Origin of the sequence: Streptomyces cupreus (genome assembly GCF_014257025.1) — a bacterium.
In the GTDB taxonomy this organism is placed as follows: Bacteria; Actinomycetota; Actinomycetes; order Streptomycetales; family Streptomycetaceae; genus Streptomyces; species Streptomyces cupreus.
This window is the reverse complement of sequence record NZ_JACMSF010000021.1, coordinates 57672-112905: the sequence shown is the minus strand read 5'-3', so window position 1 is coordinate 112905 and position 55234 is coordinate 57672. Positions and strand designations below refer to the sequence as shown.

General features: G+C 70.8%; 56 protein-coding genes, 1 tRNA gene and 1 pseudogene. 35 read left to right on the top strand and 23 right to left on the bottom strand.

The features are described from left to right. Positions 1-73: 73 nt before the first annotated feature. The 11 genes from H4N64_RS20710 to H4N64_RS20660 form a co-directional block, all read right to left on the bottom strand. A complete protein-coding gene (locus H4N64_RS20710; protein ID WP_186283876.1) occupies positions 74-472 on the bottom strand; it encodes a hypothetical protein in 399 nt (132 codons plus the stop codon). Beyond that, entirely contained in the window at positions 469-714 is a 246-nt protein-coding gene (locus H4N64_RS45190) for a hypothetical protein (protein WP_186283904.1), read from the bottom strand. Before H4N64_RS45190 ends, H4N64_RS20710 begins: the two co-directional genes overlap by 4 nt. Positions 715-778: 64 nt before the next feature. Next, positions 779-1627 (bottom strand): hypothetical protein, encoded by an 849-nt coding sequence (locus H4N64_RS20700; protein WP_186283875.1) that lies wholly within the window; start codon positions 1625-1627, stop codon positions 779-781. A 187-nt stretch (positions 1628-1814) separates the two neighbouring features. Then, on the bottom strand, positions 1815-2939 hold the full coding sequence (locus H4N64_RS20695) for an AAA family ATPase (protein WP_186283874.1): 1125 nt from the start codon (positions 2937-2939) through the stop codon (positions 1815-1817). Then, positions 2936-3793, bottom strand: a complete 858-nt coding sequence (locus tag H4N64_RS20690; RefSeq protein ID WP_186283873.1) for a toprim domain-containing protein — start codon at positions 3791-3793, stop codon at positions 2936-2938. Before H4N64_RS20690 ends, H4N64_RS20695 begins: the two co-directional genes overlap by 4 nt. Positions 3794-3881: 88 nt before the next feature. Continuing rightward, on the bottom strand, positions 3882-4151 hold the full coding sequence (locus tag H4N64_RS20685; RefSeq protein ID WP_186283872.1) for a hypothetical protein: 270 nt from the start codon (positions 4149-4151) through the stop codon (positions 3882-3884). Next, positions 4148-4462: a hypothetical protein gene (locus H4N64_RS20680; RefSeq protein ID WP_186283871.1), complete on the bottom strand. Its 315-nt coding sequence runs from the start codon at positions 4460-4462 to the stop codon at positions 4148-4150. Before H4N64_RS20680 ends, H4N64_RS20685 begins: the two co-directional genes overlap by 4 nt. Beyond that, positions 4459-4635 (bottom strand): hypothetical protein, encoded by a 177-nt coding sequence (locus H4N64_RS20675; protein WP_186283870.1) that lies wholly within the window; start codon positions 4633-4635, stop codon positions 4459-4461. The genes H4N64_RS20680 and H4N64_RS20675 overlap by 4 nt, the downstream gene beginning before the upstream one ends. A 131-nt stretch (positions 4636-4766) precedes the next feature. After that, the gene (locus H4N64_RS20670; protein ID WP_186283869.1) at positions 4767-5153 is read right to left on the bottom strand and encodes a hypothetical protein; all 387 of its coding nucleotides are present in this window, start codon (positions 5151-5153) and stop codon (positions 4767-4769) included. Then, on the bottom strand, positions 5150-5422 hold the full coding sequence (locus tag H4N64_RS20665) for a hypothetical protein (protein ID WP_186283868.1): 273 nt from the start codon (positions 5420-5422) through the stop codon (positions 5150-5152). Before H4N64_RS20665 ends, H4N64_RS20670 begins: the two co-directional genes overlap by 4 nt. 133 nt (positions 5423-5555) lie before the next feature. After that, a complete protein-coding gene (locus tag H4N64_RS20660) occupies positions 5556-5792 on the bottom strand; it encodes a helix-turn-helix domain-containing protein (RefSeq protein ID WP_186283867.1) in 237 nt (78 codons plus the stop codon). An 89-nt stretch (positions 5793-5881) separates the two neighbouring features. Between H4N64_RS20660 and H4N64_RS20655 the strand changes: the two genes are divergently transcribed. Continuing rightward, positions 5882-6697 carry a helix-turn-helix domain-containing protein gene (locus H4N64_RS20655; RefSeq protein ID WP_186283866.1) on the top strand — a complete coding sequence of 272 codons (816 nt, stop codon included), beginning with the start codon at positions 5882-5884 and terminating at the stop codon, positions 6695-6697. 7 nt (positions 6698-6704) lie between these two features. Here H4N64_RS20655 and H4N64_RS20650 read toward each other — a convergent pair whose 3' ends face one another. Continuing rightward, positions 6705-8204 carry a recombinase family protein gene (locus H4N64_RS20650; protein ID WP_186283865.1) on the bottom strand — a complete coding sequence of 500 codons (1500 nt, stop codon included), beginning with the start codon at positions 8202-8204 and terminating at the stop codon, positions 6705-6707. 36 nt (positions 8205-8240) lie between these two features. On the opposite strand from H4N64_RS20650, the pseudogene H4N64_RS20645 reads away from it, so the two are divergent. From H4N64_RS20645 to H4N64_RS20620, 6 genes and pseudogenes are all read left to right on the top strand, one after another. Continuing rightward, positions 8241-8849: pseudogene (locus tag H4N64_RS20645) on the top strand (CpaF family protein); the annotation flags it as partial. Beyond that, positions 8842-9717 carry a type II secretion system F family protein gene (locus tag H4N64_RS20640; protein ID WP_186283864.1) on the top strand — a complete coding sequence of 292 codons (876 nt, stop codon included), beginning with the start codon at positions 8842-8844 and terminating at the stop codon, positions 9715-9717. The pseudogene H4N64_RS20645 and the gene H4N64_RS20640, both read left to right, overlap by 8 nt. Positions 9718-9762: 45 nt before the next feature. Continuing rightward, positions 9763-10548 (top strand): type II secretion system F family protein, encoded by a 786-nt coding sequence (locus H4N64_RS20635; protein WP_186283863.1) that lies wholly within the window; start codon positions 9763-9765, stop codon positions 10546-10548. A 103-nt stretch (positions 10549-10651) separates the two neighbouring features. Next, positions 10652-10855, top strand: a complete 204-nt coding sequence (locus H4N64_RS20630; protein WP_186283862.1) for a DUF4244 domain-containing protein — start codon at positions 10652-10654, stop codon at positions 10853-10855. Beyond that, positions 10842-11252 (top strand): TadE family type IV pilus minor pilin, encoded by a 411-nt coding sequence (locus H4N64_RS20625; protein WP_186283861.1) that lies wholly within the window; start codon positions 10842-10844, stop codon positions 11250-11252. Before H4N64_RS20630 ends, H4N64_RS20625 begins: the two co-directional genes overlap by 14 nt. Beyond that, on the top strand, positions 11249-11632 hold the full coding sequence (locus H4N64_RS20620) for an Rv3654c family TadE-like protein (RefSeq protein ID WP_186283860.1): 384 nt from the start codon (positions 11249-11251) through the stop codon (positions 11630-11632). Before H4N64_RS20625 ends, H4N64_RS20620 begins: the two co-directional genes overlap by 4 nt. On the opposite strand, the gene H4N64_RS20615 is transcribed toward H4N64_RS20620, so the two are convergent. After that, the gene (locus H4N64_RS20615) at positions 11562-14051 is read right to left on the bottom strand and encodes a DEAD/DEAH box helicase (RefSeq protein WP_186283859.1); all 2490 of its coding nucleotides are present in this window, start codon (positions 14049-14051) and stop codon (positions 11562-11564) included. The genes H4N64_RS20620 and H4N64_RS20615 overlap by 71 nt on opposite strands. 82 nt (positions 14052-14133) lie before the next feature. Between H4N64_RS20615 and bldG the strand changes: the two genes are divergently transcribed. The 14 genes from bldG to H4N64_RS20550 all read left to right on the top strand — a co-directional run bounded on the left by bldG (position 14134) and on the right by H4N64_RS20550 (position 34436). After that, positions 14134-14475: an anti-sigma factor antagonist BldG gene (bldG, locus tag H4N64_RS20610; RefSeq protein ID WP_003975386.1), complete on the top strand. Its 342-nt coding sequence runs from the start codon at positions 14134-14136 to the stop codon at positions 14473-14475. A gap of 113 nt (positions 14476-14588) precedes the next feature. Then, positions 14589-15020 (top strand): ATP-binding protein, encoded by a 432-nt coding sequence (locus H4N64_RS20605; RefSeq protein WP_186283858.1) that lies wholly within the window; start codon positions 14589-14591, stop codon positions 15018-15020. 340 nt (positions 15021-15360) lie between these two features. Further along, complete coding sequence (locus tag H4N64_RS20600) at positions 15361-17778, top strand: sodium-translocating pyrophosphatase (RefSeq protein WP_186283857.1); 2418 nt, start codon at positions 15361-15363, stop codon at positions 17776-17778. A 181-nt stretch (positions 17779-17959) separates the two neighbouring features. Then, positions 17960-18559, top strand: coding sequence for a small secreted protein (locus tag H4N64_RS20595; RefSeq protein WP_186283856.1), 600 nt, complete (start codon positions 17960-17962; stop codon positions 18557-18559). A 46-nt stretch (positions 18560-18605) separates the two neighbouring features. Further along, positions 18606-20123: a DUF7059 domain-containing protein gene (locus tag H4N64_RS20590; protein ID WP_186283855.1), complete on the top strand. Its 1518-nt coding sequence runs from the start codon at positions 18606-18608 to the stop codon at positions 20121-20123. Positions 20124-20174: 51 nt separating this feature from the next. Further along, a complete protein-coding gene (locus tag H4N64_RS20585) occupies positions 20175-20369 on the top strand; it encodes a hypothetical protein (protein ID WP_186283854.1) in 195 nt (64 codons plus the stop codon). Between the two features lie 113 nt (positions 20370-20482). Continuing rightward, a complete protein-coding gene (locus tag H4N64_RS20580; protein ID WP_186283853.1) occupies positions 20483-20680 on the top strand; it encodes a hypothetical protein in 198 nt (65 codons plus the stop codon). Positions 20681-20929: 249 nt separating this feature from the next. Then, positions 20930-23749 (top strand): type I DNA topoisomerase, encoded by a 2820-nt coding sequence (topA, locus tag H4N64_RS20575; RefSeq protein ID WP_186283852.1) that lies wholly within the window; start codon positions 20930-20932, stop codon positions 23747-23749. Between the two features lie 108 nt (positions 23750-23857). Next, positions 23858-27091, top strand: a complete 3234-nt coding sequence (tmk, locus tag H4N64_RS20570) for a dTMP kinase (RefSeq protein ID WP_186283851.1) — start codon at positions 23858-23860, stop codon at positions 27089-27091. A 108-nt stretch (positions 27092-27199) separates the two neighbouring features. Further along, positions 27200-28405 (top strand): DNA polymerase III subunit delta', encoded by a 1206-nt coding sequence (locus H4N64_RS20565; protein WP_186283850.1) that lies wholly within the window; start codon positions 27200-27202, stop codon positions 28403-28405. A gap of 112 nt (positions 28406-28517) precedes the next feature. Further along, entirely contained in the window at positions 28518-30131 is a 1614-nt protein-coding gene (locus H4N64_RS20560; RefSeq protein ID WP_186283849.1) for an alpha/beta hydrolase, read from the top strand. Between the two features lie 108 nt (positions 30132-30239). After that, positions 30240-30316 (top strand) — tRNA-Thr (locus H4N64_RS20555). A 418-nt stretch (positions 30317-30734) separates the two neighbouring features. Next, the gene (locus H4N64_RS45185) at positions 30735-30869 is read left to right on the top strand and encodes a hypothetical protein (RefSeq protein ID WP_260859835.1); all 135 of its coding nucleotides are present in this window, start codon (positions 30735-30737) and stop codon (positions 30867-30869) included. A 597-nt stretch (positions 30870-31466) separates the two neighbouring features. Beyond that, a complete protein-coding gene (locus H4N64_RS20550) occupies positions 31467-34436 on the top strand; it encodes a BTAD domain-containing putative transcriptional regulator (RefSeq protein ID WP_186283848.1) in 2970 nt (989 codons plus the stop codon). On the opposite strand, the gene H4N64_RS20545 is transcribed toward H4N64_RS20550, so the two are convergent. Then, positions 34437-36131 (bottom strand): bifunctional 3'-5' exonuclease/DNA polymerase, encoded by a 1695-nt coding sequence (locus H4N64_RS20545; protein ID WP_186283847.1) that lies wholly within the window; start codon positions 36129-36131, stop codon positions 34437-34439. Positions 36132-36171: 40 nt separating this feature from the next. Beyond that, entirely contained in the window at positions 36172-36804 is a 633-nt protein-coding gene (locus H4N64_RS20540) for a LysE family translocator (RefSeq protein ID WP_186283846.1), read from the bottom strand. 159 nt (positions 36805-36963) lie between these two features. Here H4N64_RS20540 and H4N64_RS20535 point away from each other — a divergent pair, with 159 nt between their 5' ends. Continuing rightward, complete coding sequence (locus tag H4N64_RS20535; protein WP_186283845.1) at positions 36964-38067, top strand: DUF2786 domain-containing protein; 1104 nt, start codon at positions 36964-36966, stop codon at positions 38065-38067. A 73-nt stretch (positions 38068-38140) separates the two neighbouring features. Here H4N64_RS20535 and H4N64_RS20530 read toward each other — a convergent pair whose 3' ends face one another. From H4N64_RS20530 to rpmB, 3 genes are all read right to left on the bottom strand, one after another. Further along, a complete protein-coding gene (locus tag H4N64_RS20530) occupies positions 38141-38605 on the bottom strand; it encodes a hypothetical protein (RefSeq protein WP_186283899.1) in 465 nt (154 codons plus the stop codon). A gap of 132 nt (positions 38606-38737) precedes the next feature. Continuing rightward, a complete protein-coding gene (gene rpsN, locus H4N64_RS20525; protein WP_186283844.1) occupies positions 38738-39043 on the bottom strand; it encodes a 30S ribosomal protein S14 in 306 nt (101 codons plus the stop codon). Further along, complete coding sequence (rpmB, locus tag H4N64_RS20520) at positions 39043-39279, bottom strand: 50S ribosomal protein L28 (protein WP_186283843.1); 237 nt, start codon at positions 39277-39279, stop codon at positions 39043-39045. The genes rpsN and rpmB overlap by 1 nt, the downstream gene beginning before the upstream one ends. A 62-nt stretch (positions 39280-39341) precedes the next feature. Between rpmB and rpmG the strand changes: the two genes are divergently transcribed. The 5 genes from rpmG (at position 39342) to H4N64_RS20495 (ending at position 42042) form a co-directional block, all read left to right on the top strand. Beyond that, a complete protein-coding gene (rpmG, locus tag H4N64_RS20515; protein WP_186283842.1) occupies positions 39342-39506 on the top strand; it encodes a 50S ribosomal protein L33 in 165 nt (54 codons plus the stop codon). Between the two features lie 3 nt (positions 39507-39509). Next, positions 39510-39758, top strand: coding sequence for a type B 50S ribosomal protein L31 (locus H4N64_RS20510; RefSeq protein ID WP_186283841.1), 249 nt, complete (start codon positions 39510-39512; stop codon positions 39756-39758). Further along, positions 39758-40882, top strand: coding sequence for a CobW family GTP-binding protein (locus tag H4N64_RS20505; RefSeq protein ID WP_186283840.1), 1125 nt, complete (start codon positions 39758-39760; stop codon positions 40880-40882). Before H4N64_RS20510 ends, H4N64_RS20505 begins: the two co-directional genes overlap by 1 nt. Before the next feature lie 6 nt (positions 40883-40888). Then, positions 40889-41122, top strand: coding sequence for a 30S ribosomal protein S18 (gene rpsR, locus H4N64_RS20500; protein WP_186283839.1), 234 nt, complete (start codon positions 40889-40891; stop codon positions 41120-41122). Positions 41123-41772: 650 nt separating this feature from the next. Next, the gene (locus H4N64_RS20495; protein WP_186283838.1) at positions 41773-42042 is read left to right on the top strand and encodes a DUF397 domain-containing protein; all 270 of its coding nucleotides are present in this window, start codon (positions 41773-41775) and stop codon (positions 42040-42042) included. A 97-nt stretch (positions 42043-42139) separates the two neighbouring features. On the opposite strand, the gene H4N64_RS20490 is transcribed toward H4N64_RS20495, so the two are convergent. Next, positions 42140-42634 carry an ATP-binding protein gene (locus H4N64_RS20490; RefSeq protein ID WP_260859834.1) on the bottom strand — a complete coding sequence of 165 codons (495 nt, stop codon included), beginning with the start codon at positions 42632-42634 and terminating at the stop codon, positions 42140-42142. 353 nt (positions 42635-42987) lie between these two features. Between H4N64_RS20490 and H4N64_RS20485 the strand changes: the two genes are divergently transcribed. From H4N64_RS20485 to H4N64_RS20460, 6 genes are all read left to right on the top strand, one after another. Next, on the top strand, positions 42988-43812 hold the full coding sequence (locus H4N64_RS20485; RefSeq protein WP_186283898.1) for a helix-turn-helix domain-containing protein: 825 nt from the start codon (positions 42988-42990) through the stop codon (positions 43810-43812). A 95-nt stretch (positions 43813-43907) separates the two neighbouring features. After that, on the top strand, positions 43908-45368 hold the full coding sequence (locus tag H4N64_RS20480; RefSeq protein ID WP_186283836.1) for an aldehyde dehydrogenase family protein: 1461 nt from the start codon (positions 43908-43910) through the stop codon (positions 45366-45368). Positions 45369-45469: 101 nt separating this feature from the next. Beyond that, positions 45470-46006, top strand: coding sequence for a DinB family protein (locus H4N64_RS20475; RefSeq protein ID WP_186283835.1), 537 nt, complete (start codon positions 45470-45472; stop codon positions 46004-46006). An 18-nt stretch (positions 46007-46024) separates the two neighbouring features. Further along, on the top strand, positions 46025-46666 hold the full coding sequence (locus tag H4N64_RS20470; protein WP_186283834.1) for a PadR family transcriptional regulator: 642 nt from the start codon (positions 46025-46027) through the stop codon (positions 46664-46666). Positions 46667-46739: 73 nt separating this feature from the next. Continuing rightward, positions 46740-47696, top strand: coding sequence for an ATP-binding cassette domain-containing protein (locus H4N64_RS20465; RefSeq protein WP_186283833.1), 957 nt, complete (start codon positions 46740-46742; stop codon positions 47694-47696). 2 nt (positions 47697-47698) lie between these two features. After that, positions 47699-48454, top strand: a complete 756-nt coding sequence (locus H4N64_RS20460) for an ABC transporter permease (protein WP_186283897.1) — start codon at positions 47699-47701, stop codon at positions 48452-48454. Between the two features lie 120 nt (positions 48455-48574). On the opposite strand, the gene H4N64_RS20455 is transcribed toward H4N64_RS20460, so the two are convergent. Together H4N64_RS20455 and H4N64_RS20450 are read right to left on the bottom strand one after the other, a co-directional pair. Continuing rightward, positions 48575-49969, bottom strand: a complete 1395-nt coding sequence (locus H4N64_RS20455; RefSeq protein ID WP_186283832.1) for a glutamate decarboxylase — start codon at positions 49967-49969, stop codon at positions 48575-48577. A gap of 26 nt (positions 49970-49995) precedes the next feature. Continuing rightward, positions 49996-51279 carry an ion channel protein gene (locus H4N64_RS20450; RefSeq protein ID WP_186283831.1) on the bottom strand — a complete coding sequence of 428 codons (1284 nt, stop codon included), beginning with the start codon at positions 51277-51279 and terminating at the stop codon, positions 49996-49998. A gap of 112 nt (positions 51280-51391) precedes the next feature. Between H4N64_RS20450 and H4N64_RS20445 the strand changes: the two genes are divergently transcribed. After that, positions 51392-52153, top strand: a complete 762-nt coding sequence (locus H4N64_RS20445; protein WP_186283830.1) for a TipAS antibiotic-recognition domain-containing protein — start codon at positions 51392-51394, stop codon at positions 52151-52153. 20 nt (positions 52154-52173) lie between these two features. Here H4N64_RS20445 and H4N64_RS20440 read toward each other — a convergent pair whose 3' ends face one another. After that, positions 52174-52539: a YbjQ family protein gene (locus H4N64_RS20440; protein WP_186283829.1), complete on the bottom strand. Its 366-nt coding sequence runs from the start codon at positions 52537-52539 to the stop codon at positions 52174-52176. Positions 52540-52687: 148 nt separating this feature from the next. Here H4N64_RS20440 and H4N64_RS20435 point away from each other — a divergent pair, with 148 nt between their 5' ends. After that, positions 52688-53533 carry a VTT domain-containing protein gene (locus tag H4N64_RS20435; protein WP_186283828.1) on the top strand — a complete coding sequence of 282 codons (846 nt, stop codon included), beginning with the start codon at positions 52688-52690 and terminating at the stop codon, positions 53531-53533. A 16-nt stretch (positions 53534-53549) separates the two neighbouring features. On the opposite strand, the gene H4N64_RS20430 is transcribed toward H4N64_RS20435, so the two are convergent. Continuing rightward, positions 53550-55217 (bottom strand): threonine/serine exporter family protein, encoded by a 1668-nt coding sequence (locus H4N64_RS20430; protein WP_186283827.1) that lies wholly within the window; start codon positions 55215-55217, stop codon positions 53550-53552. Between the last annotated feature and the right edge of the window lie 17 nt (positions 55218-55234).

Sequence of the window (55234 nt, the reverse complement as noted above, 5' to 3'; positions counted from 1 at the left end):
GAAGGAGTTCAGTCGCGGGATGCTGGGCGGGTGGCCGGGCCCGATATCCGCGGGCCCGGCCGTGGTATGCGGTTCAGGCGGTCGAGAGCGGCCCGTATGCCAGGGCGAGATGGAGGTAGTCGGCTCCCTCCAGTGGTGCCACCTGGTCGCCGTGATGGCCGGTGACGAGCACCGGTCCGTGGACGATCAGTTCGCTGCTGTCGGGGTGGTTCTGGGTGAACCAGGTGATGAACGCGTTGCGCGGTCGCTCGCCGAGGCCCTCTTCGTCCATCCAGAGGTGCAGGCCGGGCGCGATCTTCACGTGCTCGACGAGGTCGCAGCGCAGGACGGCGGCGGCGTACTCGGCGAAGTGCTCGGGGTTGGCGGGCAGGTTGACGTCGACCATGCGGCTGTCCTCGGTGATCAGGACGGCATCCGGCTGCGTGCCGTCCATCTCTTCGGCGAGCTGAGCGAGGGTCTTGGTCGTGGTCACGGGTTCTCCTCGGTGGTGTTTGCGGTGGAGGCGGACTCCACCGCAGCGGTTGCGGCCGAGTCGGACTCGGTCGCAGTTCCGTCCGTCGTGCGGGCGGAAGCCTGGTTGCGGAGGCGGGCGGCGTGCCGGAGGGCGAGGCCGCGCTGCCGGTTGGCGGCGAACGCTGCGCGCCGGCGCTTGGCCGCCTCGGCCCTGGCCCGGGCGGCGGCGATCTTCTCGGCGACGACGTCGTTGACGTTCACGGCAAGCCCCTTCGTGTGGTGTGCTGGCCTGGTGGCCGGGCCTGATAGCGACAGGCCCGGCCGGTCAGACCGCGATGAACAGTTGGGGAAGTTCCGCGAGGGTGGCGCGCGCATCTCGGTGCCGCTGCCGACGGCCTTCTTCCGCATCGATCTCCGCGGCGTAGGTGTCGCTAATTGCGTCGAAGCCGCCGCGCCTTTCGATCAGGACGCGCAGGGCAGCCATGGCCTCGTCGTACTTCTGGCGGTAGTGCTGGGCGGTCTCTTGGCGCTGCGCAATGGCCTTCGCCCGCCAGTCGGGCGAGGTAGTGCTCTCGTACTCACTGAGCCCCCGGTCGACTACTGCCTGGGCGGCGCGGTAGCTGGCCGACAGGTCGGCGGCATCGGTAGCGGCCTTCGCCACGGTGGCCAGTACCGGGAAGGTCTCGGCCCTGGACAGCTCCGCCGGCAGTTCGAGCTCCGCCAGATAGGTGTCCGTCTCGTCCGGGTGGCCGTAGGAGCGGCGAGGGCGCGGGGCGAGGAGCGGGTCATCGCCTGCCTTGAGTCCCATGTAGACAAGGGCGGTCAGGTACTGATTGGCGGCCGTGCTGGTGTACCAGCGAGAGCGTGGCTGGTAGTGGCCGGCGGGCGCGATGTAATCGAACTTCGGGGCGACGTTCACGTAGGCCCTGCGGAGTTCGGTGCCCTTCTGCCAGACGATGTGCCAGTGGGCGGTCTCCGCCTCGCACTTGTCGGGGTGGTAGTTGACCGTGCCCCAGGGGCTGCCGTTGAGGGTGCCGTCGTCGGCGACGAGGGGCTCCTTGATGAGCTGCCGGAACACGGCGAGGGTGACTTGCTTGCCGCTGACGGTGAGGGTCTTCATCTCGACGGCGGCTGTGGTGATGGTGGCGTTCTGGGTGGTGAGCTGCTTCGGCACGGGTGCTCCTGAGGGGCTGTTGTGGGTGGTGGGGTTGTTCGGCTGTCCGACCTGTCCGCTCCCTAAAGGAGGGGAGCGGAGCGGACAGGTCGTCCGAACTGCCCTGTCCGCACCTGTCCGTTATCTGTCCGGGACAGGTCTGACCTGGGTTTTCTCTCTGACCTGTCCGCAAAGTGCGGACAGGCGTTTAGTCCCATTCCTCCTGTCCTGTCTCCGGAGGGGCTGCGGACAGGTTTGCGGACAGGTGATTCGTCTGGTTCGTCTGGTTCCGGCGATGCTTTGCGACGTCGGACAGGAGGCTGTTCTCCGCCTTGATTCCGAGCCGGCTGCACTCGGTACGGAGGCGGTCGCGGCCGTAGCCGGACGGCACGTTGGCGGCGTCCAGCGCGGCCGACACTTCCTCCACCCGGCCCTGGTATCCGGTGCGCGCCTGGGGTTGCCCTGCCGGGTCCAGAGGCACGAGCACGACGGAGGTGACGGGGCTTCCGTCCTCCTTCGCTTCGCCGTCCAGCAGCACTTGGTGGAGGCCGAAGACGATGTCGCCGAGTTCCTCGTCGTCCTTCTGTTTGCCGGTCTTCAGGGTGACCTGGCTGTCGCACAGGCCCTTGCCCTTGCGCTCTACTCCGATCTCGGTCTGCAGTGCGCCCTTGACGGCGGTGGCTCCTCGGCCGCGGTCGCCGTCGTGGCCGGTGTGGTGGACGAGGAGGATGCAGGCACCGCATGCGCCTCGAAGCTGTTCCATGCGGTCGACGACGCGACCCATCTCGGTGTTGGAGTTCTCCTCGATGCCGACCGTGACGCGGGCCTGGGTGTCGATGACGACGAGCGCCGGCTGTAGCCGACGGCACAACTCGACGAGGACGAGCCACTCAAGGTCCATCGCCTGTACGGGGCGGGGCAGGAACTTGACGCCGGTCATCTTGCGGCCGTGATGCTGCTCCCAGGCGCGCACGCGCTTACGGATGCCCTTCACGCCCTCCGCTACCAGGTAGACGACGATCCCCTGCTGTACGGGCTGGCCGTGCCAGGGGGTGCCAGTGCCGACACATCCGGCCATGTCCAGGGTCATGAAGGACTTGAAGGTGCCGGACGCTCCGTAGATCCGCGCGATGGTGTCCCGGAAGAGAACGTCGTCGATGATCGGTTCGAGGGCGGGGATGTTGTCGAGGTCCTCGGTGCCGAGCAGTTCGGCTTCCATCGCCTTGAGGCGGGCTTCGAAGTGTTCCTCGGAGGATTGCCCAGCGGTGCCCTGCTCTGGCTCATGTGTGGTGTCCGTGCCGATGTCCGGTGCCCAGGTGGGCGCGGTCGTCATGCGGTTACCGCCGGGTCCTGCGGGTGCGGGAGGGGCGCCCACACCTGAACGAACTCGGAGTCGGTGTGGCCGACGGCGAAGTGGTCGGCGGCGTCCTTGCCGGTCTTGGCCTGGACGACGTACACCGTGTGCGCCAGGCGGCGGAGCGACTCGACGACGGCGAGCGCGTGCTCGCGCCCCTTGGCGTCGCGGTCGGCGACGATGGTGACGTCGGCGCCGTCCAGGTAGTGGGCGTGCTCGGCGGTCCACTTGCCGCTGCCGCCCGCGTTGCAGGTAGCAGCGAGCCCGTGGTCGACGAGCGCGTGCACGTCCTTCTCGCCTTCGGCGATCCAGATGACGCGGTCGGCCTGCTTGGCGGCGAGCAGCTCAGGCAGCCGGTACGGCACGAGGGGCACGAGTCGGTTGCCCTGCTGGTCGTTGAGGCTCCAACGGCGCCCGGACTTGGCGGTCGCGTCGGGCCGCCACTGCCAGAAGTCCTTGGCGTCGCAACGAGTGACACCGTGGACGACGGCCCCCTTCTCGTCGCGGTAAACGTACTGCGCGACCCGCTTGTGGCCGCGGTCCCGGCACGGCATCCACGCGTCGTCGGCCGGCCGGTCACGCGACCGCTCGAGGGGTTCGTCGTGCAGGTCGGCCAGAGTCCACCCGATCTCGGCCAGGAAGTCGGTGTTGCCCTGACACTTGTGGCAGTACACGGCGACGCCGTTGGAGATGCGGGTGATGGCGACGGTGTCCTTGGCGTCGCCTCCGTGGCAGATGCCGCGCGTGCGGAGCTTGCCGCCGGTGTAGCGCGTGGGCTCGCCACGGTCGCGGAGAAGATCCGCGAGCCGGTTGAAGGCGATTTCGTGGGTCACGAACGTGCTCTCTTCTGCGAGCTGGATCAGGTGGTTCGTGTGGTGCTGGCCGGGCGCGGCGGGGGGACGACGGCGCCCGGCCAGCGGCTTAGGCGGCCTTGCGCTTCTCGCGGGCGATTTCCTCGGCGGCCGCGGTGATTCGCGTGCACCAGTTGCGGGCGGCGGTGAGGACCGTGAGCGGGCTGGGCTGCTGCTCCAGGTCGTGCCGGATGGAGTCGAGCACCATCTCGTGGAGGGCCTTCTCGGCGGCACGCTGCACGTACAGCTCGTCAGCGTCAGGGGTGTCCACGCTATGGACCCCCTCGTCGAGGGCGACGGGCTGGTCGACGGGCCACCGCCCAGGTGCACGGTCGGTCATCGGGTGCCTCCCACGATCTGTGCGATGGACGCGAGGATGTCGGTGTGGTGCCGGTCGCAGGCCGGGAAGTCGTACCGGAGGTTGGGTCCGGTGAAGGTGCTGACGACGTACTTGGCGGTGGCCGGGCAGCCGCCGCAGACGTAGCCGGGCTTGTTGTGCGGGGAGTTGGGCCCATCGGGGCAGTCGCACCAGGTGCACTGCTCGCCGTTGGCGGCGGTGACCGCGACGGGAACGGTGCTCGGGTCGGCGGCTGCGGTCCGCGCGGTGGCCAGGGCCTGGTCGGACAGGAACGTGTCGAGCGGGGTGTTCATGCTGCTGCCCTCCGCGCCTCGGGCTGATGGAACGCGGCGCGGATGCAGGCGCGTTGGTCGTCGGTGAGGGGCGGCGCCTTGTCGACGATGCGGTCGATGCGCGCCCAGTAAGCGGCGTTCCGCGCGGCATCCTCGAAGCGCACGGGTCGGGCCGAACGGTGCGGAGAGGCCACGGAATCCTCCTTCGATCCTTTAGGCGCCGCGCCTGTGGTCAAGGGCAACACGGAATCGGCGGAGTGTTCCCTGCGCTCGGTGCGGGCCGGGCGGCCGGAGGTGTCTCCGGCCGCGGCGGTGGTCGCGGCACTCACGCGGCAGCCTTGGCAAGCGCGCGGATCTTTCCGGGTGCGTCGAGCGCGGTCGTCCTGACCATGTGAGGGTCGGCGCCGCCCTTGAGGCTGTCGGCCAGGAGGTCGAAGAGGTAGCCGTAGCCCTCTCCCGCCTCGATGCGGCTGTGCTCGATGGCGGTGAAGGCCCACAGCCGGTCGGCGACGGCGGCCTGCAATGCCTCGGCGTACTCGGCGCCGCCCTTGGCCTTTACGACGTTGAGGAGGCTCGGCATGATCACGGCCAGGGCGTCGCACATGTCGTCGAGCGTGGCGGCCGGGTGGGGCCTGGTGAGGGCCTCGTTGTAGGCGGCGGTCGCGATGTACAGCGCGGCGCCGTTGAGGGGCGCGTCCAGGGTCGTCGTCATGCCGTCACCTCCAGGTGGGCGAGGACGGCGCGGACGGCGGCGAGCCGGTGCGCGGGGTCCTGGCCGAGGGGAACGGCGATGGTCTTCCGGTCGCGGCTCTCGATGTAGAGGGCGAGGAACTTGTCGCGGAGGTCTTCGGCGAGGTCGGTGGTGTCCCACTCCTCGACGGTCAGGTTGTGTTCGACGGCGAGGGCTTCGAAGGTCTCGGTGTCGCTGCGCTGGCCACTCGGGTTGGGCGTCGCCGTTGACGCCTGTGCGATGCTGTGCATAGAGCTGTCTTCCGATCTCATTGCGTGGGTTCGTGGATTTGCTCGACAGAGGCGGCCGGCTGGTACCCGGCCGCTTCGTCGTTTCCGGCGGACGCTCCGGCCTGGTACGTCGGAGCGGCGCTGGTTTTGGCGGTCATGCGACAGCCTTTGGCAGGAGTGGCTTGAGGTGACTGGCGAGTTCGTCGAGGTCGACGACCAGAGCCAGCCGGTAGAGGGCTTCGATGGAGAGCTGCTTTTCGCCGCGCTCCACCTTCGAGAGGTGGCCCGGGTCAATCCCGGACAACTGTGCTGCGGCCCGCAGCGACAAACCCTTGGCTTCACGTGCAACGCGCAGCGAGGGAGTCAACTGAGGCGGTTGATCCGTCTGCATGTCGTTGACTGTAGGTCACTGAAGTAGCAGAGTCAACGCGCATCCGACAAGATGTTGCTCCTCGTTGACCGCCGGTCTACAGTTGGCCCATGGACAACGACGACTCGACCCCCGGCGAGCCGATTGACCTGCGCGAACTATCCCCGCAGGAGGCGCCAACCGTTAATCAATTGGTCGCCTACAACATGACCAGGGCGCGCCGCGCCAGAGGTTGGACTCAACAACAGGTCGCCGACCGGCTGGAGAAATATACGGGCCGGTCTTGGTCGAAGGCGTCGATCAGCGCTGCGGAGCGGTCTTGGCAGGGTGGTCGCCCTCGGAAGTTTGACGCCGACGAGCTTCTGGCATTGTCTGTCATTTTCGACACGCCAATCGCCTACTTCCTTCTCCCTATGGAGGAAGGGAACAGGGCCATTGCCATGGCTCAGCCCGAAGATCGGGGCGGTGGTGGCGCCTATATCGCGGGCGTCCCGCTACTCCTGAGTCGCGTCCTAATGGACCGTATGGCGACCGAGGGCGGATCTGAGTTCTTCGTGCGGGCGCATGCTGCCGCCCTGAAGTATCTGAAGGTGGACTGGCATGCGCCGGTGTTCCTGGAACCCGACATGCTCCCCCCGGGGACGGTCTTCCCGCCCGGTTACCGTTTCGGCGATCCGCTCGACGAACCGGACGACGCGGCAGTCGAAGATATGCAGAGGGAAGAGGAAACGAAGAAAGCTAAGGAAGCTGCCAGTCGGCTGACCCGTGAGCAGCTACACGCGATTGTCCGGCTCACTGCCGAAAGCACGGTACAAGTACTGATTGAGCAACTTGGGGATGCGGGAGAGGGGCAGGAGGGCGACGCCTCTGAGTGGGGGAAGCAGCCACCTGGAAAATCGGCGTGGGATGAAGAGCCTCCTTTCTGAGGCTGGCCTATCGCTTCCACCCGAATTGCACCGCGTCGTAGTCGAAGTACCCGCCGTCCGGCATCCGCCCCGGCCGCGGCGTCTTAAGTGTCACCTCGACCAGCGACCGCAGCACCGTCCGCTGCCGCTCCAGCTCCAGCGCCTTCCACGCCTTCCGTACATCTGGCGCCCCCACCAGGCCCACCAGCGGGTCCCGGGTCGCCGCGCGCGCCAGCTGTCGCGTGACCCCCTCCAACTGCGCGCGGGCCGTGTCCGAGCCCACGCCGAACTGCATGTCGTCGATCTCGCCGGCGCCGTACTTGCCCGCGAGATTCCGCAGACGCGTCCGGATCTCCTCGGCTTCAGCCTGGAGCGCGGCCACGTCCACGCCGTCCGGCGCTGGCTCCAGCAGCTCGTGCGCGTCATCCCGTGACAGCCGCTCGACGATCGTGTCCTCGACGTACTGGTCGACGATCTCCGCACGCCGTCCGCCGCCGTGCCCCGTCTGGCACCGGTACGACGGATAAGAGCGACCGCCGGACTGGGTGACGTACACGAAGTGCGGGCACTCCCCGCGCCCGCACCGGAACAGGATCGATCCCAGCCACCGCGGGGTGGTGCCCCGGGCGGTCTTACGGGCCGGGTCCTTGAGGATGGCTACGACGGCCCTGTACTTCGCCTCGTCGACGATGGGGTCCCACTGTCCACGCCCTACCTCCTTGCCCCGATAGACGGCGATTCCGGCGTTCCTGGGGCGCAGCAGCATGTCCCGCATGTCGGTGTGTGTCATCGGATTGCCCCGGGTGGTGGTCACGCCCTTGTCGTGGCACCACTTCACCAGTGACCGGATCGACCCGCCGGACAGGATCTCGTCCGTCCAGAACCGCAGTGCCTCGGCCTCCTCGGGGACGGCCTTGAGCATGTCGAGCTCGTCGACCTCGACCTCTTCGCCGGTCTTCCGGTCGACCTTGGTGCGTTTCTCCCCAGTGGGCAGGCCCCACCCGAACGGCCGGATGCCGCCCATCCACTCGCCCTTCAGGGCCTTCTGGCGGCGGGCACGGGCGACGCGCTCGCCCTTGTGCTCGGACTCGTACCGGGCGATGAGTCCGAGCTGCCTGGCGAGCATCCTGCCTGTGACAGAGGCGAGGTCGAGTTCTCCGGCCTGCACGGTATGGGTGCTGACGCCGCGCTTCTCGCACAGGTTGATGTAGTGCTCCAGCTCCAGCGGGGAGCGGTGAAGTCGGTCGGTGTGCCAGACGATGACGATGGTCGCCTTGCCGTCTTCGAGGTCGGCAAGCATCCGCCGGTAGCCCTTGCGGAGCTTCCCGGAGAAGGCGGACACGTCGTTGTCGGTGTACACCTCGACGACGTCCCAGCCCATCCGTTCGGCGAGGGCCTCGCAGTCCTCGCGCTGCCGGTCCACGCCGAGGCCGGCGCCGGTGCGGTCCTGGGAGATTCTCACGTAGATGACGGCGCGGGTCTTCCCGCCTGCGGCAACGTCCGTGGCGGAGCGGAGAGTCGGGCTCATGACCCGAGTCTGCCGCAACAGTGGTGTCTTTGTCCGGGGTTCGGGAAGACCACGCTCTTGAGCGCGCTGCTCGGGCTCGTCGGACCGGGTGAACGGATCGTCCTCGCCGAGGACGCGGCGGAGCTGCGGCCCGACCATCCGCACGTCGTACGGCTGGAGAGCAGACCCGCCAACCAGGAGGGCGCCGGGCTCGTCACGCTCCAGGACCTGGTGCGCCAGGCGCTGCGGATGCGGCCGGACCGGCTGGTCGTGGGCGAGGTGCGCGGACCGGAGGTGGTCCATCTGCTGGCCGCGCTCAACACGGGCCACGAGGGAGGCTGCGGCACCGTGCACGCCAACGCGGCGGCCGATGTGCCGGCCCGGCTGGAGGCCCTCGGCACGGCGGCAGGGCTCGACCGGGCGGCGCTGCACAGCCAGTTGGCCGCCGCGCTGTCGGTGGTGCTGCATCTCGTGCGGGGACGTGACGGTCGGCGGCGGATCGCCGAGGTGCAGGTGCTGGAGCGGGATCCGTCGGGGCTGGTGCGGACGGTTCCGGCGCTGCGGTGGGGAGCGGGCGCGTTCGTGGCCGAGCGGGGGTGGGGGCGGTTGCGGGGGCTGCTCCCGGATGAGGACTTCGAGTTGGGGAGTGGGGATCGCGATGGGTGAGACGGCGTTGGGAGTGCCGTCGACGGGGGCGGCCGTGGTGTGTGCCGGGGCTGCTCTGTGGCTGCTGGGCGGGCGGAATGTCGGGGCTCGGCGGGCTCGGCTGTTGCTCGCGGGCGGTGGGGTGGTGGGAGCCGGGCCGCCCGCCTGGCAGCGGGCGGTCGGTGAACTGCGGCGGATCCGGGGGCAGTTGCGGGCCGAGTGGTGGGCGGTGGTCGCCGGGATCGTGCTGGCGGTGCTCGGGGCCTCGGTGCTGCCGCTCCTCGCCGGGGCGGCGGGGGTGCCGTTGCTGAGGAGGATGCGGCTGGCCGGTCGGGCGCGGCGGGCTCGGGAGAGCCGAGGGGACGCGGTGATCGCGCTGTGCGCGGCGCTCGCCGGGGAGGTGCGGGCGGGACGGCAGTCGGGCGAGGCGCTGTTGCGGGCGGCGCGGGACTCGGGCGGGCTCGGGGAGGCGCAGGCGGCGGTGCTGGCGGCCGCGCGGTTCGGCGGTGATGTTCCCAGCGCCCTCGCGGCGGCGGCGCGGAGACCGGGCGCCGAGGGGCTGCTGGGTCTCGCGGCGTGCTGGCGGGTGGCCGTGGACCAGGGCGCGGGGCTCGCGGCCGGCCTTGACCGGCTCGAAGCGGCCCTGCGTGCCGAGCGGGACCAACGGGCGGATCTGCGGGCGCAGTTGGCGGGCGCCAAGTCGACGGCGCTGATGCTCGCCGGGCTGCCGGTTCTGGGGCTGCTCCTGGGCGCGGTCATGGGCGCCGATCCGCTGCGGGTGCTGCTGCACACCGGCGCGGGGCTGGGGTGTCTGTTCGCCGGTGGGCTGCTGGAGGGGCTGGGGGTGTGGTGGGCGCTGCGGATCGTGCGAGGGGCGGAGGCGGTGTGAGGACAGACGGCAGTTCGGCTGAACGGCTTGGCGAAGGGAGGCGCTGTGAGTGCGGAAGTTGTCCACAGGCTGGGGGTTGTCGTGGGGATCGTGCTGGGCCTGGCGTGGCTGGTGCGGTGGGCGGGGGTGGTGCGGTGTGAGCGGAGGGTCCGGCGGCGGCTCGTCGAGCTGGTGGCCGCCGTGGAAGCGGCGCCGGACGCGCCGAGGTTCGACGTGCGGGGCCTGGTGCGGCGCTGGCTGCCTGTCGTGGCGGTGGGGTGTGCCGGGTGGGTGCTGGTCGGCGGTGTCGCCGGGGTCGGGGTGGGGCTGGTCGGTGCGGTGGCCTTGGACCGGTGGCGGGGGCGGCGAGTCGCTTCCGAGGGCGCGGAGTGCGACGCCGCCGAGGCGGCACGGCAACTTCCGCTCGCAGCCGATCTGTTGGCGGCCTGCATCGCCGCCGGTGCCGGTCCTGTGATCGCGGCGCAGGCCGTGGGCGAGGCGCTGGGCGGGCCGGTGGGGGAGGGGCTGGCGCGGGGCGCGGCCGAGGTGCGGCTGGGCGGCGAACCGGGTGAGGCCTGGCGGAAGCTGGCCGCGCTGCCCGGCGCCGAGGCGCTCGCCCGGCTGCTGGAGCGGGCCGATGTGTCCGGGCTCCCGGCGGCCGGACCCGTCGCCCGCCTCGCCGCGGACGCCCGCGCCACGTGGGCGCGCGCCGCGACGGCACGGGCACGCCGGGCGGCGGTCCTGGTCACCGCGCCGGTGGGGCTCTGCTTCCTGCCCGCGTTCATCGCGGTGGGGGTTCTGCCGGTGGTGATCGGGCTGGCGGACGGGGTGCTGGGAGGGGGTGGTGGATGACCGGGTCTTGGCGCTGAGCGGTCGATGTCGACGGTACTGACCAGTCGACATCAACGGAACTGACCAGAAGTAGTCAACGGAACTGATCCTTACGGGGGTTGCAATGAACAAGGCAGTGAAGGCGGTACGGGCGCGCATGCGGGCCTTCGTCGGACGGCGGGACTCGGGGATGGTCACCTCCGAGTACGCCATGGGGATCATCGCGGCGGTGGCGTTCGCCGTGGTGCTGTACAAGGTGGTCACCAGCGGGCAGGTCAGCGCGGAGCTGCAGGCCATCGTGAAGCGGGCGCTCGATGCGCGGATGTGAGCGGCGCGGGGCCGACCGGGGGTTCGTGACGGCGGAGTCGGCCGTGGTGCTGCCCGTGCTGGTGATGTTCGCGATGGCGCTGGTGTGGGGGCTGCTCGTGATCGCCGCCCAGATCCAGTGCGTGGACGCGGCCCGCACGGGCGCCCGCGCCGCGGCTCGCCAGGACCCGGCCGACGCGGTCGTCGCGGTCACCCGCGAGGCCGCCCCGTCCGGCGCGAAGGTCACCGTCAGCCGGGCCGGGGACCAGGTCCGGGTGCTGGTCGTGGCCAAGCCTCCGGCGCTGCGGGGGCTGCCCTTCGAGGTGCGGGAGGAGGCCGTGGCGGCGGCGGAGGAGGCGGCCGTGGCGGTACCGGGCACCGCGGCGGTACCGGAGACCGGGGCGGGGGTGAGCCCGTGAGCCCCCGCCGCTCAGACGACCGAGGCTCCGCCACCGTATGGACCGTCGCCGCCGTGGCCGTCCTCTGCGTGGTGTTCGCAGTCGTGCTCGCCCTCGGCCAGGCCGCGGTCACCCGGCACCGCGCGGCAGGCGGCGCCGATCTCGCCGCCCTCGCGGCGGCGGACCACTGGGTGGAGGGCGCCGAGTCGGCCTGCGGACGGGCGGAGAAGGTGGCCCGGGCCCAGGGCACCCGGCTCGTGCGGTGCGCGCTCGTGGGTGATGTCTCGGACGTGACCGCGGCGGCGGGTCGGGGACCGTTCGCCGCGGAGGTCAGGGCGCGGGCGGGACCCCCGGCGCCACCGGGGTCTCCTTCTCCGGCGCCCCCCGCAGCAGTTCCGTGAGCAGCCGTACCGCCCCCCTCTTGTGCAGCGGGTCGTTGCCGTTGCCGCACTTGGGGGACTGGATGCAGGACGGGCAGCCGGCCTCGCACTCACAGGAGGCGATGGCCTCGCGGGTGGCGGTGAGCCAGTCGCGGGCGGTGTGGAAGGCACGCTCCGCGAAGCCCGCGCCGCCGGGATGGCCGTCGTAGACGAAGACCGTCGGGAGCAGTGTGTCCGGGTGCAGGGGGACGGAGACGCCGCCGATGTCCCAGCGGTCGCAGGTCGCGAAGAGGGGCAGCAGGCCGATCGACGCGTGCTCGGCGGCGTGCAGGGCGCCGCCGAGGATCTCCGGCCCGATGCGGGCCGCGTCGAGCTGGTCCTCGGTGACCGTCCACCACACCGCGCGCGTGCGCAGCGTACGAGGAGGGAGGTCGAGCTTGGTCTCGCCCAGGACCTCGCCGGTGATCAGGCGCCGGCGGAGGAAGGAGACGACCTGGTTGGTGACTTCGACGGAGCCGTAGCAGAGGCGGCCGTCGCCCCAGGGGATCTCGATGTCCGTCTCCAGGACGGCGATGGACGTCGTGTCCCGGGCGACCGTGGCGTACGAGGGGCTGGCCTCCTGGACCAGGGCGACGGAGTCCTCCAGGTCCAGGGAGCGCACCAGATAGGTGCGGCCCTGGTGCAGATGGACCGCGCCCTCGTGCACCGTGGTGTGGGCGGCGCCCGCGTCGACCGTGCCGAGCAGACGGCCCGTACCGGACTCGACGACCTGGACCGGGCGTCCGCCCCCGCCGCGGATGTCGGTGAGGTCGGCGGCCCGTTCCCGGCGGGTCCAGTGCCAGGCCTTGGTCCGGCGGCGCAGCAGCTTCGCGGCCTCCAGCTGGGGGAGCAGTTCCTCGCAGGCGGGGCCGAAGAGCGCCAAGTCCTCGTCGACCAGCGGCAGTTCCGCCGCCGCCGCGCACAGGTGCGGGGCGAGGACGTACGGGTTGTCGGGGTCGAGGACGGTGGACTCGACGGGCTGGTCGAACAGGGCCTCGGGGTGGTGGACGAGGAAGGTGTCCAGGGGGTCGTCCCGGGCGACCAGGACGGCGAGCGCGCCCTGACCGGAGCGGCCGGCCCGGCCCGCCTGCTGCCACAGGGACGCGCGCGTGCCGGGGTATCCGGCGATCACGACCGCGTCCAGTCCTGAGACGTCGATGCCGAGTTCGAGGGCGGTCGTCGCGGCGAGGCCGAGGAGTTCGCCGGAGTGCAGGGCCTGTTCGAGGGCGCGGCGCTCCTCGGGGAGGTAGCCGCCGCGGTAGGCCGCCACGCGCCGGGCGAGCGAGCGGTCGACCTCGGCGAGCCGCTCCTGGGCGATCACCGAGATCAGCTCGGCGCCCCGCCGGGAGCGGACGAAGGCGACCGAGCGCACGCCCTGGACGGCGAGGTCGGTCAGCAGGTCGGCCGTCTCGGCGGTGGCGGTACGGCGGACCGGGGCGCCCTTCTCGCCCTGCAGCTCGGTGAGCGGGGGCTCCCAGAGGGCGAACACCAGTTCTCCGCGCGGTGAGGCGTCGTCGGCCACCTCCACCACCGGCAGGCCGGTCAGACGGCGCGCGGCGACCGAAGGCTCCGCGGCGGTCGCGGAGGCCAGCAGAAAGACGGGAGCGGCGCCGTAGCGGGCGCACAGACGGCGAAGGCGGCGCAGCACCTGGGCGACGTGCGAGCCGAAGACGCCCCGGTAGGTGTGGCACTCGTCGATGACGACGTACTTCAGCGACTTGAGGAAGGAGGACCAGCGGGGGTGGGAGGGGAGGATGCCGCGGTGCAGCATGTCCGGGTTGGTGAGGACGTAGTTGGCGTACTGGCGGATCCACTCGCGTTCCTCGAACGGCGTGTCCCCGTCGTACACCGCCGGACGGACGGAATTGCCCAGCGGTTGTGAAAGTTCCTTCACCGAACGGCACTGGTCCGCCGCGAGAGCCTTGGTGGGCGCCAGGTAGAGCGCGGTGGCACCGCGGCCGTTCGGGGCCTCGGAGCCGTCCAGGAGAGTGGAGAGCACCGGCACCAGATAGGCCAGCGACTTACCGGACGCGGTGCCGGTGGCGACGACCACCGAATCGCCGTCCAGGGCGTGCTCGGCAGCGCGTGCCTGGTGGGCCCAGGGGTGTTCGACACCTGCCGCCTCTACGGCCGCGATGACCTCGGCACGGATCCGGTCAGGCCAGACGGCATGCCGACCCTCGCGCGGGGGCACATGCTCCGTATGAGTGATGCGCGAAGCCCGGCTCGGCCCCGAGGCGAGCCGGCCCAGGACCGTGCCCGGGTCCACCTGGGATACGGGGCCCGTCGGGGATCGATCGGATCGGTGATTCTTGGCCATCGGCACCGAGTGTGTCACTGGCGTGACGGACAATGGGACCAAGGCGTCGTGCACGCCTGCCGGTAAGTGATTGAATGCCATCGCGGCTGGCGAACCGTCCTGGGGGCTTCAAGCCGAGGTGTCCCGAGGGACGACCGCTCGATAGCAAGGTGCTGGAGGATCCGTGGACCTGTCCCTGTCGACCCGTACCGTCGGCGATCGTACGGTCGTCGAGGTCGGTGGCGAAATCGACGTATATACCGCGCCCAAGCTGCGCGAGCAGCTGGTCGAGCTGGTGAACGACGGGAGTTTTCACCTCGTCGTCGACATGGAGGGCGTGGACTTCCTCGACTCCACCGGGCTCGGCGTGCTGGTCGGCGGCCTGAAGCGGGTGCGTGCCCATGAGGGCTCGCTGCGCCTGGTCTGCAACCAGGAGCGCATTCTGAAGATCTTCCGCATCACCGGTCTCACCAAGGTGTTCCCGATCCACACCTCGGTCGAGGAAGCGGTGGCGGCCACCGACTGATCACCGCCTCCGGGCCGGTTTCGGCCCTGGGACGGAAGAAGTTCATGAAGGGGGACCGGGCGTTCGGCGGCCCGGCCCTCCGGACAGCACGCCCGTAGTTCCGAGGGGGATGCATGGCCACCGTTGAACTCCGCTTCAGCGCGCTGCCCGAGCACGTCAGAACCGCCCGACTGGTGGCGGCAGCGGTGGCGCGCAGGGCCGGAGTGGACGAGGCCGTACTCGACGAGGTGCGCCTCGCGGTCGGTGAGGCCTGCACCCGTGCCGTCGGACTGCATCAGCTCGGTGGCATCACGGCGCCGGTCAAGGTGGCGCTGATCGAGGAGGAGAAGCAGTTCTCCATCGAGGTCGGCGACGAGGCGCCGCGCTCCGCCCCGGGCGACCGGGCGCCGGGCGCCGCGGGCGAGGACGCGGAGGCCGAGGAGGACGAGATGGGCCTCGCGGTCATCAGCGGGCTCGTCGACGACGTCGAGGTCACCGCCGGGGAGCACGGCGGGCTGATCCGTATGACCTGGCCGACCACCCCGGCCGTCGCCGAGCTTCCCTGACCCCCGGATCACTGCGTATCCGTACCCGAAGGGCCCTACCCAGGTAGGGCCCTTCGGCATGTCGGCGCACGGTGTCTGCGCTTACAGTGGTCTCGTCCGATGCAATTCGTGAATTCCTTCACGATCGATCCCCCGATAATTCGATCAAGTTCCTGCCGGGGTCAATCGTGGCGTCAATGCCTTTGAGGCATTACTACTTTCGGGTTCCGTGGTCGGGGGTCGATCATTTGCTGAAGAGCATGTGAAGACCAATTCCGTTAACCGCGCACTGTTTTGATCAGGTTCCGGTACCTACAATCCGTCCACATCTTGAGCTCAGCCCAAGCGTCAAGGAGGACGAATGGCGGGGCTTTCTACCCCTCATCAGTTGGATCACCCCACAACCTTCGCAGCCGCAGTCCTGACCGATGGCAACCGCGCCATGATCATGGTCATCGGCGCCGTCGCCCTGGCGGCGCTCGTGGTCGCCGGCGTCCTGGTGCGCCAGGTGCTCGCGGCGGGCGAGGGCACCGACAGCATGAAGAAGATCGCGGCGGCGGTCCAGGAAGGCGCCAACGCCTATCTGGCCCGGCAGTTGCGCACCCTCGGCGTATTCGCCGTGATCGTGTTCTTCCTGCTCATGCTGCTGCCCGCGGACGACTGGAATCAGCGCATCGGCCGATCGGTGTTCTTCTTGATCGGCGCCGCGTTCTCGGCGGCCACCGGCTATATCGGCATGTGGCTCGCCGTACGCAGCAATGTGCGCGTAGCCGCCGCGGCCAGGGAAGCGACCCCGGCGGAAGGCGAGCCGGAAAAGGATCTCACCGCCGTCTCGCACAAAGCCATGAAGATCGCTTTCCGTACGGGCGGCGTCGTCGGCATGTTCACGGTGGGGCTCGGTCTGCTGGGCGCCTCCTGTGTGGTGCTGGTGTACGCGGCCGACGCGCCGAAGGTGCTGGAGGGTTTCGGCCTCGGGGCCGCCCTCATCGCCATGTTCATGCGTGTCGGCGGCGGCATCTTCACCAAGGCCGCCGACGTCGGCGCCGACCTGGTCGGCAAGGTCGAGCAAGGCATTCCGGAGGACGACCCGCGCAATGCCGCGACCATCGCCGACAACGTGGGCGACAACGTCGGCGACTGCGCCGGTATGGCGGCCGACCTCTTCGAGTCGTACGCGGTGACCCTGGTCGCCGCGCTGATCCTCGGCAAGGCGGCCTTCGGCGACGCGGGCCTCGCCTTCCCGCTGCTGGTGCCCGCGATCGGCGTGGTCACGGCCATGATCGGCATCTTCGCGGTGGCCCCGCGGCGCAGCGACCGCAGCGGCATGTCGGCGATCAACCGCGGCTTCTTCATCTCCGCGGTGATCTCGCTGGTCCTGGTCGCGATCGCGGTCTTCGTCTACCTGCCGTCGTCGTACGCGGACCTCGACGGCGTCACCGACGCAGAGATCGCGGCCAAGGGCGGCGACCCGCGGATCCTCGCGCTCGTCGCCGTGGCGATCGGCATCCTGCTCGCCGCCGTCATCCAGCAGCTGACCGGCTACTTCACCGAGACCAACCGCCGGCCGGTCAAGGACATCGGCAAGAGCTCCCTGACCGGTCCCGCGACGGTCGTCCTCGCCGGTATCTCCGTCGGCCTCGAATCGGCCGTCTACACCGCCCTGTTGATCGGCCTCGGCGTCTACGGGGCCTTCCTGCTCGGCGGTACGTCGATCATGCTGGCGCTGTTCGCGGTCGCGCTGGCCGGCACCGGCCTGCTCACGACCGTGGGCGTGATCGTCGCGATGGACACCTTCGGGCCGGTCTCCGACAACGCCCAGGGCATCGCCGAGATGTCCGGCGACGTCACGGGTGCGGGCGCTCAGGTGCTCACCAACCTGGACGCGGTCGGCAACACCACCAAGGCCATCACCAAGGGCATCGCCATCGCCACCGCGGTCCTCGCGGCATCGGCGCTCTTCGGCTCGTACCGCGACGCCATCACCACCGGGGCGCGGGACGTGGGCGAGGAGTTGTCGGGCGACGGCGCGCCGCTGAGTCTGATGATGGACATCTCGCAGCCCAACAACCTCGTCGGCCTCATCGCCGGCGCGGCGGTCGTCTTCCTCTTCTCCGGACTGGCCATCAACGCCGTGTCGCGCTCGGCCGGTTCGGTGGTCTACGAGGTGCGGCGGCAGTTCCGCGAGAAGCCCGGGATCATGGATTACACCGAGACCCCGGAGTACGGCAAGGTCGTCGACATCTGTACGAAGGACGCCCTCAGGGAACTCGCCACGCCGGGGCTCCTGGCCGTGATGGCGCCGATCTTCATCGGGTTCACGCTCGGTGTCGGTGCCCTCGGCTCGTTCCTGGCGGGAGCGATCGGCGCGGGCACGCTGATGGCGGTGTTCCTCGCCAACTCCGGCGGCGCCTGGGACAACGCCAAGAAACTCGTCGAGGACGGTCACCACGGCGGCAAGGGCAGCGAGGCCCACGCCGCCACGGTGATCGGTGACACGGTCGGTGATCCCTTCAAGGACACCGCCGGTCCCGCGATCAACCCGCTGCTGAAGGTGATGAACCTGGTGGCGCTGCTGATCGCGCCCGCAGTGATCGATTTCTCCTACGGCGACGACAAGAACATCGGCGCACGGGTGCTGATCGCGGTGCTGGCGTTCCTGGTGATCGCCGGTGCCGTGTACGTATCCAAGCGGCGCGGGATCGCGATGGGCGACGAGGACAACGCCGAGCGCACGGCCAACTCGGCCGATCCGGCGGTGGTTTCGCAGGCCTCGTCGTAAGGACCCGGCTCACTGGGGCGGGCGAGGGGTGCGCAGCGACGCACCCTCCGCCCGCTCTGTGTGTTCACGCCCTCTTCGTGAGCCTTCTCTCACATGGTGCAAATAGCCCAATCATGAACTTAACGGACACCCTGCGTAGGGATCTCGTCCGTCCGCCGTGTATGTTCCGGGGCCGAGAGCCATGGAAGGGACCAATCCGGTGAACAAGAAGCTCACGGCCGCGCTGTCCGGCGGTGCGGTACTGGTAATGGCGCTGTCGGGATGCAGCAGCGAAGACGGCAACGAGAAGCTGGACGCCTGGGCCAAGCAGGTCTGCGACGCCGTGCAGCCGCAGGCCAAGAAGATCGAGGCCGCCAACATCGCCATCCAGAAGGAGACCTCGGACAACAGCTCGCCGGAGGACGTCCAGAAGACCGACGCCAAGGCCTTCCAGGACATGTCCGACGCCTACAAGGCGATCGGAGCCGCCGTGGACAAGGCCGGTGCGCCGGACGCCGGCGACGCCAAGAACAGCGAGAAGAAGCAGCAGGACGCGGTCAAGGAGCTCAACAGCATCGCCGCCTCCTACGCCTCCCTGAAGAAGCAGGTCGACGACCTCGACACCAAGGACCAGGCGAAGTTCGCGGACGGCCTGAAGGACATCGCGAGCGAGCTGGACAAGCTGAGCACCAGCGGCAGCAACGCCCTCAAGGAACTGGAGGAGGGCGAGGTCGGCCAGGCGATGGCGAAGCAGTCCAGCTGCAAGTCGGCCTCCGGCGCCGCCTCGGCGGCGGCGAGCTGACGCCGAGCGGCCGCGGTGAGCGGGTAGCGCGGGTCACAATGGGGGCGTGAGTACCTCCAGGCTGCCCGCTCTGCCCGCTTCCGATCGTTCCGATGTCGCCGCCCGGCTGCGGGAGGCCCTGCTCGGGGCCTCCTTCACCGCAGACGGGCTGCTCGAACTGCTCGGCGCTCCCGCGTACGCGGCGCTCGCCCGCAGCGAGACCGTCCCCGCGCTCCGGGCGACCCGCGGGGACACGCCGCTGGAGACACTCGTACGGCTGTTCCTTCTTCAGCAGCCCGTCCCGCACGCGCGCGTGGCGGACGTTCTGCCCGTCGACGCATGCCTGGAGACCGGGTGGCTGGTGCCGGCCGGCGGTGACGAGCTGGCCGCGACCGTCGATGTACGGCCGTACGGCGGGCCCGCGGGCGAGGACTGGTACATCGTGTCGGACCTCGGATGCGCGGTCGGCGGCGCCGGAGGCATCGGCAGCAAGGACGAGGGCGTCGTCCTCGGCGTCGGCGGCGCCTCCACGACCCTCGCGGGCATCACCGTCCGTACGCCCGTCTCGTCCGCCCTCGACCTCGGCACCGGCTCCGGGATCCAGGCCCTGCACGCCGCCCAGCACGCCACGCGCGTGACGGCGACCGACCTCAACCCGCGCGCGCTGCACATCACCGCGCTGACGCTCGCGCTGTCCGGCGCCCCGGCCGCGGATCTGCGCGAGGGCTCGCTGTTCGATCCGGTCCGGGACGACGAGAGGTACGACCTGATCGTCTCCAACCCGCCTTTCGTGATCTCGCCGGGCGCTCGGCTGACGTATCGGGACGGCGGGATGGGCGGGGACGATCTGTGCCGCTCGCTCGTTCAAGGGGCGGGGGAACGGCTGAACGAGGGCGGGTTCGCGCAGTTCCTCGCCAACTGGCAGCACGTCGCGGGGGAGGACTGGCAGGACAGGCTGAGGTCATGGGTGCCGCGCGGGTGCGACGCGTGGATCGTCCAGCGCGAGGTGCAGGACATCACGCAGTACGCCGAGCTGTGGCTGCGGGACGCCGGCGACCACCGCGGTGACCCCGCCGAGTACCAGGCGCGTTACGACGCCTGGCTGGACGAGTTCGAGGCGCGCAAGGTGAAGGCCGTGGGCTTCGGCTGGATCACGCTGCGCAGGACGGGGACCGCCGTGCCCTCCGTCACCGTGGAGGAGTGGCCGCACCCCGTCGAGCAGCCGCTCGGCGACACGGTACGGGCGCACTTCGGCCGCCTCGACTACCTGCGGGCGCACGATGACGCGGCCCTGCTCGCAGGACACTTCCGGCTCGCCGCCGAGATCGTCCAGGAACAGGTCGGGCTGCCCGGCGCCGAGGACCCCGAGCATGTCGTGCTGCGCCAGAACCGCGGGATGCGCCGGGCCACCAAGGTGGACACGGTCGGCGCCGGTTTCGCGGGCGTGTGCGACGGCTCGCTCAGCGCGGGCCGGATCCTGGACGCCATCGCCCAACTGGTCGGCGAGGACCCGGTGTTGCTGCGCGACCGCACGCCGGCGCAGATCCGGCTGCTGGTGGAGCAGGGGTTTCTGGACCCGGCGTGATCGCAAACCGGCCAGGACACGGGAACGCAAACGCTTCTGACGCCCGGTGAAATGAGCCGCGAGAAGGGTTCCGGCAACGCGATCAGGCCCTACGGCAACACCTTCGCGCAGGCCTGGGCACAGGGCCCCGAGAGTCCGGCCGGCCGGAGCGGCGACAGGAAGATGACCGGAAAGACACCCGCGCCGGGCTCGGTCCGGGCTCGGCCGGGCATGGAGCGCTCGGGCCGCCACAGGGGTCCTGGGTAGTCCACAGCCGCGTCGGCCGCGCGTTCACCTCGGGTTCGCCTGGCCGCCGCCCGCGCGTGTCAGCCTCGCGGGGCTGGAGCATGCGCGGAGTGGAGAAAAGGGGCACAGGCGCCATGGAGAGCGGACCGGCGATCTTCGCGGGAGTGGTGTTCGCCTTGTTCGGAGCCGGGCTCCTGGTGTGGACGGCGGCCCGGATGCGGCACCGGGAACCGGTGGCCCACGGTGTGAACCCCGTCGCATCGGCGACCCTCGCGAGCCTTGCCGCGGTGATCGCGCTCGTCCTCGCCGCGTGGTGCTTCACCCGCCTGTGAGAACCGCGTCCAAGCTGGGACTCCGATAATTGGGAGGCACTCCTCCGGAAACGCTCGAAAAGGCCGGTGGGCACTCCGGGCGGCAGGAATGGCGGTAGTCGGGTTACCGTTCGAGTGGCCGTTGCGGGCTTTTCCCGTTTGACACGGGGGCGGGATGTACCGTCACACTCCGCAGCGTCACCAGTACCCGACCCCGGGAGAGCAAGGCCTGGGGAGGCCACCCAGCGTCGACCGGAGAGAAGAGCGAAGTTGTCCCCGACCAGCGAGACCGCGAAGGGCGGCCGCCGACTCGTCATCGTCGAGTCGCCTGCCAAGGCGAAGACGATCAAGGGCTATCTCGGCCCCGGATACGTTGTCGAGGCGAGCGTCGGGCACATCCGCGACCTCCCCAGCGGCGCCGCGGAGGTGCCCGAGAAGTACACCGGCGAAGTCCGCCGCCTCGGTGTGGACGTAGAACATGACTTCGAGCCGATCTATGTGGTCAACGCCGACAAGAGGGCCCAGGTCAAGAAGCTCAAGGACCTGCTGAAGGAGTCGGACGAGCTCTACCTCGCCACCGATGAGGACCGCGAGGGCGAGGCCATCGCCTGGCACCTCCAAGAGGTGCTCAAGCCCAAGGTCCCGGTCAAGCGGATGGTCTTCCACGAGATCACCAAGGCCGCGATCCAGGCCGCCGTCGCCAACCCGCGCCAGCTCAACCAGAAGCTGGTCGATGCCCAGGAGACCCGCCGCATCCTCGACCGTCTCTACGGCTACGAGGTCTCGCCGGTCCTGTGGAAGAAGGTCATGCCGCGGCTGTCCGCGGGCCGTGTCCAGTCCGTCGCCACCCGGCTCGTCGTCGAGCGGGAACGCGAGCGCATCGCGTTTCGTTCCGCTGAGTACTGGGACCTGACGGGCACCTTCGCGACCGGCCGTGCGGGGGATCCGTCGGACCCGGCGTCGCTGGTCGCCCGCCTCCAGACCGTCGACGGCAGGCGGGTCGCGCAGGGCCGCGACTTCGACTCCCTGGGACAACTCAAGAGCGCGACCACCCTCCACCTCGACGAGGCGAACGCCCGCGCCCTGGCCGCCGCCCTTGAGCAGACGCGGTTCTCGGTCCGCTCGGTCGAGTCCAAGCCGTACCGCCGCTCGCCGTACGCCCCCTTCCGTACGACCACGCTCCAGCAGGAGGCGTCGCGGAAGCTCGGCTTCGGCGCGAAGGCGACCATGCAGGTCGCCCAGAAGCTGTACGAGAACGGCTACATCACGTACATGCGTACGGACTCCACGACGCTCAGCGACACCGCCATCGCCGCCGCCCGTGCGCAGGTCACGCAGCTGTACGGCGCCGACTACCTGCCCGCCGCCCCGCGCACCTACGCCGGGAAGGTCAAGAACGCGCAGGAGGCGCACGAGGCGATCCGCCCTTCGGGTGATCGTTTCCGTACGCCCGCCGAGACCGGACTGACCGGCGACCAGTTCAAGCTCTACGAGCTGATCTGGAAGCGGACCGTCGCCTCCCAGATGAAGGACGCGACCGGCAACAGCGTGACCGTGAAGATCGGCGGAACCGCCGCCGACGGCCGGGACGTCGAGTTCAGCGCCTCCGGCAAGACGATCACCTTCCACGGCTTCCTGAAGGCCTACGTCGAAGGCGCCGACGACCCGAACGCCGAGCTGGACGACCGCGAGCGCCGGCTGCCGCAGGTCGCCGAGGGCGACGCCCTGTCCGCCGAGGAGATCACGGTCGACGGGCACGCCACCAAGCCCCCGGCCCGCTATACCGAGGCCAGCCTGGTCAAGGAGCTCGAAGAGCGCGAGATCGGCCGCCCGTCGACGTACGCCTCGATCATCGGCACGATCCTCGACCGCGGCTATGTCTTCAAGAAGGGCACGGCCCTCGTGCCGTCCTTCCTGTCCTTCGCCGTCGTCAACCTCCTGGAGAAGCACTTCGGGCGGCTCGTCGACTACGACTTCACCGCCAAGATGGAGGACGACCTCGACCGCATCGCCCGCGGTGAGGCCCAGTCCGTGCCGTGGCTGAAGCGCTTCTACTTCGGCGAGGGCACCGGTCACGGTGGCGCGGCCGACGCCGGCAACGGCGACGGGGACCACCTCGGCGGCCTCAAGGAGCTGGTGACCGACCTGGGCGCGATCGACGCGCGCGAGGTGTCCTCGTTCCCGGTGGGCAACGGCGTCGTGCTGCGGGTCGGCCGCTACGGCCCGTACATCGAGCGCGGCGAGAAGGACTCCGAGAACCACCAGCGCGCGGACATCCCGGCGGACCTGGCGCCCGACGAGCTGTCCGTGGAACTGGCCGAGGAACTGCTCGCCAAGCCGAGCGGCGACTTCGAGCTGGGCGCGGACCCGGTGACCGGCCACCAGATCGTCGCCAAGGACGGCCGCTACGGCCCGTACGTCACCGAGATCCTGCCCGAGGGCACCCCCAAGACCGGCAAGAACGCCGTGAAGCCGCGGACGGCCTCGCTGTTCAAGTCGATGTCGCTGGACACGGTGACGCTGGACGATGCCCTGAAGCTGATGTCGCTGCCGCGTGTCGTCGGCACCGATGCCGAGGGCCAGGAGATCACCGCGCAGAACGGCCGCTACGGGCCGTATCTGAAGAAGGGCACGGACTCACGCTCGCTGCAGTCCGAGGAGCAGCTCTTCACGATCACCCTCGAAGAGGCGCTGGAGATCTACTCCCAGCCCAAGCAGCGTGGCCGGGCCGCCGCCAAGCCGCCGCTGAAGGAACTGGGCGTGGACCCGGTCAGCGAGAAGCCGGTCGTGGTGAAGGACGGCCGCTTCGGTCCGTACGTCACCGACGGGGAGACCAACGCGACCCTGCGCTCCGGCGACAGCGTCGAGACGATCACCCCGGAGCGCGGCTTCGAGCTGCTCGCCGAGAAGCGTGCCAAGGCGCCCGCCAAGAAGACGGCGAAGAAGGCCACGACGAAGAAGACCGCCGCCAAGAAGGCTCCGGCCAAGAAGGCGACGGCAGCCAAGAAGACCGCGGCGAAGAAGACGACGACCGCGAAGAAGACGGCCGCGAAGAAGGCGACGGCCTCGAAGCCTGCCGCGGAGGACTGAGCCCTCGCTTCGCGAAACGAACGCCCCGGCATCACTCTTCGGTGTCGGGGCGGGCGCACGTTCGGACGGCAGCCCCGGGCTGTCGGTGGCTGCCGATAGGCTGAACGCATGACGCGTGCCGAGCAGCCAACGGCCCACCACCCGGCCCCCGACGACGCCCTGGTGGCGGACTCGCGCGAACGCGCGGTCCGCGCCCTGCTGCGCCGACCGCAGCTCAGGCGGCTGTGGAGCGCACAGCTCGTGGGCGGCGTCGGTGATGTCCTCGCCCTCCTGGTGCTGGTCCTCCTCGCGCTCCAGGCGGCCATCGCCGAGGGCTCGTTCGGCGGTGGATACCGGGGCGTGGCGTTCGCAGTGGCGACCGTCTTCGGGACGCGGATCCTCGCGACCCTCCTCTTCGGTGCCGTACTGCTCGGCCCGCTCACCTCGCTGACCTCCCAGGACGGCCCGCTCGACCGCCGCTGGACGATGGTCGGCGCGGACGGCGTGCGCGCCGCGCTGCTCATCGTCGCGCCGCTGTGGATCGACTGGACGCCGGAGAACGCCCTGGCCGTCCTGCTGGTGACCGTCTTCGTGACCGGTGTCGCCGAGCGCTTCTGGGCCGTGTGCCGGGAGAGCGCGGCGCCCGCGCTGCTGCCCGCCCCGCCCCCGGAGGGCGCGACGGTACGCCCGCTTCCGGACCACATGGACGCGCTGCGCCGTCTGTCGCTGCGTACCGGCTTCCTGGCGGTGCCGCTCGCGGCCGCCGCGCTCGTCACCGCGGCCCTGTTCAACAACCTGCTGGGCACCGGCATCGGCTGGTTCGGCGAGCACCAGGCGGCGCTGCCGTCGTATGTCGCGGCCGGTCTGTTCGCCGCGTCCCTGTCCGTGGTGACCTTCCTGGAACTGCCCGACACCCGCACCCCACGCGCGCGTTCCCCGCTGGAGGGGCTGCGCCGGCCCAAGACGGGCACCGGCGTCGAGAGGGGCCGTACCGGCGCGATCCCGCTGCTGGTGCCGGCCTGCGCGGCCGTCGCGGGCGCGGTGTCGGCCGCGGTCGCCGTGTCGGTGCTGCACGCCAAGGACCTGGGCGGCGGCCCGGTGCTGTACGGCCTGCTGGTGCTCGCGCTGACCGGCGGAGTCGTCGTCGGCATCCGTACGGCGCCCAAGGTGCTGGTGTCGCTGTCGCGGCGCCGTCTGCTGGCGCTGGCCATCGCGCTCACCGGCGTCGCACTGCTGGTCGCCGGGCTCGTCCCGGACGTCACCACCGTCCTGCTGGTCGTCGCCCTCGCGGGCGTCGCCGCGGGTGTGGCCGCCAACACCGGTCACACCCTGCTGGACCAGGAGACCGAGGACTTCCGCCGCCCGCGCACGACCGAGCATCTGCACGCGGTCGTACGGGTGTTCGTGGCGCTCGGCGCGGTCGTCGCGCCGGTGGTGGCCGCGGCGATCGGCCCGCACCGACTGGAGAGCGGCCGGTTCGTGTTCGCGCACGGCGGTGCCGCCTTCACGCTGATGCTGGTCGGCGCGCTGCTGCTGCCGGTGGCCGCGCTGGTGCTGGCCAAGGTCGACGACCGGTCCGGGGTGCCGCTGCGGCACGATCTGCGTGACGCGCTGCTCGGCGGCGACGACCCCGAGCAGGCGCCCGCCGCGTCCGGCTTCTTCATCGTCCTGGAGGGCGGCGACGGCGCGGGCAAGTCCACCCAGGCCGAGGCGCTCGCCGAGTGGATCCGGGGCAAGGGCCACGAGGTCGTCGTCACACGCGAGCCGGGGGCGACGCCGGTGGGCAAGCGGCTGCGGTCGATCCTGCTGGACGTCTCCAGCGCCGGGCTCTCGCACCGCGCGGAGGCGCTGCTGTACGCCGCCGACCGCGCGGAGCACGTCGACACGGTGGTCCGGCCCGCGCTGGAGCGGGGCGCGGTGGTCATCTCCGACCGGTACATCGACTCGTCGGTGGCGTACCAAGGCGCGGGGCGTGACCTGTCGCCCACCGAGATCGCCCGTATCAACCGCTGGGCCACCAACGGCCTGGTGCCGCATCTGACCGTGCTGCTGGACGTCGACCCGGAGACCGCGCGCGAGCGGTTCACCGAGGCGCCGGACCGGCTGGAGTCGGAGCCCGCGGAGTTCCACGCGCGCGTGCGGTCCGGTTTCCTGACGCTCGCCGCCGCCGACCCCGGGCGCTATCTCGTCGTGGACGCGGGCCAGGAGCCCGAGGCCGTCACCACCGTCATCCGGCACCGGCTCGACCAGACGCTGCCGCTGTCCGAGCAGGAGATCCGGGAGCAGGAGGAGGCGCGGCGCAAGGCCGAGGAGGAGGCCCGTAAGAAGGCCGAGGAAGAGGCCGCCCGCAAGGCCGAGGAGGAGCGGCTGGAGCGCGAGCGCCAGGAGCAGCTCGCCAAGCTGCGCGCCGAGGAGGAGGAGCGCAAGCGCCGCGAGCTGGAGGAGGCGCAGCGCCGCGAGGCCGAACGGCAGGCGGAGGAGGCCCGGCAGCGCGCCGAGGAGGCGGCTCGCCGTGCCGAGGAGGAGCGGCAGCGGCTGCTCGCCGAGGAGAAGGCCCGCGCCGAGGAAGAGGCCCGGCGCAGGGCGGAGGAGGAGCGTCGGCGCAGGCAGGCCGAGGAGGAGGCCCGGCTGCACGCCGAGGCCGAGGCGCGGCGCCTGGAGAAGCAGCGCAAGGCGGAAGAGGCGCTGCTGCGGGCCGAGGAGGCACGGCGACTGGCCGAGCAGGCGGCCGCGGCGGCGGAGGCGGGACCGAAGCCGGCGGCTCCGGCGGGGCCTGCGGCCACTCAGGACGCGGCGACTGTTCCGACGCCGGTGGTGACGCCGGGGGAGGTCTCCGGCGGACCTGCCGATGAGACGGCGGTGCTGACGCGCGCAGGTGAGCCGACTTCGGACTCCGAGGTGACGGCGGAGCTGCCGCAGCCGGGGGAGCCTTCGGGGGCCTCGGACGAGACTGCGGTGCTGCCTCCGGTGAGGGCCGATGACGAGACGGCGGTGCTGCCGCCCGTGAGGGCCGATGACGAGACGGCGGCGCTGCCTCCCGTGAGGCCCGCTGATGAGACCGCGGTGCTGCCGCCCGCGCGGGGCGAGGATCCTGCGGACCGGGTTCCGCCGGGGTTCTTCCGGGACGAGGCCCGGCCCCACGGGGCGGACGACCGTACGCGGGAGCTGCCGCAGGTCGATCCGCAAGGCGATCCGCGGGGCGGCTCCGAGGACGGCGAGGCCGAGACCCGCCGTGGGCGTCGGCGGCCGCGGTCGGACTGGGCGGAGGAGACACCGCTGGACGATCTCCCGTCGCTGGCGGACGAACTGCTCGGGCCGCGGGAGGACGAGTACGACGACGAGCGGGGTCGGGGACGGCGCTGAGCCGTTGGCCGGTGCGGGCGCGGCCACGGCGGCCTGACCGCGTTGTCAGTGCCGCCCGCCACAATGGATGCCGTACCGCTACATGTGGATGGAAAGGCGGCGTGTGGCATGACCGTGTGGGATGACCTGGTCGGGCAGGAGAAGGTGAGCGAGCAGCTCACCGCCGCTGCCCGGGACGCCGACGCCCTGGTCACCGCGGCCGCCACCGACGCCCCGCCCCCCGAGGCGTCGAAGATGACGCACGCCTGGCTGTTCACGGGCCCGCCCGGCGCCGGCCGCACCCAGACGGCCCGGGCCTTCGCCGCCGCGCTCCAGTGCGTCAGCCCCGACCGCGCCCTCGGCGGCGCCCCCGGCTGCGGCTTCTGCGACGGCTGTCATACGGCGCTGGTGGGCACCCACGCCGACGTCACCACCGTCGCCGCCGTGGGCACCCAGATCCTCGCCGACGACATGCGGGACACCGTCCGCAAGTCGTTCACCTCACCGGCCAACGGCCGCTGGCAGGTCATCCTCGTCGAGGACGCCGAGCGGCTGAACGAGAAGTCGGCCAACGCCGTCCTGAAGGCGGTGGAGGAACCGGCCCCCCGTACGGTCTGGCTGCTGTGCGCCCCCTCCATCGAGGACGTCCTGCCCACGATCCGCTCCCGCTGCCGCCACCTGAACCTGCGCACGCCCTCGGTCGACGCCGTCGCCGACATGCTTGTACGCCGCGAGGGCATCGAGCCCGCGGTCGCGGCCGCCGCGGCCCGCGCCACGCAGGGGCACGTCGACCGGGCGCGCAGGCTGGCCACGGACCCGGCCGCCCGTGAGCGCCGGGCCGCCGTTCTGAAGCTGCCGCTGCGGATCGAGGACATCGGCGGCTGCCTCAAGGCCGCCCAGGAACTCGTCGACGCGGCGGCCGAGGACGCCAAGCAGCTCGCCGAGGAGATGGACGGCAAGGAGACCGAGGAGCTGAAGGCAGCCCTCGGCGCCGCCCAGGGCGGCCGGCTCCCGCGCGGCACGGCGGGCGTGATGAAGGACCTGGAGGACAAGCAGAAGCGCCGCCGCACCCGTACGCAGCGCGACAGCCTCGACCTCGCCCTGACCGACCTCACCGCCTTCTACCGCGACGTCCTCGCCCTCCAGCTCGGCTCCCGCGTGGCCATCGCCAACGCCGACGCCGAGGACACCCTGGACCGCCTGGCCCGGGGCAGCTCCCCGGAGTCCACGCTGCGCCGTATCGAGGCCATCGCCGCCTGCCGGGACGCGCTGGACCGCAATGTGGCCCCGCTGCTGGCGGTGGAGGCGATGACGATGGCGCTGAGAGCGGGCTGAGCGCGCAGAGCGCCCCCCGTCCACGATCAACGGAAGGTTGACCATGTAACCCGTACGAGCCGTGTTCTGTACGGAGGGCGTCCGAATGGCTGCGCAGAGTTACGCTCGCCTGATGTACCTCAGGCGCCCCCACCCGACCCCCACCCCCGGCACCCCGTCCCACCGGCACGCCCGCCCCCATGGAACCCGCGCGGCGGGAGCCCTCCTCGCCGTCGCCGCCCTGGTGGTCTCCGCGTGCTCCACGGGCGGGTCGACGAGTTCCGCGAGCCCCGCGGCCGAGGCCGCGCTGGCCGCGCTGCCGCAGGCGACACCGGACGCGCTGTCGCCGTACTACGGCCAGAAGCTGAACTGGCGCCGCTGCGGGGTCCCCGGCTTCCAGTGCGCCACGCTGAAGGCGCCGCTCGACTACGCGAAGCCGGAGGAGGGTGACGTCCGGCTGGCCGTCGCCCGCAGGAAGGCCACAGGGCCGGGCAAGCGGATCGGATCGCTGCTGGTCAACCCGGGTGGGCCGGGAGGTTCGGCGATCGGTTACCTCCAGGCGTACGCCGGGATCGGCTACCCGGCCGAGGTCCGCGCCCGTTACGACATGGTCGCGCTCGACCCGCGCGGCGTCGCCCGCAGCGAACCCGTCGAATGCCTCGACGGGCCGGACATGGACACATACACCCAGACCGACCTGACGCCCGACGACGGTACGGAGCAGACGGCGCTGGTCGACGCGTACAAGAAGTTCGCCGAGGGCTGCGGGAAGGACTCGCCGGAGCTGCTGCGCCATGTGTCCACCGTCGAGGCGGCCCGGGACATGGACGTCCTGCGCGCGGTGCTGGGGGACGAACGGCTGAACTTTGTGGGGGCGTCGTACGGCACCTTCCTCGGGGCGACGTACGCGGGACTCTTCCCCAAGCGGGTCGGCCGCCTGGTCCTGGACGGCGCGATGGACCCGTCGCTGCCCGCCCGCCGGATGAACCTCGACCAGACCGCGGGCTTCGAGACGGCGTTCAAGGCGTTCGCGCGGGACTGCGTCCAGCAGCCGGACTGCCCGCTGGGCACCAAGGCCGGCGAGGTCGGCGAGAACCTCAAGGCCTTCTTCGACAAGCTCGATGCCCAGCCGATTCCCACGGGCGATGTGGACGGCCGCAAGCTCGGCGAGTCCCTGGCCGCCATCGGCGTGATCGCGGCGATGTACGACGAGGCGGCCTGGACGCAGCTGCGCGAGGCGCTGACCTCGGCGATCAAGGAAAACGACGGCGCGGGCCTGCTGGTCCTCGCGGACAGCTACTACGAGCGGGACGCGGACGGCCGCTACTCGAACCTGATGTTCGCCAACGCCGCCGTGAACTGCCTGGACCTCCCGGCCGCCTTCGACACCCCCGAGCAGGTGCGGGAGGCCCTGCCGGCCTTCGAGAAGGCGTCCCCCGTCTTCGGCGAGGGCCTCGCCTGGGCCTCGCTGAACTGCGCGTACTGGCCGGTGGCCGCCACGGGCGAGCCGCATCGCATCGAGGCGAAGGGCGCGGCCCCGATCGTCGTGGTCGGTACCACCCGCGACCCGGCGACGCCCTACCCCTGGGCCCGCTCCCTGGCCGCCCAGCTCTCCCCGGGCCGCCTGCTGACCTACGAGGGCGACGGCCACACCGCGTACGGCCGGGGCAGCGACTGCATCGACCGCACGATCAACGCATACCTCTTGCGAGGGACCCCGCCGACGGACAGGAAGCGCTGCTCATAGCACCCCCGACAGGCCCCGGAGGCACCCCCTCCGGGGCCGGTACGGAGCACCCCCGGAAACTGTGTAGACTTACCGACGTTGCTGATCGCACCATAGTGCGGACAGCGCGCCGCCTTAGCTCAGATGGCCAGAGCAACGCACTCGTAATGCGTAGGTCTCGGGTTCGAATCCCGAAGGCGGCTCCACTGGAACCCCGGGTCGGATCTTTCGGCCCGGGGTCTTCTGCTGTGTGACTGCGGCGCCGTGATCAAGAAAGTGCCGCCAGTCCCTGGTAAGCAATTCCGAGTAACTTCCTAAAGGCGGCGCGGGCAATTGTGCACGAGGATTGCCGGTAGTAGGCAGGGGCGCTCTGACCTGCGGGAACTCATCGCCATGTCCGCCTGAGTTGGTAACCAACTCCACCGCAATTATGTCCGTTTGGAAGCGTGCCATAACCACCTTCCAAACAACTCCTCGTGCATGGCGGGGAGTTGTACCGTAAGGGCACGGAACACCCTTCGAGGGACAGGTATCGCGTCTTCCAGCTGGAGGCGCGATGACGTTGCCTCTGCGCGTGGGGCGCGACCCCGCACTCATGGCCCCCGGGCCGGAAGGGAGCCGGTCTTGGCGCTGGTCAGGTGGCTGACGGACCGGTGGCAGGAGCACGTGCGGCCGCATGTTTCCTCGGCGCGGGTCTCCGCGACCTGTGACGTGATCGTCACGATCGCGTTGATCCGCCAGTGGCTGCCGTGGTCCTGAAACGCGTGAGCCCCGGCTGAGCGGTCAGCCAGGGCGCACACCACCGAAGCCAGGGCCTCGTTCTCGCGGTCCGTCGGCGGCAACCGACGGGAGGACGGGGCTCTGGGGTGTTCTCGGGTCAACGCTATCGCGTATTCCATGAGGCCGGACGGTCGCGCGAGGGATGCATGAGGCATCGAGCGCGACTTCTCGACGACGGCCGATGGCGCGGTAGAGGGAGGTGGACGCGGGTCCCGGTCGTTCACCTCCGCCGACCGGGACCCGTGTGCGTCCCCGGACCGGCCGCGGCGGTAACACTCCCCCGAGCAACGCGTGTTACGCGCGCACCGTCGGGCCAGATCCGATGTTGTGATCACATCAGGTCCCGCCAACGGATCGCTAACATGTGGCCAACGGTTCTCCGTGCTGCCGTCGGCCGACTGGCGTGAAGACGTCGGGGCGATCTCGCCGGACGGCCGGAACGGTAGCGGATCCCGGCGGGCGGCCCGTCGGGGACAGGTGGCGGAATGCCGCCGTCGACCGGCGGAAATCCGCCACGGCGGCCGGGCTACGCCGTGGTGCGCACCCGCACGGGCGCGCGGAAGGGCAGTGGGCGGCGTGAAGCGGTGCGAGCTGCGGTTCGGACTGCTGGGGCCGCCGATTTTCTACGGCTACGGCGGCGACGGCGCCGTGGTCCGGCCCGTCGGCAGCCCGAAGGTGCGGGCCCTGCTGGCCGCCCTGCTGCTCGAAGCGGGCCGTACCGTCTCCGTCGAGGCGCTCAAGGGCGCGCTGTGGGGCGGCTCGCCGCCCGCCTCCGCGCACGCCTCCCTGCACAACCACGTCACCCGGCTGCGCAGGCTCCTCGACGACCCCTCGCGACTGCGCGCCGTGTCCCCCGGGTATCTGCTGCGCGTCGACGAGGGCGAACTGGACGTCCATGTCTTCGAGGCGCACCTCACCGCCGCGCGCGCCGCCCACGCCTCCCGGGACTGGCGCCGCACCCTGTGCGAGTGCACCTCCGCGCTCGCCCTGTGGCGCGGCACGCCACTGAGCGGACTCCCGTCCGACCTGGGCGGCTACGCGTTCGTGGAGCGCCTCAGGGAGGCACGGCTGCTCCTCCTGGAGTGGCGCTACGACGCCGAGTTGGCGCTTGCCGAGGGCCGACTGGACGCCCTGCTCCCGGAGTTGGCCGCCCTCGCCGCCGAACACCCGCTGCGCGAGGCCTACCACCGCCAGCTGATGCTCGCCCTGCACCGCAGCGGGCGCCAGGCGGAGGCCCTCGCCGTCCACCGTGACCTGCGGCACCGGCTAGTGGAGGAGCTCGGCGTGGAGCCGGGGCTCGCCGTGCGCGGGGCACACATGGAGGTGCTGCGGGGGGCCGCGGAGGAGGAAGGCGACGGTGAGCGCCAGGGCGCCGGTGCCGGTGCCAAGGCCCCCGTGCCCAGCGTCCGCCCGGCCCAGCTTCCCCCACCCCCGGCCCACTTCACCGGCCGCACCGCCCTCGCCGACGACCTTCGCCGCACCCTCACCGACCCCGGCCCCACCATCACCGTCCTCACCGGCATGGCCGGCATCGGCAAGAGCGCCCTCGCGCTCCATGCCGCCCACGCCCTGACCGGCCGCTTCCCCGACGGCCAGCTCTACGTCAACCTCCACGGCGCCACCCCGGGCATGCTCCCCCTCACCTCCGCCCAGGCCCTCGCCGCCCTCCTGCGGGACATCGGCGCCGACCCCCGCTCCATCCCCGAACACCCGGACGCGGCCGCCGCGTTGCTGCGCTCGATGCTCGCGCCGACCCGCACCCTCCTGGTCCTGGACGACGCCAAGAACGCCGCGCAGGTACGGCCCTTGCTGCCCGCGGGCCCCGGCTGCGCCGTCATCATCACCAGCCGCTCCTCCCTCGCCGCCCTCGACGGCGCCCGGCGCTTCCCGCTCACGCCCCTGTCCGACGAGGACAGCGCCGCTCTGCTGCGGGCGGTGTCCGGACGGGACGACGGGATCGACGCCGGCCACCCCCTCGTGGAACTCACCGACCGCCTCCCGCTGGCCCTGCGCGTGGTCGCCGCCCGGCTCGCCGCCCGCCGCGCCCTCACCCCGGAGCTGCTGGCCCGCCAACTGACCGCCACCGAAGGGCGGTTGCACCACCTGGAGTACGACGACCTCAGCGTCCGCCGCTCCCTGGCCGTCGCGCACGACGCGCTCGCCGCCTCCGACCGCGAGGCCGACCGGGACGCCGCCCTCGTACTGCGCCGTATCGGCGCCCTCGACCTGCCCGAGTACGGCGCCCCCCTGCTGGCCCGCCTCGGCGGCATCGGCACCCGCCGCGCCGAGGACGCCCTCGACCGGCTCGTCGACGTGGCCCTCCTGGAGGAGACGGCGCTCGGCCGCTACGTCCCCCACGACATGGTCCGCGACTTCGCCCGCGAACTGGCCGGAACCGAAGGCGGCACCGCCGTCGCCGAAACCGCCCTCAACTGGTATGCCGCCCTCGCCGAACGCACCCTCACCGCGATCGTCGAACCCGGCCTCGACCAGGACGACCGCCGCCGCCCCACCTCCTGCCAGCCGTCCGAGCACGCGGCCCACGTCACCCGCACGCACCCCTTCGACAGCCCCGAGGCCGCCTTCGCCTGGGGCGACACGGAGCTGGCGAACATCGTCGCGCTGGCCGAGCGGCACGCCGACGCGCCCGACGCCCGGATCGCCTCCCGCGTCTGCACACTGCTGCGGCTGATCTTCCCGTACGCCCAACGCGGCGGCCGGGTCGCCGAGATGGAGACCCTCGGCCGGGCCGCGCTGCGGGCGGCGCGACGGCTCGGGGACGAGGCCGCCGAGGCGTACGCGCTCGGAGACCTGGCCGGACTGCACTTCCTCACCGGCCGGCACAGCGACGCCCTCGCCCTCAACGACCAGGCCCTGGCCATCTGGCGGCGGCTCGGCGTGCTGTCCTGGATCCGCCGCTCCCTCAACAACCGGGGCCTGCTGCTCGAAGGACTCGGCCGCTACGAGGAGTCGGGGAGGGCGCTGCGCCAGAGCCTCGCCTATTCGCGGCGGCTGAACGACCCGTACGGCGAGGCCGTCACCCACAGCCACCTCGGCAACCTGTACGAGCACACCGACCCCCGCGCCGCCATCGAGCAGCACCGGCTCTCGCTGGCGATCGGCGAGATGATCGGCAATGTCCTGGTGCAGCTCTACGCGCGGTGCAACATCGGCTACGCCCATCTCACCCTGGGCGAACCGGCCGCGGCCGCCCGGCACTTCGAGGAGAGCCTGCGGGTCCTCGCCGACAAGGGCGACTGGCACGGAGAGTCGCAGGCCCGGCTCGGCCTGGTCCGCTCCCTGCGACTGCTGGGCCGTACCGAGCGGGCCGACCGGGAGTGCGCCGAGCTGCTGCGCCGCGCCGACGCCCGCGCCGACCGCTACATGGGCGGCCTCGCCCGCCACCAGCACGGACTCCTGCTGCGCGAGTCGGGGCGGAACGAGGAGGCGCGCTCGGAGTGGAGGGCGGCGCTGGACGCTCTCGACGGCACCGACGACAAGACGGTGCTCGCCGAACTCACCTCGCTGCTCGCCGCCCACGCCTGATCACTTCGCGTCCGCATAACACTCCACCACCGCGGTGGTGAACGGAAACCGCACCGGCGTCTCCCCGAACGTCAGCCGCCCCGCCAGCTCCGCCGCCTCCCGGATCGCCGCCACGACCGCCTCCGCCTCCTCCTCGGGACAGTGCACGATGACTTCGTCGTGCTGGAAGAAGACCAGCTCGGCCGCCATGTCCGCACAGGCCTGCCGCAACGCGGCGAGCAGCAGCAACGCCCAGTCGGCGGCGCTGCCTTGGACGACGAAGTTACGGGCGAAGCGGCCCCGCGCGCGTGCGTCGGTGGAGGCGTACCCCGGCACCCACTGCTGACCCTCGTCGGAGTCGCCGTCGGAGGAGGCGACCGGGATTCCCGCCTCCTCCGCCGAGTCCTCGCCCCCTCCGGCCGCGGGCGGGCAGGTGCGGCCCAACCAGGTGCGCACCAGCCGTCCCTCCTCACCGGCCCGCGCCGCGTCGTCGACGTAGGCCACCGCGCGCGGGAAGCGGCGCCTGAGCGCGGCGAGGTTCTTCAGGCCGTCGCCGGAGGTCTGGCCGTAGACCGCGCCGAGCACCGCGAGCTTGGCCTGGGCGCGGTCGCCGGAGAAGGCCCGGTCGGAGACCGACTGGTACAGGTCGCTCTCCCGGCCCGCCACCTCCATCAGCCCCGGGTCGCGCGAGATGGCGGCCAGCACGCGCGGCTCCATCTGGTCGGCGTCGGCGACGACGAGCCGCCAGCCGGGGTCGGCGACGACCGCCCGCCGGATCACCTTGGGGATCTGCAGCCCGCCCCCGCCGTTGGTCACCCACCGTCCGGTGACCGTGCCGCCCGCGAGGAACTCGGGCCGGAACCGCCCCTCGCGCACCCAGTCCTGGAGCCAGGACCAGCCGTGGGCCACCCAGATCCGGTACAGCTTCTTGTACTCGATCAGCGGCGCCACGGCCGGATGGTCGACGGACTCGATCTCCCAGCGCCGGGTCGACCGCACCTTGATGCCGGCCTGCGCGAAGGCCTTGACGACATCGGCGGGCAGATCGGGCCGGACCCGGCGCCCGAAGGCGGCGGAAACCTCGTCGGCCAGCTCGGCGAGGCGACGGGGCTCGCCACCGCCCGAGTACCGCTCGCCGAGCAGTTCGTGCAGCACGCTGCGGTGGACATCCGCGCTCCACGGCAGCCCGGCGCGGTTCATCTCGGCGGCGACCAGCATTCCCGCCGACTCGGCGGCCGTCAGCAGCCGCATCCGCTCCGGGTGCGCCGCCTTGTCGTGCCGCCGCTGCTGCTCGGCGTAGACAGCCAGCAGGTCGGTGAGCGGCACATGGACGGCCTGTGGCTCGAACAGCGAGGACTGCGCGCCCGGTTCGGCGGACCGCTGGGGCGGGTCGGGCGGTACGGGCCCGCCGCGCAGCCGGGCCAGGGCCGCGGCCGCGGAACGGGGTTCGCCGTACCGCCCCTCATGGCCGAGCAGGAGGGTCTCGGCGTCCTCGATGTCGTAGCACCGCTCCACTCGCACCCCCGTGGCGAGCAGACGCGGGTAGACCTCGGCGGTGGAACGCCAGACCCAGCGCGCGACCTCCGGCCTGCCGCGCACCGCGGCGGCGAGGTCCGGTTCCCGCACGACCGGCCCGGCGGGCAGCCCGTCCGGGCCGAGGGGGGCGAGCTCCGCGCCACCGTCCTCGGCCGGTGCCAGAGCCCACCGGTCGGTCATGCTCTGGAGTGTGGCAGGAGGGTCTGACAACGGCCCTCGGCTACTTCGGCGAGGTCACCGCCAGCCGCACCGCCAGGCCCGTGAACACCGTCCCGGAGACGATGTTCAGCCAGCGGTTCACTCGCTTGCTACGGCGCAGCAGGTCCGCGAGCCGGCCGGCGAGCAGGCCCACGAAGCCGTCCCAGAGGAAGCCCATCAGCACGAGCGTGCCGCCGAGCAGCAGCAGCTGGCCGGGGACATGGCCGAGGGACGGGTCCACGAACTGCGGCAGGAAGGCGACGTTGAAGAGGATCACCTTGGGGTTCAGCAGGTTGGTGACGGCGCCCTGCCAGAAGGCCCGCCGCATGCCCGAGCCGGTGCCGGCGGATCCGTCCTCGCCCGGCACCGAGCGGTCCCGGAACGCCTTCACCGCGAGGTAGAGCAGATAGGCCGCGCCCACCCAGCGCAGCACGTGGTACAGCGTCGGCAGGGTCGTGAACAGCGCTGAGAGACCGAGCGCCGCGGCGACCGTGTGCACGAGCATCGCGCAGGCCACGCCGAACGCCGCCATCACTCCGGCCGTGGGCCCGCCCCTCCCGCCCATCGCCACGATGAACATCATGTCGGGGCCGGGAGTGATGCAGAGCGCGAAGGCGGCGACGAGAAACGCCGCGTACAGAGACATGTCCACCATGCGCGCCATGCTCGAAGCGCCCACGCGCGCGGGCGACCGAATTTCAGGGAGTGAGACGCCTCCTTGAGACGGCCGCCCTGAGGCGCCCCCTGAGCACCGAGCACCCCCGGGCCGCCCCAGGCGCCGCGCCCCGCCCGGATCCCATGGCACGATCCCTATGTGACCAGCACGCCCCGCACCGTCGACCTCGCCTTCCAGGCCGCCCTCCACACCGACTCCGACACCGCCCTGGACACCGGCGCCTCCCTCCTCGCCGCCGACGCCGGCGCGGACGCGGAACTGGAGCGCCGGGGCCGGGAGTTCGTCGCGGCGGCCTGGCGGCGCGGATGGCAGCCCGCCGACGTCGTACGGATCGTCCGCCGGGACCTGGACGACGTACATCTGCGCCTGCTCGCGGCCCTCATCCACGCGCAGGCGCCGGACGACGTGCCGCGCGGCCCCCGTTGGCGCGCGCAGCTCGACGAGCTCGACGTGACGCCCACGCGCGCGGGCGACCGTTTCTCGCACGCGACCGCGGTCCTGGAGCTGTACCGCCTCCTCCTGCGTCTGCCGCCCCTCGAACCCCTCGACGAACCGCAGCAGTCCCGCGGGCCCGAGTCCCGCATGCTGACCCGGATCCGAGCGCTGCTCGCCAAGGCGGAGGCGACGGGGTTCCCCGAGGAGGCGGAGGCGCTGACCGCCAAGGCACAGGAGCTGATGGCCCGGCACAGCGTGGACGAGGCCCTGCTGGCGGCACAGGCGCCCGCGCCCGACGCCCCCGGCGTCTGCCGGATCGGCGTCGAGCCGCCGTACGAGCAGGCCAAGGCGGTGCTGCTGGACGCGGTGGCCGCCGCGAACCACTGCCGTGCCGTGTGGAACGAAGCCGTCGGTTTCTCCACCGTCGTCGGGTTCGAGGCCGATCTGGAGGTGGTCGAGCTGCTCTACACCTCGCTGCTCGTCCAGGCGCAGACCGCGATGACGAAGGCGGAGGAGGCCCAGCGCGCCGGCGGACGCAGGCGGACCAAGACCTTCCGGCAGTCCTTCCTCGCCGCCTACGCCCACCGCATCGGCACCCGCCTCGCGCGGGCCGCCGAGACCCAGGTCAGCGACGACCTGCTGCCGGTGCTGGCCTCCCGGGAAGTCGCGGTCACCGCCCGGCTCGACCGTATGTTCCCGGAGACGACCACGTCCCGGCTGCGTGGCGTGACGGACGCGGCGGGCTGGACCCAGGGCGCTGACGCCGCCGACCAGGCCCAGGTGAAGGCCAGGCGCCGGCTGGAGTGAGCCCGGCACATTGCCGGTGTCCCCGGCGGCCGGGGCGGCGTTGGACGGACCGACCCGCACGAACCCTATGGGTCTAGCCCGCCGTCGGCAGCCCCGTGGGCAGCGTGGCGCCGTCGGCCTTGCGGTACGTCTCGGTGCCCAGGTCGCTGTCCCAGGTCACCTTGAGCGTGTTCTTGTCGACGGAGTCGACCGTGCCGCTCGACCGGTCCATGCTGCCGTCGGTGCATTTGAGCTCGATCGTCTCGCCCGCGCTGCCGCTGCACACGGTCCCGCCGGTCGCGAACAGCCCCGCCTGGCTGCCGGTGACGACCAGCGCCACGGCCTTGCCGTCGGTCGTGGCGAGCCAACTGCCCTCCAGGTCCCCCGCAGGAGCGGCGGGGGAGGAGGCCGTACCGCCACCGCCGCCGGTGTCGGCGGTCTGGGTGGCGGACGGCGTGGCGCTCCCGCTGGGCGAGCCGTCGTCGGAGGAGTCGTCGTCACGGCACCCGCTCAGCACGAGCACGCCGGCCAGCCCCGCGGCCGCGGCCACGGTCCGCATCCGCTTGCGCGCCACGCGCGCGTACGTCGCCGAAGTCACTGCATGCCCCCAGGGTGAGCCGGTCAGGACGCCAGATCGCAGCAAGCTACCAGGACGTAACCACGACGAGAACGACGACCGTCACAAAGGCGGCTACCAGGACGACTTGCGAACCCCGGGCAGATATCCCGCGTGGGCCTGCTGCCGCAGCGACACCCGGGACAGCCCGAACGTCCGGAAGTACCCGCGCGGACGTCCGTCCACCTGGTCCCGGTTGCGCACGCGCGTGTGGCTCGCGTCGCGCGGCTGGCGGCGCAACTCCCGCTGGGCCGCCAGCCGTTCGGCCTCCGTCGAGGAGGGCCGCCGGATGATCTCCTTCAGCTCGGCCCGTCGCTGGGCGTACCGCGCGACGATCTCCTGGCGCTTCTCGTTCTTCGCGATCTTGCTCTTCTTCGCCATCAGACACGCACCCCCCGCGCGCGGATGCGTGCCACGGCCGCCTCGACCCCGATCGAGTCGACGGTCTTGATCCCCTTCGCACTCAGCTTCAGCCGCACATGACGGCCCTCGCTCGGCAGCCAGTACCGCTTGGTCTGGATGTTGGGGTCGAAGCGGCGGGAGGTCCGCCGGTGGGAGTGGGAGATGTTGTTGCCGAAGCCGGGCCGGGCGCCGGTCAGCATGCAGTGGGCGGACACAGGTGACGCACCTCTCTTGAGCCGAGTGTGTAAATGGAATTCATTTTCAGTAAGATAGCAGCATGGCTCGCAACGAACTCCGTCCGGTGGTCAGGCTCCGGTCCACCGCCGGCACCGGCTACACCTACGTGACCCGCAAGAACCGCCGTAACAACCCGGACCGTATGACCCTGCGCAAGTACGACCCGGTCGTCGGCCGCCATGTCGACTTCCGAGAGGAGCGCTGACCCGTGCGCGAGGGAATCCACCCGCCCTACGGCCCCGTCGTCTTCCGTGACCGGGCCGCTAACCATGCCTTCCTGACCCGCTCGACGATGACGAGCGAGAAGACGATCGAGTGGGAGGACGGCAACACCTACCCGGTCGTGGACGTCGAGATCTCGAACGTCAGCCACCCCTTCTACACGGGCACCGCGCGCGTGCTGGACACCGCCGGACGCGTGGAGCGCTTCGAGCGCCGGTACGGAAAGCAGGGCTGATGCTCCCCGTCGTGATCGTCGGCGGACTGCACGCCGACGCCCGCAGGGCCGCCGTGGACCGGCTGCTCGCCGAGGTGCCCGGCAGTGTCGTGCTCCACCACGACCTGGCCACGGCCACGGCGGGCACGGTCGTACGGACGATCCGCGACGCCACCGGCATCCTCGACGCCGGAGAAGCCCCCCTCGTCAACGACTGCGCCTGCTGCGCCCTGCGCGAGGACCTCGTCCCGGAGCTGCGGCGGCTCGCGGACGCCGGGGAGGCCCGGCTCGCGGTCGTCGAGCTGTGGGACTCCGTCGAGCCCAAGGCGATGGCGGAGGTCGTCACTTCCGGCGGCCTCACCGTCACCGGCGTCGTCACCGCCGTTGACCCGGCACTGCTGCTGCCGTATCTCGGCAACGGCGACGACCTGGCCGAGCGGGGCCTGGCGGCCGCCGCCACCGACCAGCGCACCGTCGCCGACACCTTCGCGCGCCAGCTGGAGTACGCCCCGGTCCTCGCCCTCGTCGAGTCCGAGGACGCCGACGACGAGGACCGTGAGCTGCTGGCGCAGTTGCATCCGACGGCCCGCCAGGTCCTGATCGGCCACGCTGACCTGGCGGGCGCCGTACTCGCCGGATTCGACGTGGAGGCCGCCGCGGCCGCCCAGCATCCCGCGTGCGCGCTGCTGCCCGCCGAGGCCGACGCGCATGGTGTCTCCACGCTGGTCTGGCACCGGCGCCGCCCCTTCCACCCGGAGCGGCTGTACGAGGCGCTCGAGGACCTCACTTGCGCCGCCGCCCGCAGCCGGGGCCGGTTCTGGCTCGCCGACAAGCCCGACACGCTCCTGCACTGGGACGCGGCCGGGGGAGCCCTGTGCGTGGAGAGCGCCGGGCCCTGGCTCGCCTCCCTGCCCGACGCGGCCTGGGAGATGGTCCCGCCGGTGCGCCGGGCCGCCGCCGCGCTCGACTGGCACCCCGAGCACGGCGACTGCTGCCAGCACCTCGTCTTCACCTCGCCCGGCCTCGACCGGGACGGCCTCGAACAGCTCCTGGAGTCCTGCCTGCTGACCGACGCCGAGTACGCCGCCGGGCGCGACGCCTGGAAGCGGCTCCCGCCCGCCTTCGACACCCTCCTGGAGGTCTGACCCGCCATGCCCCGCAAGACCGACCGCAAGCCCGCCAAGAACCGCCCCAACCCGCTCGACCAGGCCGGGATCGAGTACATCGACTACAAGGACACCGACCTGCTGCGCAGGTTCATCTCCGACCGCGGCAAGATCCGCAGCCGCCGGGTGACCCGGGTCTCGGCGCAGCAGCAGCGCCAGTTGGCCAGGGCGATCAAGAACGCCCGCGAGATGGCCCTGCTGCCGTACGCGAGCCGCTGACGGCCGACACCGCACCCACCGCCCGCCGCCGGCTCCGCTCACCGACGTACAGGACCGCCCCCATCCGTACGAGCGGTTCCGGCGCGGGCGTCCCAAGGGGCTCGGCGAACTGTGCGGCCGTATGCCCGACAAAGACCCGACACGGGCACCGCACCCGAGAGCGACCCGAGGCTCGTGCGTGCCGACCACCGCACGACCCCGATGTCGCGTCCACGCATCGACTTCCGTGGCGTTGTCGAGGTGGCGGCCCTCTCCTACGTCGTCCCAGCGGATGCCGAGCGTCCACTGGGACGACGTCGTTCCGGACACCTCCGCTGATTGAACCGTCACATAACGAGGGAACAGGAAGCGCGTTCCATGCGTCTCTTCCTAGGACATGAGCGGTTCGATCCGGACGATCCCGCTCAGTCGACGGCACGGAAGATCATGGACGGGGGATGACGGTCGCATGTTCTGCGGGCTTTGGGGGAGACGCTGGAACGGCTTCACCGAAGCGCACGTCGCAGCTGTAACCGCAGGAACACCCCGCGTGCACGTGCATCTGCCCGTGCATCCTCCCATGCATCTGCACATGAACAGGGTTATGATCCGGGTCAGTTGACCACTGCATCAATGGCCTCACCAGCCAGTGCACCACCGGGGAGCGACCTGTGGACCACGACGTGTACGACGTTGACGACGCGTCCGGCGTGTACAACGGCATGGCCGCCACGCAGCTCGACGGTGTGGCATGGCAGAAGAGCAGGCACAGCAACTCGCAGGGCTCCTGCGTGGAGTTCGCCCGGTTGCCCGGCGGGGACGTTGCCGTGCGCAACTCGCGGTTCCCGGACGGTCCGGCGCTCGTCTACACACGCGCCGAGATCGAGGCGATGCTCCTGGGCATCAAGGACGGCGAGTTCGACCACTTGATAGCGGGCTGAGGCCCGGCCGGGCAACTCCTGGAACTTTTCCGGCAATCGGTGCCTTATGTGCGCGTGACGCGCGTAGAGCCACGGCGCCGTGAAGCGCCGCGGCTCATCAGTCGACGGGGTTCGGCTGCGGCTTGTGCGGCAGCCGGAACAGCGCCCAGACCACCTTGCCGTTGAGCGTGCCGGCCAGCGGGTGCCAGCCCCAGCTGTCCGCGAAGGAGTCCACCAGGAACAGTCCGCGCCCCGACTCCGCCGAGAAGTCGTCCGAGTCGCGCGCGACGGGGCTGTCGTGGCTGGGGTCGCGCACCGCGCACACCAGTCGCTCGGTCCATCGCATCAGGTGCAGGCGTACCGGCGGCGTCTGGTCGGGCACGCGCGCGTGGTTCGTCGGCAGTGCGTGCCGCAGTGCGTTGGTGACGAGTTCGGACACCACCAGGCAGACGTCGTCGAATCTCTCGCCTATGTCCCACTGGTCCAGTGTTCTGCGGGTGAACTGCCGGGCCTCGCGCACCGCTTCGTAGCGGGCGGGCAGAGCACAGGAGGCGGCGTTGGACACGGCCGCGGGATCCAGCGGCGGAAGGCCCTGCCGTAACGGCTCGAGCATGGTCGATCCATTCGTCCCCATGCGAGGCACTCCCGGGAATTCGCGGTCGTTGCGATGCAGCGGTTGCGCGGGACCATGGTTTCGGATGCGTACAGCAGATGCAAGGGCAGATGCACGTGCACGTGACCGAATTAGACCCTCCCGTACCGCTTGTTGGCCATTTTTTCCGCCATCTTCCTGCCCCCCGCTTGAACTTCGCTTCCTCCTTCCTGAAGGAAATCTTTGGCTTCTTTCCGTCTCTGTAATCGGACGAGTACAGCTCGGAGTGTTTTAGTGGCAGACTTCGGGCCCTGAAGAGGTTGGGGAGGCTGGCGAACGTGAGCGCGGGAGAGCCCGGATCGGTGGTGCGGCGCATGCTGCTCGGCTCGCAACTCAGGCGACTGCGTGAGGCACGCGGGATCACGCGTGAGGCCGCGGGGTACTCGATCCGCGCGTCCGAGTCGAAGATCAGCCGGATGGAGTTGGGCCGGGTGAGCTTCAAGACCAGGGACGTGGAAGACCTGTTGACGTTGTACGGCATCACCGACGACGTCGAGCGCACTTCGCTGCTCTCCCTCGCGAAGGAGGCCAACGTCGCGGGCTGGTGGCACAGTTACTCCGATGTGCTGCCCAGCTGGTTCCCCACCTACGTCGGCCTGGAGGGCGCCGCCGCGCTGATCCGGGCGTACGAGGTGCAGTTCGTGCACGGTCTGCTGCAGACCGAGGCCTACGCCCGCGCGGTCGTCCGGCGCGGCATGAAGGGCGCGAGCGAGGCCGACGTCGAGCGGCGGGTGGCGCTGCGTCTGGAGCGGCAGAAGTACCTCGTCGACGAGAACGCCCCCGAGTTCCACATCGTCCTCGACGAGGCCGCTCTGCGCCGCCCCTACGGCGACCGCGAGGTGATGCGCGGTCAGCTCCAGCATCTGATCGAGATCTCCGAGCGCCCCAACGTCCGCCTCCAGGTCATGCCGTTCCGCTTCGGCGGCCACTCCGGCGAGTCCGGCGCCTTCACCATCCTCAGCTTCCCCGAGTCCGACCTGTCGGACGTCGTCTATCTGGAGCAGCTGACCAGTGCGCTGTATCTGGACAAGCACGAGGACGTCTCCCAGTACGAGAAGGCGCTCAAGGAGCTCCAGCACGACAGTCCGGGCCCGGCCGAGAGCCGCGACCTTCTTCGAGGACTTCTTCAACTGTCTTGAAACACAAGTACGATGACGTGTGATCAGACCGTGGAGATGATCAGAAGCTGATCAGGTGTTCCGCAGGGATGTCCGCTAGGGATTTGAGGGATCACATGTCGTCCTACTTCACCGACCTGGCCCAGCAGTACATCGACGGTGAGTGGCGCCCGGGCACTGGCTCCTGGGACATCATCGACTTCAACCCGTACGACGGTGAGAAGCTCGCCTCGATCACCATAGCCACGGTCGACGAGGTGGATCAGGCCTACCAGGCCGCCGCGCGCGCCCAGAAGGAATGGGCCGCGACCAACGCGTACGCGCGTCGCGCCGTCTTCGAGAAGGTCCTCAGACTGATCGAGGACCGTGAGGCGGAGATCAGCGAGATGATCATCGCCGAACTCGGCGGTACGCGTCTCAAGGCGGGCTTCGAACTCCACCTCGCCAAGGAGTTCCTGCGCGAGGCGGTCCATCTGGCGCTGCGCCCCGAGGGCCGGATCATCCCCTCGCCGGTGGACGGCAAGGAGAACCGCGTCTACCGCGTCCCGGTCGGTGTCGTCGGTGTGATCAGCCCCTTCAACTTCCCCTTCCTGCTGTCGCTGAAGTCGGTCGCCCCGGCCCTCGCGCTCGGCAACGGCGTGGTCCTCAAGCCGCACCAGAACACCCCGATCGTCGGCGGCACTTTGGTCGCGAAGCTCTTCGAGGACGCGGGCCTGCCCGCCGGTCTGCTCAATGTCGTCGTCACCGACATAGCGGAGATCGGCGACGCCTTCATCGAGCACCCCATTCCGAAGGTCATCTCGTTCACCGGCTCCGACAAGGTCGGCCGCCATGTCGCCACCGTCTGCGCCTCGCACTTCAAGCGCTCCGTCCTCGAACTCGGCGGCAACAGCGCACTGGTGGTCCTTGACGACGCCGACCTCGACTACGCCGTCGACGCCGCGGTCTTCAGCCGGTACGTCCACCAGGGCCAGGTCTGCATGGCCGCCAACCGCGTCCTGGTCGACCGTACGATCGCGGACGAGTTCACCGAGAAGTTCGTCACCAAGGTGAAAACGCTCAAGTCGGGCGACCCTCGCGACCCGGAGACCGTCATCGGCCCGGTCATCAACTCCTCGCAGGCGGACGCCCTTTCGGGCGTCGTCGAGCAGGCCGTCGCCGAGGGCGCGACCGCGCTGGTGCGGGGTGCGACCACCGACAACCTGGTCGAGCCGTCCGTGCTGACCGGCCTGCCGGCCGACTCCGCCCTGCTCCAGCAGGAGGTCTTCGGCCCGGTCGTCTTCCTCATCCCGTTCGACGGCGAGGAGGAGGCCGTACGCCTCGTCAACGACACCCCCTACGGCCTGAGCGGCGCCGTCCACACCGGTGACGTCGAGCGGGGCGTGTCCTTCGCCAAGCGGATCGACACGGGCATGTTCCATGTGAACGACGGCACCGTCCACGACGAGCCGATCGTCCCCTTCGGCGGCGAGAAGCACTCCGGCCTCGGCCGCCTGAACGGCGAGACGATGCTGGACGCGTTCACCACGCTGAAGTGGATCTCTGTGCAGCACGGGCGGAGCGGGTTCCCGTTCTAGATCTTTCGACCGGGCGGGCCATTGAGGACGGAACCTGACCTCAATGGCCCGTAGCTTCGTCGGTGTCAGGCAAGGAGCCACACCGACGAAAGGCGGCCGCCATGGTCACCCAGGTTCCCGCGGAAGAGTACGGCGACGAGCGCGGAGCCCTGCTGAACTTCCTGGCCGAGCAGCGCGGCGGCATCCGCCGGGCGGTGCTCGCGCTGACCGACGAGCAGGCGTCCTCGCGGCCCAGCGCCAGCGAGCTGTCCCTGGCCGGTCTGGTCAAGCATGTGGCCGAGGTCGAGCAGTACTGGATCTCGCTGGCCAAGGGCGAGCCGCCGGCCGTGCTGCGGGACCGGTCGAACTGGCACGAGTGCTTCATGCTGGTCGACGGGGAGACGGTCGCCTCGCAGCTGGACTACTGGGAGAAGGTCGCCGCCGAGACCGAGGCCTTCATCCGCTCGGCGCCGAGCCTCGACGACACCTTCGCGCTGCCCGACATGCCGTGGTTCCCGCCGGAGGGCCGGGTGTCCCTGCGCTGGCTGGTGCTGCACCTGATCCGCGAGTCGGCCCGGCACGCGGGGCACGCCGACATCATCCGGGAGTCCCTGGACGGGAAGACGGCGTTCGATCTGGTTGCCCTCGCCGAAAGCTGAGGTCATAACCTGGACCGCATGTCAGCGATCCGTCTCCTGGTGCTCGGCGCGGTGCGTCAGCACGGTCGGGCCCACGGCTACCAGGTGCGCAACGACCTGGAGTACTGGGGCGCGCACGAGTGGTCCAACGCCAAGCCCGGCTCGATCTATCACGCCCTGAAGCAGATGGCGAAGCAGGGACTGCTGCACGCGCACGAGATCGCGCCGTCCACGGCAGGGGGCCCGCCCCGCACCGAGTACGAGATCACGGACCAGGGCACCGAGGAGTATCTGCGGCTGGTCCGTGAGGCGCTGACCTCCTACGACCAGAAGATGGACGTGAAGTCGGCGGCCATCGGCTTCATGGTCGACCTCCCGCGCGCGGAGACGGTGGCCCTGCTCAAGGAGCGGATCCGGCGCAGCGAGGAGTGGCGGTCGGCCGTCACTGAGCACTACGTGCCCGAGGAGGGCCCCGGCCAGCTGGGCCATATCGGCGAGATCATGAACCTCTGGGTCCATACGGCCGACGCCGAGGCCGAGTGGACCCAGGGGCTGATCGACCGGATCGAGGGCGGCGCGTACACCTTCGCGGGGGAGGGCGAGCCGTTCGTCGGTGTCCTCACGGAGGGCGAGGAGAACCCGTACGCGACGGGAGAGCGGCATCCGGGCGATGTGCGCTAATCAAGTTTGACGACTGAAGTCCGGGGTATTAGCCTCGGGCGGGTAGTCAACTTTGACTAACGAAGGAGAGTCCGTGGCCGACACGGCGATCACCGTCGAAGGCGCACACAAGAAGTACGGCGAGAAGAAGGCACTGGACGGGCTCGACCTACGGGTCGCGCGCGGCACCGTGCACGGGGTGCTGGGGCCGAACGGCGCGGGCAAGACCACCTTGGTCCGCGTCCTCTCCACCCTCCTGCGGCCCGACAGCGGCCGGATCGAGGTGGCCGGGCACGACGTGGTGACCGAGTCCCGCGCGGTCCGCGTCCGCATCGGCCTGCTCGGCCAGCACGCGGCCCTCGACGAGGAGCTCGGCGGCAGGCAGAACCTGGAGCTGTTCGGCCGTCTGTACCACCTGGGCGCCCGCCACGCGCGCGTGCGCGCCGACGAGCTCTTGGAGCGCTTCGGCCTCACCGACACCGGCCGCAAGGCGGTACGGCAGTACAGCGGCGGTATGCGGCGACGCCTGGACCTCGCCGCGTCCCTGATCACCGACCCGGAGGTGCTGTTCCTGGACGAACCCACGACCGGCCTCGACCCACGCGGCCGCGCCGAGGTGTGGACCGCGGTCCGCTCCCTGGTCGGCGGCGGTACGACGGTCCTGCTCGCCACCCAGTACCTGGAGGAGGCCGACCAGCTCGCCGACCGCATCTCGGTCGTGGACGCCGGACGGGTCGTCGCCGACGGCACGGCCGACGAGCTGAAGGCGGCCACCGGCGGCGACCGCATCGACGTCGTCCTGCGCGACGCGGGCCAACTGGGCGCCGCCGTCGCCCTGTTGCCGTTCGACCCGGCGGGCGTCCGGGTCGACACCGACCGCCGGCTGCTGAGCGCCCCGGTCACCGACCGGATGGCGGCGCTCTCCGGGGTCGTACGGGCCCTTCAGGAGGCCGGCATCGAGGCGGAGGACGTCGCCCTGCGCCGCCCGACCCTGGACGAGGTGTTCCTGCACCTGACCGGAGACGACCGCCGAGTGAAGGAGCCCGCATGACCTTGAGCACCTACGCGCTGACCGACTCCTGGACCATGACCCGCCGTGAACTCGCCCACTGGGCACGGCAGCCCGTGCAGGTCGTGGTCAGCCTGGTCTTCCCCGTCATGCTGCTGCTGATGTTCGGCTACCTCATCGGGGGCGGCCGGGGCGTTGAGGGCTCCTACATCGACTATCTCGTCCCCGGCATGCTCGCGCTCACCATGGCCTTCGGCCTGGAGGGCACGATGATCGCGGTCACCCAGGATCTCAACAAGGGCGTGATCGACCGGTTCCGTACCATGCCGATGGCCAACGGGGCAGTGCTGGTGGGCCGTTCCGCAGCCGACATGCTCCAGTCGGCACTGGCCCTGACGGTGATGATGGCCGTCGGGTATGCGCTCGGCTGGCGCGTGGATGGCGACCTGGGCGCCTTCCTGGGCGCCGTGGGACTGCTGCTGCTCTTCCGCTTCGCCATGCTGTGGATCGGCATCCACCTGGCGCTGGTGGCCGGGAAGCCGGAGATGGTGCAGGCGGTGCAGATCCTGGTCTGGCCGATCGGCTTCCTGTCCAACGCCCTCGCCCATCCCGGCTCCATGCCCGACTGGCTGGGCACGGCCGTCGAGTGGAACCCGATGTCCCGGACGGCGACGGCCGTACGCGACCTGTTCGCCGGCACGGGCACGGAGCATGTGGGGGCGGCGGTCGTCTGGCCGTTGGTGCTGCTGGGGGTGTTCTTCCCGCTGGCGGTGCGGCGGTTCGGGCGGCTGAGCAAGTAGTCGGGTGCGGGGTGGAACCCGGGCCCGGTCTGCGGTGTATCAGAAGTAGCAATCGGCTGCTGAGCACCGCAGATCGGGGGGGCCATGAAACGGCGAGCGCGCCTTGCGGCGAAACGCGCCCTAGTGATGAAACGCCGTCGCCCGCGCCGCCTCGCGCCCCAAGGGATGCTGCTGCCGTCGCAGTTCCGGCAGCAGGCGTTGGAGGTCGTCCATGAGCAGGGCGGCGAGGTCCGTCGAGAAGCCGTTGCGGCACACCACCCTCAGCACGGACAGGTCCTCACGGTTCGGCGGGAAGGTGTACGCGGGGACCAGCCAGCCGTGCTCGCGCAGCCTGCGGGACACGTCGAAGACGTCGTACGCCTTCACGTCCGGCGCCGTGGTGAAGGCGAAGACGGGCAACTGGTCGCCTCGGGTGAGCAGTTCGAAGTCGCCGAGGGACTCGATGTGCCCGGCGAGACGGTTCGCGACGTCCCGGGAGGCCTGTTGCACGGCCCGGTAGCCCTCGCGGCCCAGCCTAAGAAAGGTGTAGTACTGCGCGACGACCTGGGCGCCGGGGCGGGAGAAGTTCAGCGCGAAGGTCGGCATGTCGCCGCCCAGGTAGTTCACGCGGAAGACGAGTTCCTCGGGCAGCGCCGCCTTGTCGCGCCACAGCGCCCAGCCGACGCCCGGGTAGACCAGCCCGTACTTGTGCCCGGAGGTGTTGATGGAGGCCACGCGCGGGAGGCGGAAGTCCCAGACCAGGTCCTCGTCGAGGAAGGGGGCGACCATCCCGCCCGAGGCGCCGTCCACATGCACCGGGATGTCGAGCCCGGTGCGCTCCTGGAAGGCGTCCAGGGCGGCGCACAGGTCGGCGATGGGCTCGTAGGACCCGTCGAAGGTGGAGCCGAGGACGCCCACGACCCCGATGGTGTTCTCGTCGCACAGCTCGGCCGCCACCTGGGGATCGAGGTGGTACCGGCCGCCCTCCATCGGGACCATGCGGGCCTCCACCTCCCAGAAGTTGCAGAACTTCTCCCAGCAGACCTGGACGTTGACGCCCATGACGAGATTCGGGCGGCCACCCGTGTTCCGTTTGCTCCACCGGCGCTTGAGCGCCATCCCCGCGAGCATGCACGCCTCGCTGGAACCGGTCGTCGAACAGCCCACGGCGGCCGACGGATCGGGCGCGTTCCACAGGTCGGCGAGCATCGCCACACAGCGCCGCTCCAGCTCGGCGGTGCGCGGGTACTCGTCCTTGTCGATCATGTTCTTGTCCCGGCACTCCGTCATCAGCACCCCGGCCTGCGGCTCCATCCAGGTGGTGACGAAGGTGGCGAGATTCAGCCGGGAGTTGCCGTCCAGCATCAGTTCGTCGTGGACGAGCTGGTAGGCCGTCGTCGGCGGCAGCGGGCTGTCCGGGAGCCGGTGCTGGGGCGGCGCCTCGGTCATGCCGCCGACCGGATTGGCCTCCCCGTAGAAGGGATTGACGGACGCAGGGCGCTGGTCGGGTCGGTCGGGTCCTTTGTGCAGTGCCATCGAAGTCTCCTAGTGGTTCGGGGTGTTCAGCGGACGGGAGTGCCGTCCTCGCGCAGTTGCATCTGCGGGCGTCCGGTCACCAGCAGCCAGGCGGGGAGCGACGCGATGCACAACAGGGCCAGGATCTCGGGGGAGGACACCAGGACGGCGGCGGTGAACAGGCTCACCCAGCCCTGCCGGGTGATGGCGAGCAGCACCCCGAGCACGCCCGTCGCGACCCCGAGCGCCGGATGCACGTCCGGCACCAGGGCATGGGCGCACAGGCCCAGGGCCGTCCCGACGAACACGGCCGGGAAGATCCGCCCGCCCCGGAAGCCGCAGCAGGTGGCGACGAGCAGCGCGGCCAGCTTCACCACCGCCATCCCCGCGAACCCGCCCGCCGACCAGCCCTCGGGATCGCTCGCCAGCTCCGCGACCTCGTCCAGCCCCTTGAAGAGCGTCAGATGCCCGCCCAGGGCCCCCAGCAGCCCCAGCACGAGCCCGCCCAGCGGAAGCATCAGCATCGGGTGCCGCAGCCGGGCGAAGGCGGCGTGGACGTACGGGAAGGCGTACACCGCCGCCATTCCGAGCAGCGCGCCCGCCGACGCGATCACCAGGGCCGTCAGCAGATCGCCCCAGCCGGGTCGCCCGAAGGCCGGCAGATCCAGGTCGAAGCTCGGATGCGCCACCAGCGTGGTGGTGATCGCCCCGGCGGCGGCCGCCACGAGCGGCGCGAAGACGTTGTCCCACAGCGCCCCCTTCGTCTGCCGTCCGGCCAGTGCCTCCGAGATCACCAGCGCCGCCGCCACCGGTGTGCCGAACAGCGCGCCGATCGTCGCGGCCTCCGCCAGTGCGGCCCACAGAGCGCCCGGCGCCCGGGGCAGGAAGCGGCGCCCGCACCAGACGGCGAGCCCCACATTGACGGCGATGATCGGGTTCTCCGGGCCGAGACTCGGTCCGCCCGCGAGCATCAGGGTGGCCGCCAGCAGCAGCCCCGGCAGCACGACGGGCGGCAGCGTGGGCGCGGCCAGACCGGTGGTGGCCGGATCGGGTCCGGCGTGCCCGGGCGCCTTCCACACCACCAGACCGACGGCCACTCCGGTCGTGGTCAGCATGACCAGCATCCACAGCACGGAGTAGCGGCCCACGCCCAGCGCGTCGGGCAGGTCCTGCCAGAGCACGTCCTGGAATGCCTCGGCCGCCTCGCTCACCCCGAGGAACAGCAGGCTGGCACCCACGCCCACCAGCAGGGAGGGGAGGATCAGCGGCAGCAGGGCGCGTGCCGAGGGCGCCGGGGCGGCGGGCGCCTGCGGCGCGGTGTCCTGAGGCACGAGGGACACGATAAACGGGCAAACCAGGCGATACGGCCATATCGAATGGGCTTGCACCTCACGTGGCGTGAGGATTCACCGTGGAGTGCGTACCGAGAAGGGAGCGGACGAAGTGAGCTACTCCGTGGGACAGGTCGCGGGCTTCGCCGGAGTGACGGTGCGCACACTGCACCACTACGACGACATAGGCCTGCTCGTCCCCAGCGAGCGCAACCACGCGGGCCACCGGCGCTACAGCGACGGCGACCTGGACCGGTTGCAGCGGATCCTGTTCTACCGGGAGCTCGGCTTTCCGCTCGACGAGGTCGCTGCCCTGCTCGACGATCCGGACACCGACCCGCGCGCGCATCTGCGCCGCCAGCACGAGCTGCTGACCGCCCGGATCGAGAAGCTGCAGAAGATGGCGGCGGCCGTGGAGCAGGCCATGGAGGCACGCAAGATGGGGATCAATCTCACGCCGGAGGAGCGCTTCGAGGTCTTCGGGGAAAAGGACCCCGAGCAGTACCGCGAGGAGGCGGAGGCACGCTGGGGCAACACCGAGGCGTACGCCGAGTCCCAGCGCCGCGCCGCGACGTACACCAAGGAGGACTGGAAGCGCATTCAGGCCGAGGTCGACGACTGGGGCGAGCGGTACGCGGCCCTCGTGGCGGCCGGCGAGCAGCCGTCCGGCGAGGCGGCCATGGACCTCGCCGAGGAACACCGGCAGCACATCAGCAGGTACTACTTCGAGGTCCCCCACGAGATGCACCGGTGCTTCGGCGACATGTACGTCTCCGACGAGCGCTTCAAGGCGTTCTACGACGCCATGCACCCGGGCCTGGCCGAACATCTGAGGGACGCGATCAAGGCGAACGCCGCCCGCCACACCGCGTGATCCCTGGTCCGGGAGTGGCTCTACTCCCGGACCAGGACCACAGCAGTCCCGTACGCGCACACCTCGGTGCCCACGTCGGCGGCATCGGTCACATCGAACCGGAACGCCAGCACCCCGTTGGCCCCACGCGCGCGTGCCTGCTCCACCAGCCGCTCCATGGCCTGGTTGCGGGTCTGCACCAGCGTCTTGGTGAGCCCCTTGAGCTCACCGCCGATCATCGACTTCAGCCCCGCGCCGATCTGGCTGCCCAGATGCCGGGAGCGCACCGTCAACCCGAAGACCTCGCCGATGACCTCCTGGACCCGGTGACCGGGTACGTCGTTCGTGGTGACCACCAGGACGTCGGGCTGGGGACCCTGTCCGCCGCCGTACTCATCGATACCCATGGTTCACAGCTTTGCCCGAGCCGTCGCAAAGGGCATCCTGTGTGCACCCATGGAACCTGGGCATCCAGCGGTGCGTTGGTAGTAGTGCCGCGTTGGTACGTTTAGCAGCCAGCCCCCGCCCGCCCCACCCCGCAGGAGCCACGAACCCGTGACCACGCTTGCGCTCGGCCCCGAGTGGCTCAGCCCGGACTATCTGATCGAGACCTTCAGCCTTCCCGGCATTCTGCTGATCGTCTTCGCCGAGTCCGGCCTCTTCGCGTTCCTGCCCGGTGACTCGCTGCTGTTCACGGCGGGCCTCTTCGTGGCCGAGGGGAACTACATCAGCCAGCCCCTGTGGCTGGTCTGCTCCCTGATCGTGCTCGCCGCCGTCATCGGCGACCAGGTCGGCTACATGATCGGCAAGTTCTTCGGTCCGAAGCTCTTCAACCGCCCCAACTCCAAGCTCTTCAAACAGGAGAACCTGGAGAAGGCGCACGAGTTCATGGAGAAGTACGGCCCGAAGGCGATCGTCCTGGCCCGCTTTGTGCCGATCGTGCGCACCTTCGCACCCATCGTGGCCGGCGCCGGCCGGATGAAGTACCGCACCTTCCTGACGTACAACATCATCGGCGGCGTTGCCTGGGGCACCGGCGTCACGCTCGCCGGCTACTGGCTCGGCCAGATCGACTTCATCAAGACCAACGTCGAGGCGATCCTCATCCTGATCGTCTTTGTCTCGATCGTCCCGATCATCATCGAGTACCTGCGCGAGCGCTCGAAGAAGAAGCGAGCGGCGGCCCAGGCCCCGGCGGTCCAGCCCCACCAGCAGCAGCACCCGCAGATGATGGACGACGCGACGACCCAACTCCGCCGCATCGACCCGACGGACCAGCCCCCTCAGCAGCAGTACTACGGCCAGCAGCAGCCCTACGCCCAGCAGTACCCCCAGCCGTACGGCAACCAGCAGTACGACCAGCAGCAGAACAACCAGTACCCCTACAACCAGGGCTACTAGAACCCCCTAAGGGGGCTCAGAACCCCCGAGTCCGCTTCGCAGCCTTGCGCCCCTGCCCGGCCCCACCCGGAATCCGCAAGAACATCCGCGAGATCTCCGAGCCCAGATTCACCCCGATGGCAATGGCCATGGCCAAGGACGCCGCCGTGGCCAGCGACACCAACCCCTTGTCCACCTCGTTCTGCGCGATGGACAACAACCCGAAGTAGGTGGCGGACCCCGGCAACAGGGGCCCGATCGCCGCGGTCGTGTACGGCAGCGCCGAAGCGAACCGGTACCGCGACAGCAACTGCCCGAACAGCCCCACCAGCCCCGCCGCCACGGCCGTAGAGGCAACCGGCGACAGGCCGCCGGTGTAGTGCATCGCGCCGTACACCGACCAGGCGACCCCGCCGTTCAGGGTCACCGCCAGCACGGTGGGCCGTTCCTGCTGCAGCAGCACCGCGAAGGTCAGCGACAGCAGCATCGACGCGCCGATCTGCCACAGCGGCCGCGAGGAGATGCTCAGCGCCGCGTCGGGGTTCAGCTTGGCGCCGAGGTTCACGCCGAAGTACAGGACCACCAGCACCCCGACGACGATCCCGACGAAGAAGTACATGACCTCCAGCAGGCGCGCGGAGGCGGTGATGTAGAAGCCGGTCAGACCGTCCTGCACGCCCGCCACCAGCGCCCGCCCGGGCAGCAGCGCGAACAGCCCACCGGTGATCACGGCGGACGCCTTCGCGTCCACATGCGCCAGATTCAGCGCGACACCTATCGCGGCGGGAGGCATCGCGGCCACCGTGAACTGGTAGAACTCCGGCAGCCCCCGCCCCGCGCACAGCCACGCCAGCCGGTCGCCGAGCATCGCGCCCACCGCCGCGGCGATGAACACGATCAGATCACCACCGACGAGCACCGAGGCAGCGCCGGCCAGCAGCCCGCTCGCCGATGTCAGCACCCAGGTCGGATACGGGTGCCGATTACGGCGGATCTCCGCGAGCCGCCGGTAGGCCTCCTCCAGGGAGAGATGGCTCTCCGGGTCGCTGAGGTCGTCCACCAGCCGGAACACGGCCGCGAGCCGTGTGTAGTCGGTCCCGCGCCGCCGTACCGTACGCGCCGCCGACACCGGATCGTCCACCAGCGAGGGCTGGTAGGAGATCGACAGCAGCGTGAAGGTGACATTCGGCTCGCAGCGGTCCAGGCCGTACGACCGGCAGACCGCGAACATCGCCGCCTCGACGTCCTCCGCGCCCTCCCCGCCCGCCAGCAGCAACTCGCCGATGCGCAGCGTCAGGTCGAGCACGCGCGGGACGGCCGGACCCTCCTCCTCGGTCTTGGGGATCCGCTCCGGCGCGGGCCGCTCGGCCACCGGCATGCGCAGCATCGTGCGCATCCGGTCCTGCCAGGGCACGTTCTTCGTCAGACTGACCAGGGGAACCCCGGTCGCCGGGGTGAACGCGGGCGGCGCGTCCTTGGCGTGGTAGGTCCTCGGCGTACTGAACGCCGACCCCTCCGGCTCCCCGGCGGGCCCCGGCGGGGCGTCGAACCCGTCCGGGAGGGCGAACTCGGACGATGTCTCCGACTCGCCCCCGCCCTTGGGGACGGTGAGCCCTTCGGGTATGGCGAACTCGGATGTGATCTCGGGGTCGAACGTACCGCTCGCCTCGTCCGACTGCGGCTTGCGGTCCTCCGCATCCGTCACTTGCGCAGCGCTCCCTG

Coding starts and splice junctions, on each gene's coding strand:
- rpsN (WP_186283844.1), bottom strand. CDS start 39,043: ATGGCGAAGAAGAGCAAGATCGCGAAGAACGAGAAGCGCCAGGAGATC.
- H4N64_RS20625 (WP_186283861.1), top strand. CDS start 10,842: ATGCGCGGATGTGAGCGGCGCGGGGCCGACCGGGGGTTCGTGACGGCG.
- H4N64_RS20440 (WP_186283829.1), bottom strand. CDS start 52,539: ATGGGTATCGATGAGTACGGCGGCGGACAGGGTCCCCAGCCCGACGTC.
- H4N64_RS20665 (WP_186283868.1), bottom strand. CDS start 5,422: ATGCACAGCATCGCACAGGCGTCAACGGCGACGCCCAACCCGAGTGGC.
- H4N64_RS20490 (WP_260859834.1), bottom strand. CDS start 42,634: ATGCTCGAGCCGTTACGGCAGGGCCTTCCGCCGCTGGATCCCGCGGCC.
- H4N64_RS20485 (WP_186283898.1), top strand. CDS start 42,988: ATGCTGCTCGGCTCGCAACTCAGGCGACTGCGTGAGGCACGCGGGATC.
- H4N64_RS20560 (WP_186283849.1), top strand. CDS start 28,518: ATGTACCTCAGGCGCCCCCACCCGACCCCCACCCCCGGCACCCCGTCC.
- H4N64_RS20470 (WP_186283834.1), top strand. CDS start 46,025: ATGTCAGCGATCCGTCTCCTGGTGCTCGGCGCGGTGCGTCAGCACGGT.
- H4N64_RS20480 (WP_186283836.1), top strand. CDS start 43,908: ATGTCGTCCTACTTCACCGACCTGGCCCAGCAGTACATCGACGGTGAG.
- H4N64_RS20655 (WP_186283866.1), top strand. CDS start 5,882: ATGGACAACGACGACTCGACCCCCGGCGAGCCGATTGACCTGCGCGAA.
- H4N64_RS20670 (WP_186283869.1), bottom strand. CDS start 5,153: ATGACGACGACCCTGGACGCGCCCCTCAACGGCGCCGCGCTGTACATC.
- H4N64_RS20640 (WP_186283864.1), top strand. CDS start 8,842: ATGGGTGAGACGGCGTTGGGAGTGCCGTCGACGGGGGCGGCCGTGGTG.
- H4N64_RS20650 (WP_186283865.1), bottom strand. CDS start 8,204: ATGAGCCCGACTCTCCGCTCCGCCACGGACGTTGCCGCAGGCGGGAAG.
- H4N64_RS20540 (WP_186283846.1), bottom strand. CDS start 36,804: ATGGTGGACATGTCTCTGTACGCGGCGTTTCTCGTCGCCGCCTTCGCG.
- H4N64_RS20685 (WP_186283872.1), bottom strand. CDS start 4,151: ATGACCGACCGTGCACCTGGGCGGTGGCCCGTCGACCAGCCCGTCGCC.
- H4N64_RS20455 (WP_186283832.1), bottom strand. CDS start 49,969: ATGGCACTGCACAAAGGACCCGACCGACCCGACCAGCGCCCTGCGTCC.
- tmk (WP_186283851.1), top strand. CDS start 23,858: ATGACGCGTGCCGAGCAGCCAACGGCCCACCACCCGGCCCCCGACGAC.
- H4N64_RS20695 (WP_186283874.1), bottom strand. CDS start 2,939: ATGACGACCGCGCCCACCTGGGCACCGGACATCGGCACGGACACCACA.
- rpmG (WP_186283842.1), top strand. CDS start 39,342: ATGGCTCGCAACGAACTCCGTCCGGTGGTCAGGCTCCGGTCCACCGCC.
- H4N64_RS20600 (WP_186283857.1), top strand. CDS start 15,361: ATGGCGGGGCTTTCTACCCCTCATCAGTTGGATCACCCCACAACCTTC.
- H4N64_RS20530 (WP_186283899.1), bottom strand. CDS start 38,605: ATGCGGACCGTGGCCGCGGCCGCGGGGCTGGCCGGCGTGCTCGTGCTG.
- H4N64_RS20585 (WP_186283854.1), top strand. CDS start 20,175: ATGAGCCGCGAGAAGGGTTCCGGCAACGCGATCAGGCCCTACGGCAAC.
- H4N64_RS20545 (WP_186283847.1), bottom strand. CDS start 36,131: ATGACCGACCGGTGGGCTCTGGCACCGGCCGAGGACGGTGGCGCGGAG.
- H4N64_RS20565 (WP_186283850.1), top strand. CDS start 27,200: ATGACCGTGTGGGATGACCTGGTCGGGCAGGAGAAGGTGAGCGAGCAG.
- rpsR (WP_186283839.1), top strand. CDS start 40,889: ATGCCCCGCAAGACCGACCGCAAGCCCGCCAAGAACCGCCCCAACCCG.
- H4N64_RS20580 (WP_186283853.1), top strand. CDS start 20,483: ATGGAGAGCGGACCGGCGATCTTCGCGGGAGTGGTGTTCGCCTTGTTC.
- H4N64_RS20680 (WP_186283871.1), bottom strand. CDS start 4,462: ATGAACACCCCGCTCGACACGTTCCTGTCCGACCAGGCCCTGGCCACC.
- H4N64_RS20595 (WP_186283856.1), top strand. CDS start 17,960: ATGGAAGGGACCAATCCGGTGAACAAGAAGCTCACGGCCGCGCTGTCC.
- H4N64_RS20630 (WP_186283862.1), top strand. CDS start 10,652: ATGAACAAGGCAGTGAAGGCGGTACGGGCGCGCATGCGGGCCTTCGTC.
- H4N64_RS20605 (WP_186283858.1), top strand. CDS start 14,589: ATGGCCACCGTTGAACTCCGCTTCAGCGCGCTGCCCGAGCACGTCAGA.
- H4N64_RS20615 (WP_186283859.1), bottom strand. CDS start 14,051: ATGGCATTCAATCACTTACCGGCAGGCGTGCACGACGCCTTGGTCCCA.
- H4N64_RS20475 (WP_186283835.1), top strand. CDS start 45,470: ATGGTCACCCAGGTTCCCGCGGAAGAGTACGGCGACGAGCGCGGAGCC.
- H4N64_RS20505 (WP_186283840.1), top strand. CDS start 39,758: ATGCTCCCCGTCGTGATCGTCGGCGGACTGCACGCCGACGCCCGCAGG.
- H4N64_RS20660 (WP_186283867.1), bottom strand. CDS start 5,792: ATGCAGACGGATCAACCGCCTCAGTTGACTCCCTCGCTGCGCGTTGCA.